46 protein-coding genes and 1 other RNA gene (1 of these 47 cut by a window edge) are annotated in these 48,063 nt (G+C 39.9%); 9 read left to right on the top strand and 38 right to left on the bottom strand.

Annotated features, from left to right (window positions below):
- Nucleotides 1–469: the 3' portion of a nitronate monooxygenase gene (locus IYQ23_RS07080; RefSeq protein WP_195674491.1), read on the top strand. The gene continues 464 nt to the left of window position 1, outside the view; only the last 469 of its 933 coding nucleotides appear in the window; its start codon lies beyond the left edge, outside the window; it ends in the stop codon at nucleotides 467–469.
- A gap of 290 nt (nucleotides 470–759) precedes the next feature.
- On the opposite strand, the gene IYQ23_RS07085 is transcribed toward IYQ23_RS07080, so the two are convergent.
- Nucleotides 760–1,191 carry a cytidine deaminase family protein gene (locus IYQ23_RS07085; RefSeq protein WP_138099349.1) on the bottom strand — a complete coding sequence of 144 codons (432 nt, stop codon included), beginning with the start codon at nucleotides 1,189–1,191 and terminating at the stop codon, nucleotides 760–762.
- Between the two features lies 1 nt (nucleotide 1,192).
- The gene (gene rlmD / locus IYQ23_RS07090; RefSeq protein ID WP_195674492.1) at nucleotides 1,193–2,551 is read right to left on the bottom strand and encodes a 23S rRNA (uracil(1939)-C(5))-methyltransferase RlmD; all 1,359 of its coding nucleotides are present in this window, start codon (nucleotides 2,549–2,551) and stop codon (nucleotides 1,193–1,195) included.
- Nucleotides 2,552–2,607: 56 nt separating this feature from the next.
- Between rlmD and IYQ23_RS07095 the strand changes: the two genes are divergently transcribed.
- From IYQ23_RS07095 to IYQ23_RS07110, 4 genes are all read left to right on the top strand, one after another.
- Entirely contained in the window at nucleotides 2,608–3,384 is a 777-nt protein-coding gene (locus IYQ23_RS07095; RefSeq protein ID WP_006267458.1) for an aminoglycoside 3'-phosphotransferase, read from the top strand.
- A 63-nt stretch (nucleotides 3,385–3,447) separates the two neighbouring features.
- Nucleotides 3,448–4,233, top strand: coding sequence for a recombination regulator RecX (gene recX, locus IYQ23_RS07100; RefSeq protein ID WP_037593756.1), 786 nt, complete (start codon nucleotides 3,448–3,450; stop codon nucleotides 4,231–4,233).
- 77 nt (nucleotides 4,234–4,310) lie between these two features.
- Nucleotides 4,311–4,844, top strand: coding sequence for a nucleoside tri-diphosphate phosphatase (locus tag IYQ23_RS07105; protein WP_003025799.1), 534 nt, complete (start codon nucleotides 4,311–4,313; stop codon nucleotides 4,842–4,844).
- A 119-nt stretch (nucleotides 4,845–4,963) separates the two neighbouring features.
- Entirely contained in the window at nucleotides 4,964–5,281 is a 318-nt protein-coding gene (locus tag IYQ23_RS07110) for a DUF960 domain-containing protein (RefSeq protein ID WP_003025801.1), read from the top strand.
- Between the two features lie 125 nt (nucleotides 5,282–5,406).
- On the opposite strand, the gene IYQ23_RS07115 is transcribed toward IYQ23_RS07110, so the two are convergent.
- From IYQ23_RS07115 to IYQ23_RS07175, 13 genes are all read right to left on the bottom strand, one after another.
- On the bottom strand, nucleotides 5,407–5,781 hold the full coding sequence (locus IYQ23_RS07115) for a S1 RNA-binding domain-containing protein (protein WP_003025803.1): 375 nt from the start codon (nucleotides 5,779–5,781) through the stop codon (nucleotides 5,407–5,409).
- Between the two features lies 1 nt (nucleotide 5,782).
- Nucleotides 5,783–7,183 (bottom strand): bifunctional Cof-type HAD-IIB family hydrolase/peptidylprolyl isomerase, encoded by a 1,401-nt coding sequence (locus tag IYQ23_RS07120; protein WP_195674493.1) that lies wholly within the window; start codon nucleotides 7,181–7,183, stop codon nucleotides 5,783–5,785.
- A gap of 39 nt (nucleotides 7,184–7,222) precedes the next feature.
- Entirely contained in the window at nucleotides 7,223–7,855 is a 633-nt protein-coding gene (locus IYQ23_RS07125; RefSeq protein ID WP_021001361.1) for a response regulator transcription factor, read from the bottom strand.
- Nucleotide 7,856: 1 nt separating this feature from the next.
- Nucleotides 7,857–8,852 carry a sensor histidine kinase gene (locus IYQ23_RS07130; RefSeq protein WP_195674494.1) on the bottom strand — a complete coding sequence of 332 codons (996 nt, stop codon included), beginning with the start codon at nucleotides 8,850–8,852 and terminating at the stop codon, nucleotides 7,857–7,859.
- Nucleotides 8,849–9,547: a cell wall-active antibiotics response protein LiaF gene (liaF, locus tag IYQ23_RS07135; RefSeq protein WP_003025810.1), complete on the bottom strand. Its 699-nt coding sequence runs from the start codon at nucleotides 9,545–9,547 to the stop codon at nucleotides 8,849–8,851. The genes IYQ23_RS07130 and liaF overlap by 4 nt, the downstream gene beginning before the upstream one ends.
- Nucleotides 9,548–9,807: 260 nt before the next feature.
- The gene (gene pknB, locus IYQ23_RS07140) at nucleotides 9,808–11,682 is read right to left on the bottom strand and encodes a Stk1 family PASTA domain-containing Ser/Thr kinase (RefSeq protein WP_195674495.1); all 1,875 of its coding nucleotides are present in this window, start codon (nucleotides 11,680–11,682) and stop codon (nucleotides 9,808–9,810) included.
- Entirely contained in the window at nucleotides 11,679–12,419 is a 741-nt protein-coding gene (locus IYQ23_RS07145; protein ID WP_195674496.1) for a Stp1/IreP family PP2C-type Ser/Thr phosphatase, read from the bottom strand. The genes pknB and IYQ23_RS07145 overlap by 4 nt, the downstream gene beginning before the upstream one ends.
- Before the next feature lie 18 nt (nucleotides 12,420–12,437).
- Complete coding sequence (gene rsmB / locus IYQ23_RS07150; protein WP_195674497.1) at nucleotides 12,438–13,751, bottom strand: 16S rRNA (cytosine(967)-C(5))-methyltransferase RsmB; 1,314 nt, start codon at nucleotides 13,749–13,751, stop codon at nucleotides 12,438–12,440.
- A complete protein-coding gene (fmt, locus tag IYQ23_RS07155) occupies nucleotides 13,741–14,676 on the bottom strand; it encodes a methionyl-tRNA formyltransferase (RefSeq protein ID WP_195674498.1) in 936 nt (311 codons plus the stop codon). Before fmt ends, rsmB begins: the two co-directional genes overlap by 11 nt.
- A 72-nt stretch (nucleotides 14,677–14,748) precedes the next feature.
- A complete protein-coding gene (locus tag IYQ23_RS07160; RefSeq protein WP_195674499.1) occupies nucleotides 14,749–17,130 on the bottom strand; it encodes a primosomal protein N' in 2,382 nt (793 codons plus the stop codon).
- A gap of 58 nt (nucleotides 17,131–17,188) precedes the next feature.
- Nucleotides 17,189–17,503 (bottom strand): DNA-directed RNA polymerase subunit omega, encoded by a 315-nt coding sequence (gene rpoZ, locus IYQ23_RS07165; RefSeq protein ID WP_003070247.1) that lies wholly within the window; start codon nucleotides 17,501–17,503, stop codon nucleotides 17,189–17,191.
- A 25-nt stretch (nucleotides 17,504–17,528) separates the two neighbouring features.
- Complete coding sequence (gene gmk / locus IYQ23_RS07170; RefSeq protein ID WP_003070249.1) at nucleotides 17,529–18,155, bottom strand: guanylate kinase; 627 nt, start codon at nucleotides 18,153–18,155, stop codon at nucleotides 17,529–17,531.
- 161 nt (nucleotides 18,156–18,316) lie between these two features.
- Complete coding sequence (locus IYQ23_RS07175) at nucleotides 18,317–19,924, bottom strand: ribonuclease Y (RefSeq protein ID WP_049507081.1); 1,608 nt, start codon at nucleotides 19,922–19,924, stop codon at nucleotides 18,317–18,319.
- A 215-nt stretch (nucleotides 19,925–20,139) separates the two neighbouring features.
- Between IYQ23_RS07175 and IYQ23_RS07180 the strand changes: the two genes are divergently transcribed.
- Nucleotides 20,140–20,622, top strand: a complete 483-nt coding sequence (locus IYQ23_RS07180; protein WP_195674500.1) for an S-ribosylhomocysteine lyase — start codon at nucleotides 20,140–20,142, stop codon at nucleotides 20,620–20,622.
- 48 nt (nucleotides 20,623–20,670) lie between these two features.
- Here the strand turns inward: IYQ23_RS07180 and ahpF are convergent, their stop codons facing one another.
- The 7 genes from ahpF to IYQ23_RS07215 form a co-directional block, all read right to left on the bottom strand.
- Nucleotides 20,671–22,203, bottom strand: a complete 1,533-nt coding sequence (gene ahpF, locus IYQ23_RS07185) for an alkyl hydroperoxide reductase subunit F (protein ID WP_195674501.1) — start codon at nucleotides 22,201–22,203, stop codon at nucleotides 20,671–20,673.
- Between the two features lie 10 nt (nucleotides 22,204–22,213).
- The gene (ahpC, locus tag IYQ23_RS07190; RefSeq protein ID WP_106100099.1) at nucleotides 22,214–22,780 is read right to left on the bottom strand and encodes an alkyl hydroperoxide reductase subunit C; all 567 of its coding nucleotides are present in this window, start codon (nucleotides 22,778–22,780) and stop codon (nucleotides 22,214–22,216) included.
- Between the two features lie 102 nt (nucleotides 22,781–22,882).
- The gene (locus IYQ23_RS07195; protein WP_195674502.1) at nucleotides 22,883–24,379 is read right to left on the bottom strand and encodes a cell division site-positioning protein MapZ family protein; all 1,497 of its coding nucleotides are present in this window, start codon (nucleotides 24,377–24,379) and stop codon (nucleotides 22,883–22,885) included.
- Between the two features lie 12 nt (nucleotides 24,380–24,391).
- Nucleotides 24,392–25,546 (bottom strand): THUMP domain-containing class I SAM-dependent RNA methyltransferase, encoded by a 1,155-nt coding sequence (locus IYQ23_RS07200; protein WP_195674503.1) that lies wholly within the window; start codon nucleotides 25,544–25,546, stop codon nucleotides 24,392–24,394.
- A 55-nt stretch (nucleotides 25,547–25,601) separates the two neighbouring features.
- Nucleotides 25,602–25,966: RNase P RNA component class B (rnpB, locus tag IYQ23_RS07205), an RNA gene on the bottom strand.
- Nucleotides 25,967–25,979: 13 nt separating this feature from the next.
- On the bottom strand, nucleotides 25,980–26,321 hold the full coding sequence (gene gpsB, locus IYQ23_RS07210) for a cell division regulator GpsB (protein ID WP_003036439.1): 342 nt from the start codon (nucleotides 26,319–26,321) through the stop codon (nucleotides 25,980–25,982).
- Between the two features lie 69 nt (nucleotides 26,322–26,390).
- Entirely contained in the window at nucleotides 26,391–26,918 is a 528-nt protein-coding gene (locus IYQ23_RS07215; protein WP_070670907.1) for a DUF1273 domain-containing protein, read from the bottom strand.
- Between the two features lie 69 nt (nucleotides 26,919–26,987).
- Between IYQ23_RS07215 and recU the strand changes: the two genes are divergently transcribed.
- On the top strand, nucleotides 26,988–27,590 hold the full coding sequence (gene recU, locus IYQ23_RS07220; protein ID WP_195674504.1) for a Holliday junction resolvase RecU: 603 nt from the start codon (nucleotides 26,988–26,990) through the stop codon (nucleotides 27,588–27,590).
- On the top strand, nucleotides 27,583–29,751 hold the full coding sequence (gene pbp1a / locus IYQ23_RS07225; protein WP_195674505.1) for a penicillin-binding protein PBP1A: 2,169 nt from the start codon (nucleotides 27,583–27,585) through the stop codon (nucleotides 29,749–29,751). The genes recU and pbp1a overlap by 8 nt, the downstream gene beginning before the upstream one ends.
- 311 nt (nucleotides 29,752–30,062) lie before the next feature.
- On the opposite strand, the gene pepC is transcribed toward pbp1a, so the two are convergent.
- The 9 genes from pepC to IYQ23_RS07270 all read right to left on the bottom strand — a co-directional run bounded on the left by pepC (nucleotide 30,063) and on the right by IYQ23_RS07270 (nucleotide 40,190).
- Nucleotides 30,063–31,400: an aminopeptidase C gene (pepC, locus tag IYQ23_RS07230; RefSeq protein WP_049516866.1), complete on the bottom strand. Its 1,338-nt coding sequence runs from the start codon at nucleotides 31,398–31,400 to the stop codon at nucleotides 30,063–30,065.
- A gap of 147 nt (nucleotides 31,401–31,547) precedes the next feature.
- On the bottom strand, nucleotides 31,548–32,372 hold the full coding sequence (gene nadE, locus IYQ23_RS07235) for an ammonia-dependent NAD(+) synthetase (protein WP_195674506.1): 825 nt from the start codon (nucleotides 32,370–32,372) through the stop codon (nucleotides 31,548–31,550).
- Nucleotides 32,369–33,829, bottom strand: a complete 1,461-nt coding sequence (locus tag IYQ23_RS07240; protein ID WP_106383716.1) for a nicotinate phosphoribosyltransferase — start codon at nucleotides 33,827–33,829, stop codon at nucleotides 32,369–32,371. The genes nadE and IYQ23_RS07240 overlap by 4 nt, the downstream gene beginning before the upstream one ends.
- Before the next feature lie 214 nt (nucleotides 33,830–34,043).
- The gene (locus IYQ23_RS07245) at nucleotides 34,044–35,420 is read right to left on the bottom strand and encodes an amino acid permease (protein ID WP_003031075.1); all 1,377 of its coding nucleotides are present in this window, start codon (nucleotides 35,418–35,420) and stop codon (nucleotides 34,044–34,046) included.
- 407 nt (nucleotides 35,421–35,827) lie between these two features.
- The gene (gene trxB, locus IYQ23_RS07250) at nucleotides 35,828–36,739 is read right to left on the bottom strand and encodes a thioredoxin-disulfide reductase (protein ID WP_003025866.1); all 912 of its coding nucleotides are present in this window, start codon (nucleotides 36,737–36,739) and stop codon (nucleotides 35,828–35,830) included.
- Between the two features lie 62 nt (nucleotides 36,740–36,801).
- Nucleotides 36,802–37,026 (bottom strand): DUF4059 family protein, encoded by a 225-nt coding sequence (locus IYQ23_RS07255; protein ID WP_003031103.1) that lies wholly within the window; start codon nucleotides 37,024–37,026, stop codon nucleotides 36,802–36,804.
- Nucleotides 37,027–37,134: 108 nt separating this feature from the next.
- On the bottom strand, nucleotides 37,135–37,878 hold the full coding sequence (locus IYQ23_RS07260) for an amino acid ABC transporter ATP-binding protein (RefSeq protein WP_024052129.1): 744 nt from the start codon (nucleotides 37,876–37,878) through the stop codon (nucleotides 37,135–37,137).
- Entirely contained in the window at nucleotides 37,878–38,687 is an 810-nt protein-coding gene (locus IYQ23_RS07265; protein WP_195674507.1) for an amino acid ABC transporter permease, read from the bottom strand. The genes IYQ23_RS07260 and IYQ23_RS07265 overlap by 1 nt, the downstream gene beginning before the upstream one ends.
- Before the next feature lie 159 nt (nucleotides 38,688–38,846).
- Nucleotides 38,847–40,190, bottom strand: coding sequence for a DEAD/DEAH box helicase (locus tag IYQ23_RS07270; RefSeq protein WP_195674508.1), 1,344 nt, complete (start codon nucleotides 40,188–40,190; stop codon nucleotides 38,847–38,849).
- 157 nt (nucleotides 40,191–40,347) lie between these two features.
- Between IYQ23_RS07270 and pbp3 the strand changes: the two genes are divergently transcribed.
- Complete coding sequence (pbp3, locus tag IYQ23_RS07275; protein ID WP_195674509.1) at nucleotides 40,348–41,589, top strand: D-alanyl-D-alanine carboxypeptidase PBP3; 1,242 nt, start codon at nucleotides 40,348–40,350, stop codon at nucleotides 41,587–41,589.
- 456 nt (nucleotides 41,590–42,045) lie between these two features.
- Here pbp3 and sufU read toward each other — a convergent pair whose 3' ends face one another.
- The 7 genes from sufU to IYQ23_RS07310 form a co-directional block, all read right to left on the bottom strand.
- Nucleotides 42,046–42,501, bottom strand: coding sequence for a Fe-S cluster assembly sulfur transfer protein SufU (gene sufU, locus IYQ23_RS07280; RefSeq protein ID WP_195673042.1), 456 nt, complete (start codon nucleotides 42,499–42,501; stop codon nucleotides 42,046–42,048).
- On the bottom strand, nucleotides 42,488–43,720 hold the full coding sequence (locus tag IYQ23_RS07285; RefSeq protein WP_195674510.1) for a cysteine desulfurase: 1,233 nt from the start codon (nucleotides 43,718–43,720) through the stop codon (nucleotides 42,488–42,490). Before IYQ23_RS07285 ends, sufU begins: the two co-directional genes overlap by 14 nt.
- A gap of 15 nt (nucleotides 43,721–43,735) precedes the next feature.
- The gene (gene sufD / locus IYQ23_RS07290) at nucleotides 43,736–44,998 is read right to left on the bottom strand and encodes a Fe-S cluster assembly protein SufD (RefSeq protein WP_195674511.1); all 1,263 of its coding nucleotides are present in this window, start codon (nucleotides 44,996–44,998) and stop codon (nucleotides 43,736–43,738) included.
- 39 nt (nucleotides 44,999–45,037) lie between these two features.
- Nucleotides 45,038–45,808 (bottom strand): Fe-S cluster assembly ATPase SufC, encoded by a 771-nt coding sequence (sufC, locus tag IYQ23_RS07295; protein ID WP_003025885.1) that lies wholly within the window; start codon nucleotides 45,806–45,808, stop codon nucleotides 45,038–45,040.
- A 90-nt stretch (nucleotides 45,809–45,898) separates the two neighbouring features.
- Nucleotides 45,899–47,065, bottom strand: coding sequence for a glycosyltransferase family 4 protein (locus IYQ23_RS07300; RefSeq protein WP_003036405.1), 1,167 nt, complete (start codon nucleotides 47,063–47,065; stop codon nucleotides 45,899–45,901).
- A complete protein-coding gene (gene mecA / locus IYQ23_RS07305; RefSeq protein ID WP_195674512.1) occupies nucleotides 47,056–47,808 on the bottom strand; it encodes an adaptor protein MecA in 753 nt (250 codons plus the stop codon). The genes IYQ23_RS07300 and mecA overlap by 10 nt, the downstream gene beginning before the upstream one ends.
- A 103-nt stretch (nucleotides 47,809–47,911) precedes the next feature.
- Nucleotides 47,912–48,063: IS3 family transposase (locus IYQ23_RS07310; protein WP_195673944.1), on the bottom strand; the 152-nt coding region annotated here is incomplete at its 5' end.

Genomic DNA, 48,063 nt, shown 5'->3' on the forward strand with positions numbered 1-48,063 from the left:
TACTGATGCAGTTGATATTCCCGTGATTGGTGCAGGAGGTATTGCAGACGGTCGCGGGCTTGCTGCTGCTTTCGTTTTAGGTGCACAAGGAGTTCAACTCGGTACGGTATTTCTCGCATCAGAAGAATGCCCAATCGCTGAAAGTTATAAAGAAGCAGTTCTCAAGGCAAATGATACAGATACAGCTGTCACAGGCAGGAGGGCGGGTGCCCCCGTTCGTTGTATCCGAAACGAAATGACAGACCATTATATAGAACTTGAAAATAAAGGTACCAGCCGTGAGGAATTGGAAGAGATTACTATTGGAGCTCTCTCAAAAGCTGTATATGAGGGAGACACCAAAAACGGCTCCATGATGTGCGGTCAAATTGCTGGTATGATAAAAGAAATCCGACCATGCAAAGAAATCATTGAAACAATCGTCTCAGATGCACAAAAAGTATTGGAAAATACAGATATTTCCTTGTAAAATAGAAAAAACTTGTAGAAAATAATCTCTACAAGTTTTTCTATTGCTGAAGCAGTTAAAATATTTGCGTTTCATTTTAGTTGCTCAACTTCTGTCGCCTATTTGTCATCTGCCTTAAACTAGGCTCACTCATGAACAAGTCATTCTATCCCATTTACCAAACGCTATAAAATATCAATAGCATTGCTACAGAATACCTTCTTTGCAATTTTTACATCCTGATCCTTTGAACTTTCGTTGTTAGAAAGTGCCTCGTATATTATTCTAACATACAGTAAAAGTGCTTCATATCATTTTCCGTCATTTTCAGTACGTTCTTGCCCCCACCAGTAAGGCATGAGTTCTCCCAAAGTAATCGTTTCTCGTTTTTCAAAATCCAACATAAACTCTAGATGACGATTTTCAGGATTCAACTCCATTAGAAATTCTCTACACGCCCCACAAGGCATACCAGAACCTCCGCCATAAGGCGGTTTATCACGAAAAGCCAATACTCGTTTCATTTTTGTCTGTCCAGAATACTGATACATATTAAAAGCTGCTGCCCTTTCAGCGCAGAGATGAAAAACACCACAGGTTCCTTCAAAGCAAAAGCCGGTATAAATCTTTCCATCCTCTGCTTCAATAGCTGCTACAACATGATTAGCGTACACAAAGGGCGATACCTCATGCGGATTATAGAGCTCCTTAGCTTCTTCATACATTTTTTCCCAAATATCCATTCTAATCCTCTTTCTTTACCAATTTCACTACAGCCTCGGTCCTGGCTGTGTGTGGAAACATATCCACAGATTGAATATAATGAACATCGTAGACTTTACTCAATTGTATCAAATCTCTAGCTAGAGTAGAGACATTACAGGAGACATAAACCATTTTCTTTGGTGCATAACGAACAATCGTTCCAAGCAGCTTTTCATCTAAGCCAGTCCGTGGCGGATCCACAATCAAGGCATCTGCTCGGTAACCTTCCTTGTACCAACGAGGAATAATGCTTTCAGCAGTCCCAGCCTCATAATAAGCATTGTCAAAGCCCATCTTCTTGGCATTTCGCTTAGCATCCTCAATAGCTTCTGGTATAATATCCATGCCACGAAGAGACTTCACTTTTTTAGCAAAAGCAAAGCCAATCGTTCCCACGCCACAATAAGCATCAATCAAACAATCCTCTGAATCGACATCCAGAGCCTTAACGGCTTCACTGTAAAGCACCTCTGTTTGCTCTGGATTGAGCTGGTAAAAAGCCCTAGGCGATAAGGAAAACTCGTAATCCAAAACACCTTCCTGAATAGTTTCTTTCCCCCAGATAATCTCCGTCCTATCTCCATAGATTTCACTTGATTTTGTCGTATGGTAATTGACCGCCACTGTTTCCAACTCTGGAAATTCTGCTGACAAATCGCGAATGACTGGAGAAAAGTCCAACTTCTTTCCCGTAACAAAAATCATCTGCACCTGTCCCGTTTTTCGAGCCCTGCGAATCATGACTGTCCGAATGCCAGCTCTCCTGCGCTCATCATAGATAGGAAGATTGTACTTTCCCAAAAGGAGAGCCACTTTATTGATGATTTTCTGCGTTACTTTATCTTGAACCAGACAGTTTTTCAAAGAAATCAGATAATGAGAATTCTGCGCATAAAGACCCGCTTTTACATCTCCCTTAAATTTCCGTGTTTGAAACTGCAACTTCGCTCGATAATATTGAGGTTCTTGCATACCAATCGTTGGACGAATCTCGTAGTTTTCATAACCTTGAGGTGCAAATTTTTTCAAAGCCTGCCGCAGCAGATCTGTCTTAAATTCTAACTGTTTGTCATAATGCAAGTGCATAATCTGGCAGCCCCCGCATTTTTCATAAATCTCACAAGGAGGCTCTACTCGATACTTAGAGCGTTTGTTAATCGTCAACAGTTTTGCTTCGACAAAATTACGCTTAACCGTCGTGATTTGACAAAAAATATCCTCACCTTTTAAAGCACCTGGTACAAAGACCAATGTCTTTTTATAAAATCCAATCCCTTCCCCATTAATTCCCATTTTCTTAATTTTTAAAGGGATTCTTTGCTTTACTTTCAAACTCATAAGCCTATTATACCATGCCAACACGATAATGTTGAGAATATGGTACAATAATCAGTATGAAAAAAGAAAAAGTAACTCTCACAATTTCTCAATTCCCAGAAGAATTACGAATATATACAGAGAAAGCCACTTTGTATGACAGTTCTTCCCACTCAGGCGCAACCGTGCTTTATCTAGACACAGGCTACTATCTTAAAATAGACCAAAAAGGAAAGCTAGCACGAGAGGCACAATGTGCTAAATGGTTTGACAAACAAGGGCTCGGTGTTCCTGTCTTGACATACATCAGCCAAGACAGGGACTACTTGCTCACTAAAGAAGCATCCGGCATATCAGGATTGGAAGTGCTAGACCAACCAGAAGTCCTCTGCCAAACCATGGCAACAGCGCTAAGACAGCTCCATAACCTCCAACCAGTCCACTTTCCCACAAACTCACTTCTAAAGAACTATATTCAGCTAGCGGAAGAGAATTATCAAAAAGGGCTTTTCTATGAAAAAGCTCTCCTGCCACAATTTCAGATTCGCAGTAGAAAAGAAGCCTATCAGCTTATCCAAGAACAGGGACATCTTCTTACAAGAGATGCATTTATTCACGGTGACGCTTGTTTGCCCAACTTTATCTTAAAAGACGCTAAGACGTTCTCCTGTTTCATTGATGTTGGGCTATCTGGCTTTAGTGATCGCCACATTGACCTTTACTGGGCTATCTGGTCACTGAATTATAATCTAGGCAATCCAAAATATGGCGACCTATTTTTGGACTACTATGGTCGAGAAAATATCAACTCCGAGAAATTACGACTTATCGCAGCTTTTGAAGCATTTGGCTAATAGTCACACTTACTATCCCATTCATTAGCTCCAAATTTCACACAAGTTATCGAAAGAATGATTATGAAAATCACTAAAATTGAAAAGAAAAAGCGTCTCTATCTTTTAGAATTGGACGAAATTGACAAACTTTACATCACTGAAGATACTATCGTTCACTTTATGTTATCAAAAGGCATGAATATCAGTGAGCAAGAATTAAAAGAAATTCAGGACTACGCACAGTTTTCTTACGGAAAAAATCTAGCTCTATATTATCTTTCTTTCAAGCAAAGAACTGTCAAAGAAGTGCGGGATTATTTGACAAAACACGAGATTTCCTTAGATACCATCGAGAAAGTGCTAACGATTCTCATAAAAGATAACTGGATAGATGACAGACAATATGCTTATTCCTTTATTCATTCCAATCTTCTATCTGGTGATAAAGGTGCTTTTGTCCTCAAGCAAAAATTGGCTCAAAAAGGTATCACAGCTCCTATTATTGATGAAGAATTATGCAAATTTGATTTTACAGAAGTAAGTCAAAAAGTTGCTGCAAAACTACTCCGCAACTATCAAAGCAAACTACCAAGTAAGGCCCTGCAGGATAAAATTCTTCAATCTATGATGAACAAAGGCTTTTCCTATACCGAAGCTAAGGCAGCTTATCAAACCTTAGACATCAAAGAAGATGAGGAAACTCAGCAGAAATTACTGTACAAAGAATTAGATAAGCAATACCGCAAATATTCTAAAAAATATGACGAATATGAGTTAAAACAACGCCTCACCCAAGCACTCGCTCGCAAAGGTTATGATTTTTCTGATATTGCTAGCGCTCTCAAAGAATATCTACAAAAAATGTAAGGTTTATTTATGTTTTTTCATGAAAATATGTTACAATAAAAGCGATAACCTGATAAATTGTAGAAAGTTGGTAGATGATGAAGCTTCCAAAAGAAGGCGACTTTATTACAATTCAAAGTTATAAGCATAATGGAAGTCTGCACCGCACTTGGCGCGACACCATGGTACTAAAAACAACAGAAAACGCCATTATTGGTGTCAACGACCATACCTTGGTCACAGAAAGTGACGGGCGGCGTTGGGTGACACGTGAGCCAGCTATTGTCTATTTTCATAAAAAATATTGGTTTAACATTATCGCTATGATCCGCGAAAATGGGGTTTCCTACTATTGCAATCTAGCCAGCCCCTATTATCTTGATGCAGAAGCATTAAAATACATAGATTATGATTTAGATGTCAAAGTCTTCACCAATGGTGAAAAGCGATTGCTGGATGTAGATGAATACGAGCGCCACAAGCGACAAATGAACTATTCCAATGATTTAGATTACATTCTCAAGGAGAATGTGAAAATCTTAGTAGACTGGATTAATAATGAGCGTGGACCTTTTTCACAAGCCTATGTCAATATTTGGTACAAACGTTATGTAGAGCTAAAGAATCGCTAAAGTTGCCAAGGGACCTCTGGTCCTTTTTGATTTTCAAAGAACAATTTCTTGCAATTCAAGCTTATTTTATGTATCATATAGAAAATCCTTTGATGAATGAGCACAGAAAGGAAGAAACAATGGCTTTTACAAATACACGTGGACGTTATGCCAGCTTTGGCGTTGTAACAAGTTTGCCAGATGACATTATTGATTCTTTCTGGTACATCATTGATAATTTTCTAAAAGGTGTGTTTGAATTAGATGAGCTTCTCCGATTTGAACTCATCAACAACAAAGGAAAAACGACTTTTCAATTTTCACAAGAGAGCCTAGCGACTGTTGTCACTTTTGATTTTAATGACGCTTTCGATCCATTTTTTCCACGAGAAATCTTTGTGACTGACAATAATGGTAAAGAAACTATTATGCTGCCAGATGAGTATACCTTGATGTAATGGTATATTAAGTAGAGCATATGTGATGATACAACCACTCCTTAATGTACGAAAACACATAAAAGCCCTCATAGAACCATTCTATTGAGGGCTTTATATTGAGTATTTAAAGTCTGCTTTGATGCTTATTCATCAGTTTCTTCTTTTGATTGATTCAGAAAATCCATTGCTTCCTTGGTCCAAGTCGGCAAACTTTTGGCGAGTGGTGCAAAACCAATCTTGTAACGGTCATTTGAAAAGCGATGGCGTTTAGGCAAATGATGCTTCTCTTCTTCCAGAGTTCTCATTGACAAACTAGCCTTGCCCGAAAATTCATCATAGTCCATCACCTGCACCAATACTTGATCGTCGACATGCAGAATTTCATGGATATTTTCGATATATCCTGTCCGAATTTCTGAGATATGAATCAATCCCATGTCACCCGTTTCTAGTTCCACAAAAGCACCATAAGGCTGAATACCGGTAATTCGGCCTTTTAGTTTTTCACCAATTTTCATCTCAATCCTCAACTTTAATGGTTTCAATCACAACATCTTCCAGTGGTTTATCCATTGCACCAGTTTCAACTGCCGCAATCTTATCTAACACTTGATAAGAAGCTTCGTCTAGCAATTGACCAAACACAGTATGCCTGCGATCCAAATGCGGCGTTCCACCTTTGCTTGCATAGATTTCAGCAATCGGTGCTGGCCAACCACCTCGTTCCAATTCCTTTTGTGCATAAGGAATCTTGCTATTTTGCACGATGAAAAATTGACTGCCATTTGTATTTGGACCAGCATTAGCCATTGAAAGTGCTCCACGGATATTATACAATTCTGGTGAAAATTCATCTTCAAACTTTTCTCCATAAATAGATTCGCCACCCATACCCGTACCAGTTGGATCACCACCTTGAATCATGAAGTCCTTGATAATCCGGTGAAAAATGATTCCATCATAGTAGCCATCTTTTGATAAAGCGATAAAATTAGCCACTGTCTTCGGTGCCTGTTCTGGAAATAATTGAAATTTCAAATCACCGTGGTTGGTTTTAATAGTCGCTTTCGGTCCTTCTGCTGTTTCCATCGTTACTTGTGGAAAATGTAATTCTTTTTCTATCATTCCTAATTCCTCCAAAGCATAAAAAATGCCATCTTCTTCTACTTTTTTTGTCACAAAGTCAGCCTTGGCTTTTATTTTTTCATGTGAAATGCCCATAGCAATACTGATACCTGCATAATCAAACAACTCTAAATCATTGAGCTCGTCTCCAAAAACCATCACATTCTCAGGCTTCAACCCTAGATGCTCCACAACTGTCGCTACTCCAGATGCTTTTGAACCATTTGTTAGAACTACATCTGATGAATGCGGATGCCAGCGAACCAATCGTAGATGTTCTTCTAACTCTTTGGGCAATTGCAAGCTATCTCCGATATCTTCAAATGTCCACATTTGATAAACGTTGTGATCTTGATAAAAATCCGGCTGAATAGGTAAATTAGGATAAACAATATCAATGGCTTCATCAATAAGCGGTGTTCGCGTCGAAAGCGCTGCCTCATGACTACCAACGAGGCCAAAGTCAATCCCAACTTCCTTCGTCCAAGCGATATAAGTTTCTACTAAATTTCGATCAATCGGGGTTTGCGCAATAACCTTTCCTGCTTTATCTTCAATATAGGACCCATTCAAGGTGACAAAAAAATCAGGCTGCAACGCTTTCAACTCCGGCACCACACCAAAAATTCCTCTCCCCGAAGCAATTCCTGTCAAAATTCCTTTTTCTTTTAGCTGTTTAAACACCGTTTTGATAGAGTCCGGAATGTAGCCAGTCTCTTTCACTCGCAACGTATCATCAATATCGAAAAAGACGATTTTGATTTTCTTGGATTTATATTTTAATTTTGCGTCCATAATCTCCCTCTAGGAATTATTCTGCTTTCTATTATACCACTAAATGTCATCTTGTGGGACAAGGTGATGTTGGAAAGCATAAACAACAGCTTGTGTACGATCGCTCACTTCTAGCTTTGATAAGATATTGGACACATGTGTTTTCACTGTCTTTAAAGAAATAAATAATTCATCTGCTATGCGTTGATTTTCATAACCTTTTGCCAGTAGTCCTAAAATATCTCGCTCACGCGCAGTCAAATCTTCGTGCAATTCAATATGATTTCGATGATATTCCACTTTTTGGCTGACCTCTGTTTCAATGGCAAGTTCACCCTTAGCTACTTTTCGGACAGCTCGTAAAATATCATCAGCACTAGATGTTTTCAGCATATATCCTTTAGCACCTGCGTCTAAAACCGGATAAATTTTTTCATTATCCAAATAAGAAGTCAAAATGAGAATTTTAGCTTCAGGCCATTCTTTCAAAATAGCAAGTGTCGCTTCAATCCCACTCATTTCAGGCATAACAATGTCCATCATAATCACATCTGGGCGCAACTCCAAAGCTTTTTCAACTCCTTCGCGACCATTTGAAGCTTCTGCCACTACATCCACATCGTCTTGTAAATCCAAATAACCTTTCAAGCCAAGTCGTACCATTTCATGGTCATCTACTAATAAAATATGCATCCTAAACTCCTTTCAATAAAGGTACACGAATGTCAATCGCTACTCCTTGTTTAGGAGCCGTTAAAATCTGCATTGTTCCTGCCATATCATTTACTCTTTCTTCCATATTTTTCAAACCATAGCTCAATTCATCAGACGAGGTACGCTCAAAGCCAATTCCATCATCTGTCATTTTCAACTGCAATTCATTCCGAGTTTGATACAAATAAACATCTAAATGATTCGCATTTGCATGACGGAGCGTGTTACTGATAATTTCCTGAGCAATTCTAAAAATATGCTCCTCAATCTGTTTCGGTAATTTTTGCACATCATGATGAAAGCTCACCTCAATATCGCTTTTATCTGATAGCTCTTTCAAGATGAGATTCAGCCCTTCAACCAAGCTTTTTCCTTCCAACTCTGTCGGTCTCAAATGTAGAAGCAAGATACGCAAATCACGCTGAGCTGTATTTAAAATTCCTGATACGCCAATCAATTGTTTTGATAATGCATCTGTATCTAAATTCTCCACTTGACCTGTCACACCTGACAAAATCATATTGGCAGCAAAAAGCTCTTGACTGACCGTATCATGCAAGTCACGCGCCATTCGCTTGCGCTCTTTCTCAATAATCGTCTCTTCATTTTGCAAGGCACGGTTCTCTGACTTTTGCAGATTTTCTGTCAAATGAGTTAATTTCTCTGAAATCTGCCGAAAAGAGGCATCAATTTCAGGATGATGAATTTCTTGCAATTCTCGACCTTCTAAAACATTTTTTAGGTTTGTCTGAATGGCAGATAAAGTGACCATTTGAATCACTTTAACACCTAAAATCATCAGCATCGTCAGAGATAAAGTCAGTACAATCACAAAGAAACTGAACTTTTCCAACCGCTCTACATTACTAAAAATCAGTTGCCAATCAAAATTAAATAGGCTAAAAATATAATGAATAATGATTCCTAAAATGAGTAGGGAATAAAAGCTAATCAAGAGATAGTAGACTTTTTTCATTTGCGAACCACCTCAACATTTCCTAAAAACGTTGACAGGACAATTTTGACGCTTTTATGTGCTCGCTTGAAGTCTGGTGTCGTTAGGCTGATACTTTCATTTCGCAATTCATAAACAGGTTGATCTAAAAACTGCAATTCACCATATAAATTATTCACTTTCAGGCTGACTGCCACATCAACTGGCACGATGATTTTTGTATTTCCGAAAAATTTTCGCAAAATAATCACATTGTCATGGTTTGTGATAATGACTTGTTCCAAATGAATCGTATCTTTACCCATAAGACGGAAAAGATTGATGTCATCAAATCGACAGGTATCTGATGAGCCAAAATGATGAAGATTTCCCAACCATTGATTTTTTTCACGTTTTTGTTCTACTGCATCATCAAAGATGAGATTCGTCACTCCATTTTCCTTATAAATGTAAGGATAAGCCACAATCATGCCATAAATGACCGCAAAGAGCAAGGCAGCAATAACATAAGGATTGAGCATAATAATGAAAAAGAGCAGTATGGTAGAGGTTACTAGCAGAAAATTTCCTCTTTGTTTTCCAAAATAATAATAGAGCAATAACAAGAAGAGCACCAAAAAAAGAATAACACGTGAAAAATGACCAGACAAAATGGTCACTAATGCAAATGTTAATAGAATAGATTCAACAAAGATAAAAAATTGGATCTTTCTCATAGCCTCGATACCTTTCTTACTCTATTGTATCAAAAACTTACAAAAATTCCTCCGGCTAAGGTATGAAAAGAAGGGAGTGAACTGGAAGAAAATATTTTAAAGTTCTAGTTTGTAGTCCTAGAAGCTAATATTTTTAATTACAATATACTGGATAAACTTGATTGAGCAGAAGCAATGCTTATCAATGATGTAAAACGAGTGCAAAAAAAGAGTGAGGGAAAATCGGTTTAACAAAACTACGATTTTATCCTCTCTCTTTTTTAATTACTTGCACTAGCACTTGTGTCTGGTGTTTTTGAGCTGCTTCCATCATTACCACTAGTTGACGAACTGCTAGAGGATGGGCTAGTTTTATTTGAGCTGCTATCAGATTGTGAACTACTTTCAGATGTTGAAGAATCTTCGTTTTTTGGCTCATATACATATAAGACAATGCGATCACTCTTCAAATTCAAAGACTGACCAGCTTCTGGGGTTTGTCTGATAATCGTATTTGCCTGTGTACCCGCTGGAGCTGTTGTAACCGTACGTTTTTCAATATTCGCACCTTGAATACCAATCACTTCCGTCAAATTATTATAAGCAAATTCATAGGTTGAGCCGATATAGCTTGGCATCGTGACACTTGAAACGGACTTCGCTACTTTTAACGTAATACGGGTCTTTGAAGTCAAATCATAAGTGCTGCCTGCTGCTGGTGTTTGATCAACAACTGTTCCTGCCGCATACTCATTACTTTCCACTTCTTCTGTTTTAATTAAGCCTTTTGAAACCTTGTATTTTTGTACCAGATTGTTGATAGCATCTGCTCTTTTCTGACCTTTATAATCTTCCATAATAAAAGTTTTAGTTCCTTTTGAGACAATCAGATCCACCGTACTGCCCTCACGACGTTGCGTTCCCGCTTCTGGATTGGTGCGAATAACTGAATCTTTTTTAACAGAATCACTGTATTCGTCTTTTTCCTTGCCAACTTTCAAACCTGCAGTTTCAATAGCGGAACGAGCTTGGGCAATAGTTTTTCCAGTAACATCTGGGATTTTTACATTTGACGGACTCAAATAGACTAAAGCCACCAGAGCTACGATGACTAAAACCACCGCTGATAACAAAACTTTATAGCGCGTTCTTAAACGGCGCTTCTTTTTTGCTTTTGGCTTAGGCGTAGGCTTACTACTGACTGCTTCTTTTGTAGGAGTAGGTGTTGACTTCGTCGCAGAAGTCAAGGTATTTTGTGATACTTTCGGCAGTGTCTTTGTGTCTGCTTTAGCAGTGTCATCAAAAACTAGTTTTTTCTCATTTCGACGGTCAGCAGATAAGCAGCTTGATAAATCCACATACATTTCTGCAACTGACTGATAACGATCCGTCAATTTTTTTGCCGTTGCCTTGATGACTACATTTTCCAATGCTTGTGGAACATTTGGATTTTCAGCAATAATGGACGGTAGGGGCTTTTGGAAATGTTGTAGGGCAATCGTAACAGCACTATCTCCATCATAAGGGATATGTCCCGTCAGCATTTCATAGAAAATAATCCCCATGGCATAAATATCGCTCTGAACGGTCGCTTTTGAACCACGCGCCTGTTCTGGTGACAAATAATGTACAGACCCCAACATAGAGTTGGTTTGCGTTAAACTCGTTTCTGCAAAAGCTACTGCAATCCCAAAGTCTGTTACTTTTGCATCGCCATCTGGAGTTAAAAGGACATTTTGAGGTTTCAAATCTCGGTGAACAATCCCATGCGTGTGCGCCAAACGCATCGCTAAAAGGATTTGTCCCATGATTCGAACCGCTTCTTCATTAGACAAAGGAGCATGCTCTTTGATATAGCGTTTTAAGTCAAGTCCAGCCACATATTCCATTGCTAGATACTGCTGACCTTCTTCTTCTCCAATGTCGGTAATCCGGACAATATGAGGATGATCCAAGTCTGCCATGGCGCGTGCTTCTCTTTGAAAACGTGCTACAGCAATTGGATCCGTCTGGTAATTGGTTCTTAGAACCTTAACTGCGACTTCTTCCCCGTCTAAAATCAAGTCTTTCGCCAAGTAGACATCTGCCATGCCACCTCGACCAATTTGTTTGATGATTTTATATCGTCCGGCAAATATCTTGCCGACTTGAATCATTCTGCGTCCTCCTTATGATAATGAACCAGGGCAACTGTAATATTGTCCAGACCGCCTGCATTATTTGCAAAGCGAATCAAGGTTTCCGCTTTTTCTGAAAGAGCAATATCGCTTGTCATAATATCATAAATTTCACTTTCTGAAATCATATTGGACAAACCATCGCTATTCAAAATAATGTAATCATCATCTTCTAAGCTAATCATGCCAACATCAGGCTGCACTTCGCCTCTTTGACCGATTGATTGCGTGATGATGTTGCGTTGTGGGTGACGTTCTGCTTCCTCAGGCGTAATCTGTCCCGCTTTGAGCAATTCATTCACCAAAGAATGATCGCTCGTCAACTGTCTGTAGCTGTCCCCACGCACTAAGCCAATACGTGAATCCCCTACATGGGCATAAATAGCTTGAGTCCCAATAATTGCTAAGGCTTCAAGTGTCGTGCCCATTCCTTTGTATTCTTCATCTTGACCAAATTGGTGAACCTTTTGGTTTTCTGTTTCGAGATGTTCTGCGAACCACTCACGGACACCGTTAATAGAATCAATCTGAGTGTCCACCCAAGCAGCACCGAGATCTGTTACTGCCATTTCACTAGCAATATTACCGGCACGGTGACCTCCCATACCATCTGCTAAAAGAACCATTGTCATACTGGCACGATTAACAAATTGATTGGCATAATCTTGATTATTTGTACGCTTCTGACCAACATCTGTTAATAATGAAATTTCCATACTGTCAGTTTCCTCCTGTTAGGATATTCGTTTGAATTGACTGATGAAAAATCCGTCACTTCCATACAATTCTGGCGTAATTAAAATACAGCCATCTTTTAGAATATCCTGTCTATTATGTTCTAGTTTTACCTGTTTAAAATTTGGATGAGCTGCCAAAAACTGCTCAACAACTTGAAAATTTTCTTGCGAAACAATCGTACAGGTACTGTAAGTTATTATACCACCTTTTCGCAAGCTTTGACAAACACTATCCAGTATCTCAAGCTGAATTTTTTGCAACGAGGCAAAATCTGCATTTTCTTTATTGTATTTAATATCTGGTTTCCGTCGGATTAGACCAATTCCTGAACACGGCGCATCTACTAAAATTTTATCAAAGGCGTCTGCTCCAAAAGTTTCAAAAACCTTTCTCGCATCTAGCTTTTTCGTAATCACTTTATCTGCCACACCTAAGCGCTGTGCATTTTCTTTTATCAGAGCCAACTTATGCTCATAGAGATCTAATGCCGTGACCTGTCCTGTCGTTAAGTAAGAAGCAATGTGCATGGTTTTACCACCGGGTGCACTGCATGCGTCTAACACTTTTTCATCGCCGCGCAATTCAAGAGTTGGCGCGACCAATTGGCTAGATTCGTCTTGAATAGTAATAGCACCTTCCTCAAACAAGGCATGCCCTGCAAAATGACCGTGGCTTTTCACCAACGCACTCGGAGCTAATAGCGAATCTTCTGCCTGCAACAGTTGTTTTAATTCTTCTTTACGGCTTAGGTCCACTACTCGAACGCTGGCTTTATTTCGAAGAAATAAACTCTCAAAAATGGATAGAGCTCGTTTTTCACCGTACTCTTCAATCAGCACTTTAACCAGCCAAACTGGCAGAGAATACTGAATAGAATAGCGTTTGTTTTTACGTTTAATACTGCCTATATCTGCCACACCGTCCCGCAATAGTCTTCGCAGCACTGCATTGACGAACTTTTCGCTTCCCTTTTTTCGTGCCTTTGCCAGCTCTACCGCTTCATTGACGACCGCATGCGCTGGAATTTTATCAAGATACTGTATTTGATACAAACTCATCAACAAAAGAATATAAAGCCAGGAATCCAACTTATCTCGATTTTCAATAACATGAGACAAATACCATTCTAAAGTGATTTTACGTGCAACGGTACCATATACGATTTCTGTTACAAGTCCTTTGTCTGCAGAACTTAAAGGCACTTCTAGCAATGTCTGATTGAGAGCAATATTGGAATAAGCTCCTTCTGAAAAAACTGCTTCTAAAACTGCAAGAGCCGTTTGCCGCGCTGTTTTTATTTTATTGACCAAAGAAATCACCTACTGATAATTGCCGTCCCAGACCATTCAGAAAATCAATGATAGTCATTTTGGGCTTTCCAGCTGGCTGTACTGTTTTCAGAGAAAGTGCTCCCTCACCAGCCGCTACAATCAATTCCTTTTTCCTGATAGCAAGAATTTCTCCCGGTTGACCAGCTCCTTCTACTGGAGTAGCTTCGTAAATTTTAAAACGCTCTCCATTTAAAAGCGTATGAGCTACTGGCCACGGATACATGCCTCGAATCTGATTAAAAATTTGTCGATTGGTCTTGATCCAGTCAATTCTCTCCTCTTCTGGTAAAATATTTGGTGAAAAGGTAACTTGATTTTTGTCTTGCGGAACTGGTTTTAAATCTCCAGCTAGATAACTAGGCAAGCTCTCAAGTAGCAAATCGCGTCCGACCAACGCTAACTTTTCAAACATCGTCCCAACATTGTCTGTTTCCTCAATAGGAATCGCTCGACGCGCAATCATATCACCCGCATCCATCTCTTTGACCATTTCCATAATAGTCACACCAGCTTCTTTGTCACCATTGATAATGGCATAGTGAATGGGAGCTCCTCCGCGATATTTTGGTAACAACGAAGCATGCACATTGACGGCAAAATTGACCGAATCTAGCAATTTGCTTGGTAAAAATTGACCGAAAGCTGCTGTGACGATACCATCAGCGTTTAAATTCATCAAACTATCTAATTCAGCACTTTTAGACAATTTCTCTGGCTGATAGATTGGTAAGCCATAGTCTAAAGCCAGTTCTTTAACAGGCGTCATGCGGATTTCTTTTTTACGTCCTACTGCGCGATCTGGCTGTGTAACTACTGCCAAAATCTCGTACTGTTTGCTTTCCAGCAATCCTTTAAGCACCGTTGCAGAAAAATCTGGCGTTCCCATAAAAATAATGTTTGTCATGGTTTCCTCATATTCTTTTTTACTATTATATCAGAAGAAAGCCTGCTTTTCTTTAAAAAAGCTAAAATAAGGCTACATAAAACTTTGTGGCTCGTGGTCTATACTTAAACGTAAGTCCTTATTGTCCTTTTCTTGCGTCCAATCCAAAATCTGATTTAAAACCTCTTGCAAATGCTCCTCAAAACGGTATTTAATCATCAATTGATAATGATAGAGGTTGTGAGTGCGGGCAATCGGCTTAGGAGTTGGTCCTAATATCTGAGCCTTCTCTGACAGAGCAGAACGTATCATATTCAGCACTGTATATGACTTTTTAACAACCTCTGCTTCCATTTTATGAGACAAGGTAAGTCCCACCGTAAAATAATAAGGTGGATAGGCCAACTGCTTTCTAATACTCATTTCATAAGCATAAAAGCCCTCATAATCCTGATTTTTCGCAAAAGTAATCGCATAATGCTTCGGATTGTAACTTTGAATAATCACATGACCTTCCTTTTCAGCTCGTCCTGCACGCCCAGCAACCTGAGTTAAGAGTTGAAAGGTGCGCTCAGATGAACGAAAATCTGGCAAATTCAAAGCCGTATCCGCATTGAGCACTCCCACGAGAGTAACATTTGGAAAATCCAGACCCTTTGCAATCATCTGGGTTCCCAGCAAAATATCTGCACGCCCTTCACCAAATTCTTTTAAGATTTGTTCGTGACTGCCCTTTTTCCGGGTAGTATCAACATCCATTCTCAAAATACGAGCCTGCGGAAAGGCTTCTGCTAATTCATCATAAGCTTTTTGTGTCCCAGTTCCATAGTATCGAATGCTCCGACTGGAGCAATTCGGGCAACTGTGGGGAATCCCTTTTGAGAAACCACAATAGTGACAATTCATACTTTTGGTATCCATGTGCAAGGTCAAGGAAATATCACAATTTGGACAGGTGTCAACCGTTCCGCATTCACGACACATGACAAAACTAGAATAGCCCCGTCGGTTCAACATCAAGACAACCTGCTCTTTTCTATCTAGCTTGTCTTGAATGGCTTCTAACAAAACAGGCGTGAAATTACTAGCTTCATTTTGCCCAATATAATCACGAAAATCCACAATTTCCACTTCAGGAATCTGAGCTTGCGGCTTGGCTCGCTTGGTCAGTTGCAAAAAGTGATACACACCTTTGCCAGCCCGCGCTCTGCTTTCTAAACTCGGCGTCGCCGACCCCAACACCAGAACGGCTTGATTGTACTTTGCACGTAGTAAAGCGACATCTCGCGCATGATAGCGTGGATTGGAGTCTTGCTTGTAACTCGCTTCATGTTCCTCATCAATGATAATCACTCCAATATTTTTTAAAGGAGCAAAAATGGCAGAACGAGCGCCAACAACAACTTGCGCTTCTCCTCGCTCAACTTTGCGCCATTCATCATACCTTTCCCCATTTGAAAGCCCCGAATGAAGAATGGCTACTTTCTTTCCAAAACGCGAAATGAAGCGGTTTGTAACTTGTGGTGTCAAGGAAATTTCAGGCACTAACATAATGGCTGTCTTGCCACAGCTGAGCGCCTCCTGAATGACCTGCAAATAGACCTCCGTCTTACCGCTACCTGTCACTCCTTCTAGCAGAAACGGCTTGCCACCATGCCCGATTTGTTGCGTGATAGCTTGAACCGCAGCTTCCTGCTCTTCATTTAATACCAAGGCAGAAGTCGCTGAAATATTTTCAAAATAAGCCTCAGAACGACTCACCTCTTTTTCAACGATTTGCAAAGCTGCTTGCTCTATAAAATAGTGAATAATTTCCCGTGAAAATGTTTCTTTCAAATCTGCTAAACGGTGCATTCCAGTCTGAACTTGCAAAATGTCTCGCAAGGCTTGCTTTTTTTTCGCCCGTTGGGGAATGACTAGCTGCTCCAAAATTCCTTGATTAACCTGATACCATTTTTCTGTTTTAATATGCTTTTGATCTATCGCTTGGTATTCTATCTGAATCGCCCCTTGCCGTGCCAAACGCATCACCTTAGCTTGCAATTCTTTATCAAGCGATGAGAAATGTTGCTGATCTGCATTGCCAAAAATGAGCAGTCGATCTTCTTCATTCAAAGAAGGTTGCGCATGGAGAATCTTATCATAGCTGGAGTTCAGAAACCCCGGCAACATAGCTTTTAAAATTGAAATTTTGTAAGAAAAGACAAATTTTCTCAATTCTTCTGCCAGCCACAGCTGCTCCTCATTTAAAACTGGTGTAAAGTCTAACACTTCCACGATTTCCTTCAATTCTGTTGTCGTTTCTTCTGCTAGCTCTACGACAATCCCTTGAATCAAGCGATTAGCTTTCCCAAAAGGCACATGCACACGCATGCCAATTTCTAACATAGTCGAAAATTCTTTCGGAACTGCATAACTATAAGGTTTATCTGTCTGCATTAGAGGAACATCCATAATGACTTTTGCAATCTGCACTTTCTCACCACCTCGCATTTCTCAGTAAAAGAAAAAATAAGATTGAGCTGACCCAACCTTAAATTTTTTCACCCTCTTCTTTTTCCTTGGCAATTTGTTCTTTAATTTTACGCTCTTCTTCTTCTTTACGAAGTCGCTCTTCTTCAAGGCGACGACGAACAGCTTCTCGCTTGCCTTCAGGATCTGGGTGAATCCCAACATTGCCAGATTCGATTTCTTCCAAAGCACGAAGTGTTGATTTGACAGACTTAAACTCTTGAGTTGGAGTAGCACCCTCTTCCAATTCATGAGCACGTTTTGCTTCAAGAATCACCAAGGAATATTTTGAAGGTACCTTATCAAGTAAGGTGTCAATTGAAGGTTTTAACATCATAATTCTTTACCTAATTTCTAAATTCTTATCTAACTGAAAGTTGTTCTGATAGCATATCTTGATAGTGACCGATAACACGCTCCACTCGAAAATGTTCAGCTTCAATCACACGTTTGACGCGCTCTGCTGCTAAGGGAACTTCATCATTGACAATCGCATAGTCATATTCGCGCATGAGAGCAATCTCTTCTCTTGCCTTAGCAATGCGTCTAGCAATTACCTCAGCACTATCTGTTCCGCGCCCCACCAAACGATCTTGTAATTCTGCCAAATCAGGTGGCGTCAAAAAGATAAAAACAGCATCTGGAACTTTTTTCTTCACTTGAAGTGCCCCTTGAACTTCAATCTCAAGGAAAACATCAATTCCTTTATCTAAGGTTTCATTCACATAATTCAAAGGAGTTCCATAGTAATTACCGACATACTCTGCATATTCCAACATCTGACCTTGTCGAATCAACTCCTCAAATTCTTCTCGCGTACGGAAAAAATAATCCACCCCGTCCACTTCACCGGGACGCTGAGCACGAGTTGTCATGGATACAGAGTATCGAAACTGATTGTCCGAGCTTTCAAAAATCTCACGTCGAACCGTTCCTTTTCCCACACCTGAGGGACCAGAAAAAACGATTAACAAGCCACGATCCGCCATCATATCTCCTTCATTGTCTTTCTATCTAGTGTAACAAAAAAGCAGTATTTTTTCAACTGCTTTTTCGCATAGATATGTGCTTGTTTTTGAAAATCAATATAGGCATCATTTGCTTACAGGGAGCTGCACATCATAGATGAGTAGCTCATGTTAAGCAAGGTCTATTTGGCATAATCTACAGCACGCATTTCCCGAATGACCGTTACTTTGATATTTCCTGGATATTCGAGGTTGTTTTCAATCTTTTCACGCACATCATGAGCCAAGATAGTAATCTTATCGTCTTTGATTTGACCAGGATTGACCATAATCCGAATCTCACGACCTGCTTGTAAGGCAAAACTATTTTTCACACCTTCAAAACTATTGGCAATTTCTTCCAAATCTTGCAGGCGCTTGATATAGCTTTCAAGAGATTCGCTACGAGCACCTGGACGAGCCGCACTAAGTGCATCAGCTGCTGCAACAATAACTGCAATCACACTTTCAGGTTCTACATCACCGTGGTGACTAGCAATTGTATTGACCACAATTGGATGTTCCTTATACTTACGAGCCAATTCTGTTCCAATTTCCACATGGCTACCTTCCACTTCACGGTCAATAGCCTTTCCAATATCGTGAAGGAAGCCTGCACGGCGAGCTAAGTTAGCATTTTCACCGAGTTCACTTGCAATGACACCAGACAACTTAGCAACTTCAACAGAATGACGCAATACATTTTGCCCATATGACGTACGGAATTGCAAGCGTCCCATAATCTTCATCAAATCCGGATGTAAGTTTGGTGCACCGATTTCATAAGCCGCTGCTTCACCATATTCACGAATCTTATGGTCAATTTCCAGACGATTCTTCTCTACTAATTCTTCAATGCGAGCTGGGTGGATACGACCGTCTTTCAACAGGGCTTCCATTGTCATGCGTGCAATTTCACGTCGAATAGGATCAAAACCAGATAAAGTCACCACTTCTGGTGTGTCATCAATAATGACATCAATACCCGTTAAACTTTCAAAGGTTCGAATATTCCGACCTTCACGTCCAATAATGCGACCTTTCATCGTATCATCCGGCAGATGAACTGTTGAATTGGTTTGCTCCGCAACATAGTCACCTGCAATCCGTTGCATGGCTTGGACTAAAATATCCTTTGCCATTTTATCAGAACGTTCTTTGACTTCTTGCTCTGCTTCACGAATACGCGTCGCAATTTCCTTTGATAACTTATCCTCAGTCTGAGTGAGAATGATATCTCTGGCTTCAGTTTGTGAAAGTGAAGCAACACGCTCTAATTCTGCTTCTTTGTGCTGCTCCAACTCTGTCAGTTTGTTTTCACGCGCCTCAAGGTTTTTGTTTCTATCAGAAATACTTTGTTCTTTCTGCTCGAGTATTTTTTCTTTGTTGGTCAAATTGTCATCTTTACGATCAAGACTTGTCGCACGTTCTGTCAAACGACTTTCCAATTGCTTCAATTCTTGACGATCAGATTTAAATTCTGCCTCAACTTCTTCTCGATATTTTCTGGCTTCTTCTTTTGCCTCTAACAGTGCTTCTTTTTTAAGGGATTTACTTTCGCGCTTCACTTCTTTTAATAACAAATCCGCTTCGCGCTCAGCTTGTCCACGTAAATTAGTTGCTTCTTGTTCAGCATTTAAAAGAGTAAGTTCCGCAGCTTCTTTCGCAGATTTCATGCGAACTGTGATACTTACATATCCAATGACTAAACCAATGATGACGGCAAAAACACCTGCAAAAATCATTTCCATGTTTTTACCTCAAATTATTGATATTGAATTGTAAAATTCTTAATTATTTTATCATAAAAATCGATTTTTCACAAACTAAATTCTTATAAATACGTGACTGTTTTCACATTCTTTTTCGCGAATCCTTTTTCCTGTCTGGCTTTGGTAAGCAGAATTTTTTTCTTTGCTAGAGCAAAATATGGTATAATTTATTAAAAGTAAAAGGAGTTCTATTTATGGTCAAAGAAGTCATTGTTGAAAGTTTTGAGTTGGATCACACGATTGTCAAAGCCCCCTACGTACGCTTGATTTGCGAAGAGGTGGGACCTAAAGGGGATATCATTTCCAACTTTGATGTTCGTCTGGTACAGCCTAATGAAGATGCCATTCCGACCGCTGGACTTCATACGATTGAACATCTGCTAGCCAAGCTCATTCGTACTCGCATTGATGGTATGATTGATTGTTCGCCTTTTGGCTGCCGTACCGGCTTTCACATGATTATGTGGGGTCAACATAGCTCAACTGAAATTGCTAAAGTCATTAAAGCTTCTCTAAAGGAAATTGCTGAAGCAACCACTTGGGAAGATGTCCCTGGTACAACTATCGAATCTTGTGGCAATTACAAAGATCACAGCCTCTTTTCTGCCAAAGAATGGTGCAAGCTAATTTTAGATCAAGGAATCTCTGACGATCCTTTTAAACGCCATCTTGTATAAAATAAAAAAAAACGGGCAGGAACTTCAAGTTTCCTACTCGTTTTCTTTTTATTGACGAATTAAGTAATCAAACGCTCCCAAAGCTGCCGTTGCTCCTGAACCCATTGAAATAATGATTTGTTTATAAGCGCTATCTGTACAATCACCTGCTGCAAAAATTCCTGGCACATTTGTTGCACCATGTTTGTCAACAATAATTTCACCGCGTTCATTAAGAGCAACTGAGCTATCTTTGAGCCAGTCTGTATTTGGCAAAAGACCAATTTGAACAAAGACACCGCTGAGTTCAATTTTATGTTCTTCATTATTCGCACGATTGAGATAAGTAATGGCTTCAACTTGATCAGAACCTTGAATTTCTTTTGTAGCCACATTGGTTAGAACTGTCACATTTTTAAGTTGCTGTACCCTGTCTTGCAACACTTGATCAGCTTTCAAAGTTGGTAGAAATTCTAGTACATAAACATGCTCTGCCAGACCAGCTAAGTCAATGGCTGCTTCAATTCCAGAATTGCCTCCACCGATAACAGCCACTTTTTTACCTGTGAAAATAGGACCGTCACAATGTGGACAATTGGTTACACCTTTCGTCCGGAACTCTTCTTCACCAGGAACATTAACATTTCGCCAGCGAGCACCAACAGAAAGAACTGCTGTTTTCGCTTTCAGAACAGCTCCATTTTCAAGCTCCACTTCAATCAAATCCTTTTTCTCAATGTTCTTCACACGTTGATTCTTCATGATATCAATTGGATATTTCTTGGCATGTTCTTCTACCTGCGCCATCAGCTTAGGTCCTTCTGTATAAGGCGTACCAATCATATTTTCGATACCGACAGTCTCCATAACTTGTCCACCGAAAGTTTCAACGACCATACCTGTACGAATTCCCTTACGAGCAGCATAAATAGCTGCGCTGCTTCCTGCAGGTCCGCCCCCAACAACCAACACATCAAATGGTTCTTTTTTGTCAAATTCTTCACTTGAAGCAGGTCCAGAAATCTTGTCGAGCAGTTGCTCAATGGTCATACGACCATTTGCAAATTCTTCACCATTTAGAAAAACCGTTGGGACAGCCATGATCTTTTTGTCTTCAACTTCTTGTCTAAACATGCCCCCTTCAACCATTGTGTGGCTGATAGTTGGATTCAGCACAGCCATTGTATTCAGTGCTTGAACAACGTCTGGACAATTATGACAGGTTAAGCTGACATAAGTTTCAAAATGAAGCGGCTGCTTAATAGCTTGAATTCGTTTTATAACAGCATCTTCTACTTTTGGTGCGCGACCAGAGACTTGCAGCAAAGCCAGCACAAAAGATGTAAATTCATGCCCTAAGGGAAGTCCTGCAAACTGCACACGCCCTGCTTGCCCCACTTGTGTAACGGTAAAACTTGGCTTGCGGTTAGTCTCTATATTTTCCAGTGATAAACGTGGAGACATTGCTACAATTTCCTCTAGAAAAGCCCGCACCTGCTCAGAACGCTCATCTTGACCTAAAGAAGCTTGAAATACAACATCAGATTCTAAAAGTTCCAAGTATTGCTTCAGTTGTGCTTTAATTGTTTCATCTAAAGCCATATAAGCCTCCTTAAATTTTACCAACTAAATCAAGACTTGGAGTCAGTGTTTCAATTCCTTCTTTCCATTTAGCTGGGCAAACTTCACCTGGATGACTCCGAACATATTGTGCAGCATGGATTTTGTCAATCAAGACAGAAGCATCGCGCCCAACACCGTCTGCATTGATTTCAAGTGCCTGTACAACACCATCTGGGTCAATGATAAAAGTACCGCGTTGAGACAATCCACTTTCATCTAACACATCAAAACCAAGAGAAATAGCATGAGATGGATCGCCAATCATGATGTATTCAAGTTTTCCAATGGCATCTGAATGATCATGCCAAGCTTTATGTGTAAAATGCGTATCTGTTGAAACAGAATAAACTTCCACACCTAGTTCTTTAAGAGCTGCATACTGCTCTTGCAAGTCCTCCAACTCAGTCGGACAAACAAATGAAAAATCAGCAGGATAGAAGCAGATAACGCTCCAATGACCTTTTAAATCTTCACTAGAAACTGTGATAAATTTCCCGTTTCCAGCGTGATAAGCATCTGCTGTAAACTCGACAATTTCCTTACCAATAAGTGACATAAGATTACCTCCAAAATTAGTTTTATAATAAAATAAAAATCTTATAAACCCATTATAGCCTATAAGATTTTTAGTGTCTAATATCTTGCTTGAAAACGTTTCCTAATAATCCAAAGCATCTGCGTAACCCGCGCCATTTCCTACAAAATAACCCGTTTTACAGTTAATACTAAAGAGGTAGGTTCCGTCTGTTCTAAATAAATTGTAATAACCATTTCCGTTGATAATATTCACACGTTCAAGAATATAATTATCTCCTGTGAAATAGCCACGTTCCCGTGAGGTTGCTAAGATTTTTTCTAACACACCAGGATTGAAATTCCAAGCTGGATTATTACTGTCGTTAATTTTAGTTTGGTCGTATGGTACTCGACTTAAATGACGCTGTAAATTCGTGCCTGACGCTGGTGCTGCTGGAGCAGTTGTTTGCGCTGGTACAGAAGCTGGTTGTTCTGCTACAGGTGCTTGAGCGGAGCTTTGTGACGGTGCAGCGGCAGCCTCAGATTGAGGATCAGAGGTTTGTTGATTCTTTCCTAAGCTAATCGCAGATTTCAACACCTTATCCAAGTCCGTATTTCCAGTTGTGACATCTGTAAATTTAGCATCAGCCTTAACCTTTGCTTTAGTATCCAAAACACCATCTGTAATAGCTGCTGAAGTGAATTGCGCATTCACATTTTGAACAGCTTCAACTTGTTTGACCAAACTATCATATTTTGCTTTGGCAACATTGTATTCGTTGGTGTTTTTTAATTTTTCTAGTGCTACTTTCAATTTATCTAAATTGCCAAAACTACTATTTTTCAAAGCTAATTTATTGGCATCTGTAAAGAATGAATCATAAAGACTGTTGAAAGCCTTCAAATCCTTATTTTCAGAGCTAGAAGTAGTAGAAGATTTACTGGTTTGGCTCGTTGAATTTGTAGCTGGCTTTGCTTGCTTTCTATTCAACGACAGATAAACAGTCCCACCGATTAGAGCCAGTAAAGCAACACTCGCTGCAGAATAGAGGACTTTCTTATTTTTATAAAATGGAACGTTCCCTGTTTCCATTTCTTCATCTAACGCTGTAAAAGTCGGATAGCTTTCCGTTGTCTCAGTTGAACTCACAGGAATATCATCCATTTCAGGCTGAATTGGTTCCATTATTTTTGTCTCAGCCTCTAACTCCTCTGGAGTTTGTGTACTGTTTTCTTCCGAAGTTTCTTGCGGTTCTGCTTCGCTGGCTGCAAGTGCAGCTACTGTTTCATCAAAGGCAGACTCCTCAGACGCTACCTCTGCAGATTCTAGGGGGGCTTCCTCTTGAACCTCATCGTGCATCTCCTGGATAAATTCTGCCAAGTCTAACTGGCTCAGTTGTTCTTGATCTTCTGCTTCAGACATTTCTTCTGCAGATTGAGCCGAAAATTTTCCAGCTTCAATTTCTTGACGGTGCTGTTTAATATATTTATCCAGCACATTGTCCTCTTCCGTCACCCCTGCTTCAAGTTCTTCGCTTTTTCGAGCAGCTTGACCAACTGTCATTTCTTTAGCTGTTTCAAAATCAAGAATTGATTCTTTTTCTTCTTGTTCTGGCAAATGTTTTTCGTCTTTACTCACGGCAAATCCTTTCTAATCTATCTGACGTTTGATTCTCTGACCAAAATATTGGTACAAATCAACTTTTAAAGTCCCGTTATAGAGTTTTCGTTTTTTATCGGCTTGACTGCCAAATTTTGCTTCAAACGCTTCATCACTCGTCAAGATAAACTTGCTCCACGTTTTTAGTGGTGCAAAAGTCTGCCCCATTTCTTGATAAAGCTTGGTTACAGAATCATCATCCAGCAATCTCTCTCCATAAGGGGGATTGGAAACAATGACACCATTTATCTTGTCGGTATGCAAATCCTGCAAGCGCATTTGCTTGAAAAGAATCTGCTCAGAAACACCTGCTTCTTCGGCATTTCGTTTGGCAATCTCCACCATACGTGCATCAATATCAGTTCCTAAAATATCAAGCTGAATGTCTTGCTTAATCTGTCCTAAAGCTCTAGCACGAACACGCCCAACCAAGTCTGAGTCAACCCAATTCCATTCTTCAAACGCAAAATGGCGATGAAGCCCCGGCGCCATATTCATGCCAATCATAGCTGCTTCAATACAGAAAGTTCCTGAACCACAGGTCGGATCAACCAAGGGCTTATCTGGATACCAATTGGATAAGAGCAGAATCGCAGCCGCCATATTTTCTTTAATCGGTGCGCCACCTTTTTCAGCCCGATAGCCACGTTTAAAGAGACTAGAGCCTGTCGTATCGATTAAAACAGTTGCCACGTCTTTCAAAATAGAAACTTCAATCTTGAACTCAGCTCCATTTTCCATTAGGGGAACACCCTCTGGTCGAGCATAGTGCTTTTGCAACTTTTTGACTACTGCTTTTTTAGAAATAGCTTGCACACTTGGTTCATTGTGAAGTTTTGATTTGACACATTTTGCCTTGGCAATTGGAAATTTTGCTCCAAGCGGTAAATAGTTTTCCCAATCCAAAGCAAAAACACTCTGGAATAATTCCTCAAAGGTCTTAGCCGGAAAACTGCCAACAACAATCTTAATGCGGTCTGCTGCACGCAACCAGAGATTAGTTTCAATAATGGTTTCAACAGTTCCGTCAAAACGCACGCGACCATTTTCCACTTGACATTCTAAGCCAAGATTTCTGATTTCACGACCAACCACAGCCTCTAAACCAGCCGCAGCAGTCGCAATCAACTTAAATTTTGTTTTCATTCGTCCTCTCAAAATAAAAGCTAGCATAATACGCTAGCTAAACCTATATGCAACTTTCTATAAGCCATGTTTTGTTCCAGAAATAACTAGGTATCATTTCCTTCGATAATCATCTGTCTACTGTTTCCAGTCAGAATGCTGCGTTCGTTTCCACGCATTCCGTGCCCCGACCAAAGTTTGGGTTGCTAGCTTGAGGGGTTTACCGCGTTCCACTTCTTGTGTTTCCACAAAAACTACGTCACTGTGGCACTTTCAGGACTATTCCAGCATATCCAGAGACGTAGCTGTTTCGTCCGCCGTAACGATTTCTCGTCCCTAGGCTTATTGTTTCACCTAGCACAAACACTACGGGCATCACAGCCCGTGCTAGCATGGACTTTCCTCATGAAAAGACGACTCTTCACGCGATTATCCAAAAATTGCACATTACTTATTAAATTTCGTTATTTAAGATTTGCTTGCCGAATACTTCTTTTTCCAAACGATTTAAGCGTTTTAAAATATCAAAATTTGTCAGCGTAGCAGATGCCACTTGAGGGGTTTCCATGATAGATTGCGTCAAAGGTGAAGTTGCCGCCTCATTTGACTTTTTAGCGAGTTCTGCTTTCAAACGAGCATTTTCTTCACGCAGTTCCTTTACCAAAGCAGCATACGTTTCGTAATCTTTAATGACATCATCTAAAAATTCGTCCACTTCAACCTTGCTATATCCACGGACGCCAACTTTAAAATCTTGATCAAAAATATCTTTCGGTGTGTAAATAATACTAGCCATTTCTCTCTCCATTCTCGTTCATTACTTTAATTATATAAAAAATGAACCGCAAAAATCAAGGTTAAACATCTAATTTTCGGAAAAATTTTCTGCGACCTCATTCAAGTCATCAAATGTTAATTGTTTGATAAAATATTGTTCTTGTTTCTTCATCATTTGGTAAAGATGTTTTAAATTTGTTTCATTTTCTTCATCGTAAAAAATATAAGCCCCGTCTGTATTACTGAGTAGAAAGTGATTGTAATCACGAAATTGGATGGGATTTTCATAATGAGGATAGGCGTATTTAACAAAATCCACCTGTTTAAAACGACTTAATTTTTCCTGATTGGCTTCATTCCAGTTTCCACCTTGATTCTCAAAAGTAAAAATCGTCGCAATTTGAAAATCGTAATCTTGCTGCAATTCTTTTGCAACCTCTAGTGCCCAAACTTCAAAACCTAAGTTCCCAGTAAAAATCAGCCACTCCGCACCTTCTTCCAATAAACGCGTCAAATCTCGCTGAATGGCTTTTTTAATAATCTTGATTCGAGGGTCTTTGTCATTAAAAATTCCCAAATCAAAATTCCGATAACCCACTATTAGTACGCTAACCACTTAAATTATCCCTTTATTTCCTTTTTTATGTTATAATAGAGTGATGTTATTGTACCAATAAGGAGATATATGGTCAACTATCCACATAAAGTTCCCTCTCGAAATTCATTAAGACTTCCCAAAAAGAAGTCCGTTGACTTTGCGAATCGGGGAATGTCGTTTGAAAAAATGATCAATGAAACGAATGATTATTATCTTAGTCACGATTTAGCGGTCATTCACAAGAAGCCGACCCCTATTCAGATTGTAAAAGTGAATTATCCCAGACGTAGTCGGGCAAAAATTGTTGAAGCCTACTTTCGACAAGCCTCTACAACAGACTATTCTGGTGTCTATCAGGGACATTATATAGATTTTGAAGCAAAAGAAACACATCAAAAAGCTTCCATGCCGATGAAAAATTTTCATGCTCATCAAATCAAGCACATGGAACAAGTCGTCAAACAAGGAGGAATTTGCTTCGTTTTATTGCACTTTTCAGCCTTAAAATTGACATATCTACTTCCTGCTCCTTATTTAATTAACTTCTTCAAGATTGACAAGGGGAAAAAGTCCATGCCACTTGACTACATTCAAAAGCATGGATATTCTATCTCACAGAATGGTCTTCCTAGCATTCCCTATCTTGAAATCATTCAACAAAATTTACTAGGTGGTAAAATAAATGAATAAGCAATCTTTACTGACAGCTGCAAAATATGTAGCTATCGGTCTCATTACATTATTTATGCTTGGAGTTATAGCTGGTGGAGGAATTTTTCTCTATCAAGTTCACAAGGCACCTGCCTTGTCAGAAAAGAAACTAGTCGCCACAACTTCCAGTAAAATCTATGATAGTGAAAACAATCTTGTTGCTGACTTAGGTTCTGAAAAAAGGGTCAATGCGGCAACAAGTGATATTCCAACTGACTTAGTACGAGCTATCGTTGCAATTGAAGACCACCGTTTCTTCAATCATCGCGGCGTGGACTCTGTTCGTATTTTGGGTGCTTTCTTGAATAATCTGCACAGAGGAAATCGACAAGGAGGGTCAACGTTGACGCAACAGTTGATTAAACTGACCTACTTCTCCACTTCAAGTGCCGACCAAACACTATCACGGAAAATTCAAGAAGCCTGGTTAGCTATTCAATTGGAGCGCAAAGCCACTAAGCAAGAAATTATTACATACTATGTAAATAAGGTCTATATGTCAAATGGTAACTACGGTATGCAAACAGCTGCTCAAAGTTATTACGGCAAAGATTTGAAAGATTTAAGCTTGGCTCAAACTGCTTTATTGGCGGGGATGCCTCAGGCACCAAACCAATACGACCCTTATACAAAACCAGAAGCAGCAAAAAATCGTCGCAATCTTGTATTGTCAGAAATGTATAAACTCAAATACATCTCTGCTGAGCAATATGAAAAAGCAGTCAATACACCCGTCACAGATGGTCTGCAAAGCTTAAAAAATTCAGCTTCTTATCCTGCTTACATGGATAATTACTTAAAGCAAGTTATTGAGCAAGTCCAAGAAGAAACGGGTTATAACTTGCTGACGACGGGAATGGAAGTGTATACAAACGTAAACAGAGCGGCTCAAGAACGCCTTTGGAACATTTATAATAGCAATGAATATGTTGCTTATCCAGATAATGAATTACAAGTAGCTTCTACCATTATAGATGCTACAACTGGTAAGGTAATTGCTCAACTAGGAGCCCGAAATCAAGCTTCAAATGTTTCTTTTGGTACTAACCAAGCAGTTGAAACCAATCGCGACTGGGGATCAACCATGAAACCAATCACGGATTACGCTCCAGCCATTGAAAATGGCATTTACACTTCTACAGCTGCTTATATTAGTGATGCTCCTTATAATTATCCTGGAACAACTACTCCAGTCTACAACTGGGATATGCGCTATTTTGGAAACATCACCATTCAGTATGCACTTCAAGAGTCTCGGAACGTTCCAGCTGTCAAGACGTTAGAAGCTGTCGGACTCAGCAAGTCTAAGAAATTCCTAAGCGGACTGGGCATTAATTATCCAGATATGGTATATGCAAATGCCATTTCAAGTAACACGACAAAATCCGATCGAAAATATGGTGCCAGCAGTGAAAAAATGGCTGCTGCCTATGCTGCTTTTGCAAATGGTGGAACTTATTACAAACCACAATATGTCAGCCGTGTTGTCTTTAGCGATGGAACCTCAAAAAATTTCTCTAATCAAGGTACAACCGCAATGAAAGAAACAACAGCTTACATGATGACAAATATGCTGAAAACAGTTCTTACATCTGGTACTGGGACCAATGCAGCTATATCTGGTGTCTATCAAGCTGGTAAAACAGGAACTTCCAACTATTCCGATGATGAATTGGCGAAACTAACGAAGCCTTATGGTGGCTCTAGTGTTGTGACTCCTGATGAACTCTTTGTTGGTTATACGCAGAAATATTCAATGGCGGTATGGACAGGTTACACTAATCGTCTTACTCCCGTTCTGGACGACGGTGTGAAAGTCGCAACAGATGTTTACCGTGCGATGATGTCTTACTTGTCTGAAAGCGGGACAGAAGACTGGGAAATGCCTAGCGGCCTTTATCGTAGCGGAAATTATGTCTTTTTAGCCAATTCCACTAATAGATACCAAGGAAATTATTATAATTCTACTTCCAGTTCGAGCCTTGAAGAATCATCATCTTCTTCAAGCAGCCAAGAAAGTTCTACCCAAGAGTCATCAAGCAGCTCTGCTTCATCAAGTACAGAACCGAGTGCTTCTACGTCTGCAAGTTCTCCTAATAGCAGTGGAAATTCAGAAACTCCTCCTTCACGAAATCGATAATGAACAAGTTCCTGAAAGCCAAGCCGTTTAAAAGTTAACACCTTCAAATCAGAGTTTTGTAAAAATTAAAAAACACGAACAATCAAGACCAGTAAATAACTGGCTATAAGATTGTTCGTGTTTTTATATTTCAATTCCTTGTGGAATCTCCATGAAGCAGTCTTATACCTTATGAAAATCTCTTCAAACTTCGTCAGTTTCATCTGCGAGCTCAAAAGCTCCTCTTTTGATCTGCTTATGACTCATCTCTTAGTTTGCAATTTGATTTTCATTAAGTCTCAAAGTTTTATCCCACTTCTTTTTAATTCTTATTATTTGCTAGCCAAAGCTCCCATTGGATCCCATGGGGCAAGTACTTTTGGTTCTGCCTCATAAGCAGCTAGTTCTTCTGCTGTTAAGAATTCCTTACGGACAACGATTTGATAAGTGTACTCGTCCATCCAGTCGTCGCTGGCAACAAAATAACCTTTGTCTCCGACTTTGTCACCCCAAGAATTTTCTACTTTCCATTTTGTTGATTTTCCATTTTCATCCAAATCAACACCTGTCAAGACCATAGCATGGGTCATGAGACTTTCGCTGTAATCCAAACGTCCTGCCTTATCTTGTGTCAATTCAATATCCATACTTGAAGTAAAATCATACATATCATTCACCATCACACCAGCCTTGCGGTTGCTAGATTGACCGACATCAGAACCAAACCAAACAGTTTCTCCAGCCTGCATTTGAGCAATAGCCAGCTCTTTCAAACGCTCCATATTAACATTCAAATAACGGACATCACGTGCTCCTACGACATTTCCTAACATCTCAACTGTATAAGATTTACCGTATGGTTTGTCAGCTGTAGGAGCATTGATGATTGAAACGTAATCATCTAATTGAAGATCTACATATTTTTTGTAAAATGCTTGTGGTGTCAGTCCACTTTCGCTGTGGAAATTGTTGTCTTTATCACGATAAGCAAAATCAAAAGTACGAGGTGGAAGTCCAAGTGACATTGCTAAGAAATTAAAGATTTCTTGCAAGAGCTCTTCTTTTTTAGCTTGAATAGCTATCGCATCTGCTCCACTAGTAACCAAATCACGCAAAATTTGTGCATCTTGACGGAGTAATTTATTAAGATATTGGTTGAGCTCACGGCTATTGCTAGATGAAATGGATTCTGGGTAAACTGATTTTGGAACAACTCCATATTTTTCAAAAAGTGCCACAACCATATCCCATTGTCCGCCGTCTTGTTGAGGCGTATCTAAGAGGAATTTCACTTTGCGACTGGTTAAGTCTTGGTCAGCTGTTGCTAAGACTTGCTCTAAAAACCAGTTGGATTTTTCATATTTATCCCAAAAGAATGTGTGCGCTTGAGACAATTCAAATTCTTCTAATTGAAAGCCTGCAATCATTTTATGACGGAATGTATTGAGCGCTGCAAACATCCAGCAACGTCCAGACGCTTTTTGATTGCTGACTTTATCTTTGGTTAAATCAATGGAAAACACAGGATTGTTTTCAATTGCACTGCTGCGCTTTTCAAGCGATGTTAATAAACCATTGTGGCTAACTGCATTTTCAATTGCAGCATACTTGGCAGTTGCTTCATAATTTGCATATAATTTATCTGTAAATTGTTGATCTATAGAATTCATAGATACCTCCTTCTAATTCTAAACACTATTATAGCTTATTTTCAAAATTCTTCAAACAAAAAGTTAGGCGCACCTAACTTTTTGTTATACCACTAATTTTAGTAGTCTTCGTATTCTAAAAAAATTGAGTCAGAACAATTCTCCTGCTTATTTCCAAAAATCATCGAAGATTGTAATCGGCAAATGACGTTTATGCTCGCCTTTGTGCCACCAAGATTCAATGGTAGCTTTCGATTGGTCAGAAATGGTCTTACCTTCCAAATAGTCATCAATTTCGTTATAAGTGACACCGAGAGCGACTTCATCTGCAATGCCTGGCTTTTCTTCTTCCAGATCCGCAGTCGGTACTTTCTCATAGAGGGCAGGATCAGCGCCCAAGGCAGCCAACAGTTGCTTACCTTGCCGTTTATTGAGACGGTAAAGGGGAAGAATATCTGCACCACCATCACCAAATTTCGTAAAGAATCCTGTGACGTTTTCTGCAGCATGATCCGTTCCAACCACTGCTCCTTTATAAGAGCCTGCTAAAGCATATTGCGCAATCATGCGACTGCGAGCTTTAATATTGCCTTTATTGAAGTCTGAGACCGTTGCTCCTGTAGCCTCAACCGCCTTTGTCATAGCATCTGCACTTTTTTTGATGTTGACTACAAGACTGACATCCGGCTGGATAAAAGTAAGAGCTCGCTGTGCATCCTCTTCATCAGCCTGCACCCCATATGGCAAACGCACTGCGATAAATTGATAGCTAGCATCGCCAGTCTCCGCACGCATTTCCTCTATGGCCAATTGCGCCAAACGTCCTGCTAAAGTAGAATCTTGTCCGCCTGAAATTCCCAAAACATAGGTTTTCAAAAAAGAATGTTTTTTAAGATAATCCTTTAAAAAATCAATGGATTTACGAATTTCTTCCTGTGGGTCAATGACAGGTTTCACGCCTAACTGCTGGATAATCGTTTCTTGTAAGGTCATTTTGTTTCTCCCATTTGATTCGCTTTTTTGCGCATTTGATCAATCAAATCAACCTTGTCTTGCCATACATCACGCGCCAAATCCACAGGATAATCTTGCGGATTAAGGACACGTTTGTATTCGTCCCACAACTTGTCAAATTCCTTGCGAGCATATTGTTGGATTTCTGTTAAGGTTGGCAATTCATAGACAAGTTGGCCTTGTTTAAAGATATCAACCAAAAGAGGCACTGCATCAAAATTTGTCACTGTTTTATTGATGTAGGTGTAAGTTGGGTGGAACATTTCTAATTCGGCAATAGCATTCACATCTACGCCATCATAAGTGATATAGTCTCCTTCTGACTTGCCTTTTGCACGGCTAGTAATCCGCCAAACTTGTTTTTTACCTGGTGTTGATACTTTTTCCACATTATTAGAGAGCTTAATTGTATTACGCAAATTGCCATGTTCATCTTCAATAGCCACAATCTTGTAAACTGCTCCCAGTGCTGGCTGGTCGTAAGCAGTGATGAGCTTCGTTCCGACGCCCCAAACATCAATTTTGGCTTTCTGCATTTTCAAGTTGAGGATTGTATTTTCATCCAAGTCGTTTGATGCATAGATTTTCGCATTTGGGAATCCAGCTTCATCCAGTTGCTGCCGGACTTTTTTAGAAATATAAGCCAAATCCCCTGAATCAATCCGCACTCCAAGGAAATTGATTTTATCCCCCATTTCACGCGCTACTTGAATCGCTGCAGGCACACCGAGGCGGAATGTATCATAGGTATCCACCAAGAAAACACAGTCATGGTGCGTTTCAGCATACGCTTTAAAAGCTTCATAGTCATTTCCATAGACTTGGACGAGAGCATGAGCATGCGTTCCTAAGACTGGAATATCAAAGAGTTTTCCAGCCCGAACATTACTGGTTCCATTTGCTCCACCAATCACTGCCGCACGAGTTCCCCAGATAGCCGCATCCATTTCCTGTGCTCGACGTGTACCAAATTCCATTAAAGGCTCATCTTCGATGACTGAGCGAATCCGAGCTGCCTTTGTCGCTACCAAGGTTTGATAGTTGACAATGTTTAATAAGGCGGTTTCCACTAATTGACATTGAGCAAGGGGACCTTCTACTTGAACAATGGGTTCATTGGCAAAGACCAAATCTCCCTCTTGTGCAGACCGCACTGTTAATTCCAATTTCAAATTTGCCAAATAGTCTAAAAATTCTTCATCATAGCCAAGAGAACGAAGATAGGCAATATCACTATCTGAAAATGTCAAATGATTTAAATAATGAACCATCCGCTCCAAGCCAGCAAAAACAGCATAGCCACTATGAAAGGGCTCTTTCCGAAAATAAACTTCAAAAACAGCACGTTTATTATGAATATTTCTTCTAAAATAAACTTGCATCATGTTAATTTGATACAAATCCGTATGCAAGGTTAAACTATCATCTGGATACATAACGACTCCTTGTAAGATGTATTTTCACTTATTATACCACAAATCAAAAGAACAAGAGGAATTCTTGTCCAACTTTAGGTGGTTAAACAGCTATTCTAAGTTTTCTGTTGTATTGCGCTGTTTAAATTTTCAGTTTTAAAACATCTTAAAAACCAAGGTGCATTTGGAACAACTTTAAAAAAGTCGCAAATTTATCCTTGGTTTTATTATATTATTATTTATCTTTAAATTTCAATTGGCTATAGATACCAAATATAAGTATCCAAATAGCTGAACCGATCGCTCCTACAACGGTTGATTTTTGTAAAAAGAGGGTTATAAATACAAAGGCAAAGAAGAGCAAAGTAAGAGGATTGAGAAACTTATAGGCTGGCATTAGATAGCCATCTGCCATAAATTCTTTTGATTTTCTGTATTTCAGGTGAGCAATCATAGTGAGTGCATAGATAGCAATATAAACTCCTGATGAAGAAGCAGTAATCAAAGCAAAGGAGTCTGATACTCCTGGTAACACCTGAATAAAAGCAGCTAATGCAATCACTACCGCTGAGGTCAAAATAGCGTTTTGCGGAACATTTTGTCTAGATAATTTCCCAGCACCGATCCCATTCAAAAAGCGATTAGGTGAATCATGTGCAATTTGATACAAATGACGCCCAGTCGAATACAAGGTAGAGTTTAAAGCTGAAGCAGCTGAAGTCAATACGACAAAGTTAATCAAAGCTGCAGCCCATTTGAGACCTGCCAACTTGAAAACAATCACAAAGGGGGAATCTGTGGTTGCTAAATCCCGCCAAGGGATAATCGCCATAATTGCAAGCAAAGAGCCACCGTAGAAAAGAACGATCCGCAAGGGGATTTCTTTAATAGCCTTTGGCAATACCTGCCGAGGATTTGCCGTTTCAGACGTTGTGATTCCAATAAATTCAATAGCTTGATAAGCAAAGAAGACCATTTGAAAGCCCATGACAAAACTCATAAAACCATTAGGAAATAATTGGAAATTTTGACTGATATTGCTGATGCTGGCTACACCATTGGGCGTTTTAAAGCCTGTCAACACCATAAAAATCGCTGTCACAATCAAAGCAATAATCGCTACAATCTTGACCATGGCAAACCAAAATTCAACTTCACCAAAAACTCGGACTGCAATCAGATTGACCATACTCAAAACAGCAAGGAAGACGATTTGAATCAGCCATGCCGGCCAAGTCGGAAACCAAAATTGGACATATTGTGCAACTGCCGTGATTTCTGCCATACCGATAAAAATGAGGGAAATCCAATAGGACCAACCGGAAAAATAGCCCCAGCCATTCCCAAGATACTTGGTAATGAAGTTGATAAATGTGTGCTGGTCTGGATCATAATACAACATCTCTCCAATCGCCCGCATCATCAAATACATAAAGACGCCGGTCAACATGTAAATGAGAATAATTGACGGCCCTGTCAGACTAATCGAACGTCCTGCTCCCAAAAAGAGACCCGTTCCAATTGTCCCAGCAATAGCAATGATTTGGACATGACGATTTTTTAAGCCACGTTCCATTTTATTCTTATTATTTTCAGAATTCTTTTCACTCATACGAAGCCTCCTTTTCACATGAACTTTTCTATTGTACCACAATTCTGACAATTTCACTAGTCATTTATGAGGGCACGAGAATTGAACAAATCAAAAGAAACCCTTTCATTTCCAATCCTCCAATGCATTACTGGGTTTTTATTAAGCAAAAAGAAGCTGGGACAAGTGCTCAACTTCCTTTGTTTATATCGTGCGTTTGGAGAAACTCTATTACCCTTAGGCAATTTAGAGTACAATTGAGGCTGATACGAAAGTCTAAAGGCATTCGCTTTACAAGTTCGAAAGAATACCTTTGTCAAACACTTCGTTTTTTATCCACTACCTAAACAGTCTGAGAGACTGCTGAGAAGCCTTGCGTGGCTGAGACTACGAACCAAAAATTTTCAAGATGATTTTGGTCTTTCGCTCTAAAAATTCTCTGTGATATACTTGTAGACTTCTTGCCCTGCAACCGCTCCGTCACCGACAGCTGTCGTTACTTGGCGAAGATCTTTTTCGCGAACATCTCCAATAGCATAGATGCCAGAAATAGCCGTTTTCATATGATTATCGGTTACAATCCAGCCTGCTTCATTGGTAATGCCCAAATCTTTGGCAAACTCACTAACTGGATCTAAACCAACATAGATAAAGACACCGCCAAATTCATGTTCAGATATTTCACCCGTTTTGACATTCTCTACCATAACGCTGCTAACGCGCTTGTCACCTTTGATTTCCTTCACAACTGAATCCCAGATAAAATGAATTTTTTCATTGGCAAATGCACGTTCTTGCAGTAACTTTTGGGCTCGCAATTCATCGCGCCGATGAATAATCGTCACCGTTTTTGCAAAACGAGTCAAAAATACAGCCTCTTCCACCGCAGAGTCGCCTCCACCGACCACAAGCAAATCTTCATCTCGGAAAAAGGCTCCGTCACAGACTGCACAGTAAGACACCCCGCGGCTGTTTAATTCTTCTTCACCCGGAACTCCTAGATGACGATGAACAGCTCCAGTCGCAATAATAAGCGTCTTGGTTTCAAAAATCTCATCTTCTGTAAAGACTTTTTTTATTGCTCCTTGGTGTTCGATTTTTTCAACAGAGCCAAACAAATGCTCCACTCCCAAATTTTCGAGCGGTTCAAACATTTTTTCGGCTAGTTCTGGACCACTGATATTAGCATATCCAGGATAATTTTCAATATCTGAGGTATTGTTCATTTGTCCGCCTGGAATGCCACGTTCCAAAAGAGCCACTTTAAGATTACTTCTAGCAGCATAAAGCGCAGCTGTCATGCCTGCTGGTCCAGCTCCAATAATAATTGTGTCGTACATAAATTTACTTCCTTTATTGTAATCACTGTTATTCTAACGTTATTAAGCTCTTTTTTCAAACATTATGCTCTGAAGATAAGCAGAATCCCCATCATTGCAAAGGATAAAATCGGAATCGTCATCACTGCAATCAATAGCATATCATACAGATGAGCTTGTCGATCTTTGATTGTTTTATCAACACGCCGAACAGCACGAAGCCCAATCCATAATCCTAGAAAACTCCCTACCAATAGTGCCGTAATCAACAAACTCTCTAAATAGAGTAAAAAAACTCGAGACAGCATAGTCACTCCTCTATTCCCTAATTTTTGTTAAAGGCATTCAAAACAAATGCCGCAAACTTGAAAATAAACCCAGCTAGCAAGGCCAACTGGGCTTCTTTTTCTATTATATCAAATATATGTCCGTTTGTAACTGGCAAAAAATTCTTTTGTGCGTTCTTCTTTAGGATGGTTCATTATTTCATCTGGAGTACCCATTTCAATGATGTGTCCCTTATCTAAAAAGAGTACCTTGTCTGCCACTTGAGACACAAAAGACATGTCATGGCTGACTAAAATCATGGTCTGACCAGCCTTGGCTGCATCTGCAATGGATTTTTCAACTTCCCCTACTAGTTCAGGATCAAGCGCTGATGTTGGCTCGTCTAAAAGCAAAACATCTGGCTTCATCGCAAGCGCACGCGCCAAAGCGACACGTTGTTTTTGTCCACCTGACAGATGACGTGGATAGTGATTTTCACGGTCTGACAGACCAACTTTTGCCAGTTCTTCTTTGGCAAGATTCGTCGCTTCTTGGTCTGAGAATTTTTTTACAACCAATAAACCTTCTTTGACATTGTCCAAAGCCGTCCGACGCTCAAATAAATTAAACTGCTGAAACACCATAGCTAACTTTCGCCGCAAGGTTAGGATTTCTTCCTTGCTAATCGTAGAAAAATCAACAGTAAAATCATCAATGGCAATCGTGCCGCTGTCTGGCTGTTCCAGATAATTCAAACTGCGTAAGAAAGTGGATTTCCCCGCACCAGATGAACCAATTAAAGCAACCACTTCTCCTTTTTGAATCTCTAAACTAAGATTGTTTAAAACCATTTGTCCAGAAAAGGATTTGCTGAGATTTGAAATACGAATCATTATCGAACATCTCCTTTCGCCTGTATTTGTGGATTAAGATTATCAGGCGCTTCAATCGCCATTTTCTTTTCGATAAACCGTCCAAGTGCTTCAATTACAATATTTACAGCCCAATAGACAAGAGCTACCGAGATAAAGCGCTCGAAGTAGCGATAATCTGCACCACCCAAAATCTGCGCTTGAGCAAAAATCTCAACAACTCCTGCACTGAAAGCCAAGGAAGTTCCTTTGGTCAAGCCAATCAAAGAGTTAATCAAGGTCGGTGTGGCAACCACTGCGGCATTGGGAATAATAACACGGCGGTAAACCTGTCTGTTTGTCATTCCCAAACTACGAGCCGCTTCAATTTCTCCAGCATCAACAGACAAAATCGCCGCTCGAATGGTTTCACTAGCGTAAGCCGCTTCATTAAAGGCAAAAGCTACAATTGCAAATAGATAAGCTGGAATAGCATTTATATTTAGACCCGTACCGAATCGCAAGTTGATGGCCTTCAGAAGCAAAGGAATCCCATAATAAGTCAGCATGAGCTGAACAAGCACTGGTGTCCCGCGCAGAAAGCTAACGAAAAAGGCTTGAAGAGGATACAAAATCTTCACACGATTGATTTTGACAATCGCAAAAATGAGAGCCAAAATCAAGCCAAAAAAAGCTCCTCCTAAGGTCAGTAGTAGTGTTGTTGGTAATTTTTCGATAATTCTTGGTAGTCCGTCAAACACAGAGCGCCAGCTAAAAAGCTGTCCGTCTGGAATCTTCTGAACCAATTCTTGATACCAATTAGAGGTTAAAATCGCTATTGTAACAATCATAGTAACTTCCCTTTCTCGATAATGTCTAATTCTATCACAATTTTTTTATTTCACCAATTATTTACTACGATAAAAATAGACTAGCAAGACTAGTCTATCACATTCGTTCTCTAAAGAATAATTGTTTTTATTTATGAGAGTGATAAAGAAATTTTAAGACTAAAAACTTTGACGTTTCGCTTTTCTTTCTGCACGACCGCGTGCGCGATTTTCAGCTCTTTTTGTCTTACGGCGTTTTTCATTAACAGCCCACTGGATTTTTTTCTTATAGCCCGGTTTGATTTTCTTCTTTTTCTTTTTAACCAGACCAATCATTTCCGTGTCCAATTTTTCCTGCGTTTTTTCACGATTGGCACGGCGATCGCGGTCATAGGTATCTTGAAATTCTCCGTTTTTAATCATCTTGGGATTGAAGTGAATACCCATTTTCTCCAGCTCACGAATATCTGAATCATCGCTCGGTTGATAAAGTGTAATGGCTGTTCCCGATAGACCATTTCTGCCAGTTCGTCCCACTCGGTGAACGAAGAAGGACAAATCTTGCGGAATCGCATCATTGATGACATGACTAACGCCTTCAATATCAATTCCCCGCGCAGCTAAATCTGTCGCAACAATGTATTCAAAATCTAGGTTCTTCACCTGATTCATAATCCGTTTTCGCTCCCGCGGTGCAATATCCCCATGAATCTTTGCCACCTTGAGACCTTGCGCTGTCAAATAGCTATGCAATTCATCCGCTCGTGTCTTAGTATTGACAAAAATCATAGCTAGATAAGGCTGTAGGAGCTGTGTGATTTTATAAATTTGCGCATTCTTATCACGTCCTTTTGTTGAAATCAGCCAATTTTCAATAGTATCTGAAATAACCGTTTTGGTTTTGATTTGCTCAATGACCGGGTTGGATAGATATTTTTTTAAAAATGGCTGCAATTTTTGCGGAATGGTCGCAGAAAAGACTAGAAATTGCAAATCCTTCGGCAAACTGGACGCAATCTTATCCACTGTTTCTAAAAAGCCCATATCCAAGGTCATATCTGCTTCATCTACTACAAAAGTATTCGCCTTATGAATGGCTAAGTCACCTGATTCGACCAAATCATAAATGCGTCCTGGTGTGCCAATGACAATATGTGGTTGACTGGAACTCAATTTCCCAATCTGACGATTTTTATCAGTTCCACCGACATAGTTAGCAACTCGAATTTCCTTATCAGAAAAAGCAGCAATTTGGCGTGCAGCCTGATAAATCTGCCTAGCCAACTCACGACTAGGAGCGGTAATAACGACCTGAACACTATCTGCATCTTCATTCAGCTTTTGAAAAATCGGCAGCAAGAAAGTGTGTGTTTTCCCTGAACCTGTTTTAGACTCTCCCACCAAATCACGACCAGCAAACACAACCGGAATGAGTTTTTCCTGAACTTCTGTCGCCTCAACAAAGTTCAAATCCTTGAGTGCCTCTTGGATATAATCTTTAAACTTAAATTCTGTAAATTTCATGTTTTCCTCTATTCGTCTCTTATCCTATCTATTATACCAGAACTTGCTTTAAAAATAAAAATGAATCATGTTTTTCTCTTCTTATTTCCTCCCTTTTCTATGAAGCTCTCCTTATTTTATGATACAATAATAATAAGTTTACAAAAAAGGGATGACCATGAAAAAATTTATTATTACTCTTGTAACGACTCTCTTGATCTTCCTAGCTCCTACGGTTTTAGCAGACAACTTTGAAGTAGGTGCTAAGCATGCTATTGCAGTTGACGTTGCAACCGGAAAAATTTTGTATGAAAAAGATGCTAATCAGCCAGTTGAAATTGCTTCTATTACTAAACTACTAACAGCCTATTTAGTCTATGAAGCGATTCATCAGGGAAAATTCACTTTACAAACTTCCGTAGATATTTCTGACTACCCTTATCAACTAACCGTTAATCCAGACACCAGTAACGTTCCTTTGGAAGCTAGAAAATATACTGTCGAAGAATTGTTAGAAACTTCTTTAATAGCAAGTGCCAATAGCCCAGCAATTGCCTTAGCTGAAAAAGTCGCTGGCAGTGAGAAAAAATTTGTGGATTTGATGAAAGCTAAATTGCAACAATGGGGAATCAAAGATGCTACTATCGTCAATGCTTCTGGGCTGAATAATTCTGTTTTAGGAGAGGAACATATTTATCCTGGTTCAGGAAAAGAAGACGAAAATAAAATGAGCGCCCACGATGTTGCAATTATTGCTCGGCGTTTAATCCTTGATTACCCAGAAGTTCTAGAAATCACCCAAAAAGCTACGTCTAACTTTGCAGGCATGACGCTTACATCGTCCAACCACATGCTCAAAAATATGCCCGCCTTTCGAGCCGGAGTAGATGGCCTCAAGACTGGAACTTCTGATAAAGGAGGCTCTTCCTTTGTCGGAACAATCCAGCAAAGAGGGATGCGTTTGATTACGGTTCTCCTCAATGTTGATCATGCAGATGAGGATGAGAATGCCCGCTTTACGGCTACCTCTAGATTTATGACCTATATTTATCAACAATTCACAGTCCAAACTCTTGTGAAAAAAGGTGAAGCCTACAATAAAAGCTCTGCCCGCGTCATTAACGGGCAAAAAGATGAAGTCACTGCTGTTGCTAGTGAAAAACTCACCATTGTGCGGAGATACAATCATAAAAAACCGACTGTTCATTTTACAACTGATAAAAACGGTTATCCCACTCCTTTAAAAAAGGGTGTCATTGTTGGGAAATTGACCTATACTGATAATGATTTGATTGGAAAAGGCTATCTTGACAAGAAGCCACCAACTATTTCCATGCTTTCAGCGGAGAAAATTGGTCGTCCTTTCTTCCTCAAATCATGGTGGAATGAATTCGTCCAATATGTCAATGAAAAATTATAAACGAGCGAAATAGAAATCAGTATTTCGTAGAAGCTTGATTTCATCGTTCATCTCCGCATAGCTCGAAAGACTTGAGGAAGCTTTTGAGGTTGGAAATAAGCAAATGTAACTTGATGACAAATAGGCTGTAAAAGTTGATATAGAACATATTGTAGCTCATTCAATAGTAATTGGGAATGTGACAAAACTCAAAATCAAAAATTTTTAGTTTGTAGTCTCATTCCCACAAGGTTGCTCAACAGCCTGAGAGACTGTCGAGGTGGCAGATAAAGAAAACAAAGTTTTCGTCAAAAGTACTCTTCCAAGCTTGAAAAGCGAATCGCCTTGAGACTTGCTTTTCAAGCTCTATCCGTAACCTCAACGCAGTGCTTTGAGCAATTAGCTACTGCGTCTGTAATGCTAACGATATAAACAAAGAAAGCTGAGCACTTTTGTCTCAGCTTATTTATTTTAGCTTCATTTACTCAACTTTTCAGAATTTCCAGCTTCCTCAATCGCCTTTTTAAGAGCGTTCCAACCTAAGGTTGAGCATTTGATGCGTTGAGGGAACTTAGCAACACCAGCTAAAAAAGCTGCGTCTCCTAGTTCCTTTTGCTGCTCATCGTCCTTACCTTGCACCATTTGAGAAAAAATTTCTGCCAAAGCTAGCGCTTCATCCTTCGTCTTCCCTAGGACTACATCCGTCATCATACTGGCTGAAGCTGTAGAAATACTGCAGCCAGAATTCACAAAGGCAATATCTTCAATCATGCCCTGCTCATCAAATTGAACCGACAGGCTGATGACATCACCGCACGTAGGATTGTTGAGATTCACTTGCTCCACTCCATCCAAACGACCTTGATGATGAGGGTGAGCTGAATGGTCCGTCACAACTGCTTTATAAAGACTATTTAATTTAGAAAGTGCCATCGAAAAACTCCTTTGTTTTCTGTAAAGCTTCAACGAGCTTATCGCAATCGGCTTTGGTATTATACAGATAAAAGCTAGCCCGAACAGTTGCTGCCACTCCTAGGTAACTCAACAAAGGTTGAGCACAGTGATGTCCAGCCCGTACAGCCACGCCTTCATAGTCCAGAGCTGTTGCTACATCATGAGGGTGAAGCCCAGCTAGATTAAAAGAAATAACACCCGACCGCTGAGTCAAGTCCTCCGAACCATAAATGGTAAGCCCCTCAACAGCTTGTAATCTTGGAAATACGTAAGCTATCAATTCCTGCTCATACTGATGAACTGTTTCCATTCCAATCTTGTCCAGATAGTCAATGGCGACAGCTAGACCTATAGCACCAGCTATATTGGGTGTGCCTGCTTCAAACTTCCAAGGTAGTTCTTTCCATGTCGCTTCTTGTTCATAGACAAAATCAATCATTTCCCCACCAAATTCGACAGGCGACATTTGCTCAAGTAGCTCTTCTTTACCATAGAGAACACCGATACCAGTCGGGCCTAGCATCTTGTGACCTGAAAATGCAAAGAAATCAACGTCCAAGTCTTGTACATCAATCTTCATGTGAGGAACTGATTGAGCTCCGTCCACCACTAAAAGAGCATTTGTCTGGTGCACTAACTCTGCTATTTCTTTTATGGGATTCACCACACCTAGTACATTAGAAACATGCGCCAAAGCAACAAATCGCGTCTTTTCAGTCAATTTCGACCGAAAGTCAGCGAGATCTAACATGCCGTCTTTCAGATAAGCATAAATCAATCTAGCACCTTTTTTCTTACAGGCTTCCTGCCAAGGAATGGTATTGGAATGGTGCTCCATAACGGAAATAAGTACTTCGTCGCCTGGCTGCAAGACACTTTCGGCATAACGCGCTACCCAATTGAGTCCCGTTGTCGTTCCTCTCGTAAAGAGAACTTCTTTCGTTGAAGCGGCATGGATAAAGGAGCGCACTCGTTCCCGCGCAGCTTCATAAGCTGCCGTTGCCCGTTCTGCTAGTGTGTGAACACCACGATGAACATTGGCATTGTCTTTTGCGTAATAAGCTGCAATCGCCTCTAATACCTGCGTAGGCTTTTGGGTTGTAGCCGCATTGTCCAAATAAACCAAGGGCTCATCATTGACGATTTGATCCAAAATTGAAAAATCTTTCCGAAGGACTTCTACATCAAGTTTAGACATTTCTTTTCCTATCTCTTATTTCTTAGCCAAAATTTCATCAATATTTTCAATCATCTCAGCACGCACTTCTTTGACTGGAATTTCAACGATAACAGAGCCTAAGAAGCCACGCACAACTAAACGTTCCGCAGTCGCCTTATCCAGTCCCCGACTCATGAGATAGTACATATCTTCTGGATCCACCTGACCGATAGAAGCCGCATGCCCTGCTGTGACATCATTTTCATCAATCAAAAGAATAGGATTGGCATCTGAACGTGCTTGGTCAGATAGCATCAGTACTCGACTTTCCTGTTGCGCATCTGCCCCCTTAGCTCCCTTAATAATGTGTCCAATACCATTGAAGGTCAAAGTTCCCTTTTCCAAAATAACTCCATGTTGGAGGATATTGCCGATTGAATTGCAACCGTAGTTGGTGACGCGACTGTCAATCCCTTGTATCTGTCTACCACGAGAAAGAGCCACCACTTTCATATCCGCATGACTGCCACGACCAAACAAATCACTGTCAAAATCAGCAATCACATTGCCTTCATTCATGACCCCGATTGCCCAGTCAATCATTGAATCATCGTCCAACTTGCCCCGACGACTGATATAAGCGGTCACATTTTCTCCTAGTCGATCAATAGCTGAAAACTTAATCTGCGCTCCTGTTTGGGCAATGACTTCCACCGTGATATTTGCTGTCGCAGAAACACTGCTAGAACCATAAGTTTCCAACCGTTCTAAATAAGTCACTTTAGAATGTTTTCCTGCGATAATCAGAATATGCTTGTTAAATGGCACATCACTTTCACTATCTTGGTAAAAAATGCCTTCAATGGGCTGATTGATTTCAACATTATCCGGAATATACAGCACCGCTCCACTATTGAAATAAGCTGTATGGTAGGCTGCCAGCTTATCTTCATCATATTTAACTGAAGACATAAAATACTTTTCCATGATTTCTGGAATTTCCTCAAGAGCAGTGTAAAAGTCTGTAAAGATAACTCCTTGCTCCGTTAGTTCAGCCGGCAATTGCTCTAAAACAGTCTGTGTTCCAACCTGAACCAATGTCAAATGATCATTCAGTGCTGTAAAATCAGGCACATTTGCAAGAACCTCACTTTCTGACAGCGTGCCGTCTCCCAAATTCCAGCGGTGAAATTTCACCCGCTCAATAACAGGCAGTTCCAACTTATCTATTTTATCAAAGGCAGCTTGACGGAGATTTGCCAACCACTCAGGCTCCGCATGCATTTGTGAAAAATGTTTAATGGTTTCTTTTGTCATTTCATTCTCCTATCTTTTCTAAGTAAAAAGAAAGGTTGACTAGACTTCTTCTTGGTAATCAAAACCAAGTTCTTCAGCCAATTTGGCATAACCTTCCTGCTCCAAACGAACAGCTAATTCCGGACCACCAGAAGCAACTACACGCCCATCCATCATGATATGGACCACATCAGGCGTAATATAATTCAACAGACGTTGATAGTGCGTAATAATCATAGCACCAAAATGTTCACCACGCATAGCATTGACGCCCTTAGACACTACTTTCAGTGCATCAATATCTAGTCCAGAGTCAATTTCATCCAGTAGCGCAAAAGTTGGCTCTAGCATCAACAATTGCAAGATTTCATTGCGTTTCTTTTCACCGCCAGAAAAACCTTCATTCAGATAACGTTCTGCCATTTCCTCTTTCATATTGAGTAATTCCATTTTTTCATCCAATTTCATGATAAAATCACGGACAGAGATTTTTTCATCATCTTCTTTACCTGCATTCATGGCTGCACGCAAAAATTCTGCATTGGTAATACCTGGAATTTCACTTGGGTACTGCATAGCAAGAAAAAGTCCCATACGAGCTCGTTCATCCACATCCAGTTCTAAAATATTGACACCATCAAAGAGAACTTCTCCCTCGGTTACCTCGTAATTCGGATTTCCCATAATCGCTGCTGATAAGGTGGATTTCCCCGTACCGTTTGGTCCCATAATGGCGGCAATTTCTCCTGTTTTAAGAGTCAGATTGACTCCTTTTAAGATTTTCTTTCCTTCAATTTCTACATGGAGGTCTTTGATTTCTAACACAGACATGGCAAACTTTCCTTTCTTCATATCCATAATCTACCTTACCAGTATAGCAAAAAAAAGCCAAAAAGGCTTTGATTTTGTTTAAGTGCGAGTCTACTTCTTTTTTCTATTTCTGAACTTTGTTCTGATTTCTTCCCGATAAGCAGAATTTCCGATAAAACGAAGGATATTGAGTAGCGGTGTTCGATTTGGACCCAGAACACCAATTAGTTCTACCAAAAGTTCCACTCCAAAAAGTAGTCCAATAATTAACAGTGTCCCACCAATACGGCTCGAAACATTTAGCAAAAGAGAAATCATGGCAAAAATCATAGAAATGCCATAAATAACCAAGACTGTCCCACGGTGTGTTAAGCCCAAGGATAACAGCCGATGATGAAGATGTCGCTTGTCTGGTGTATAAAATTTTTGTCCAGATAAAGTTCTACGCACAATCGCTAAAAATGTGTCTGTAATCGGCACTCCCAGAATAATCATCGGAGTAATCACAGCGACAGCTGTCGCATTTTTCAAGCCTTGCAATGACAAAACCGCAATCATAAAACCGATAAACAGCGCTCCTGTATCTCCCAGATAAATAATAGCGGGGTGGTAATTGTAAGGGAAAAATCCTGCGATAGACATGACCAAGACAAAAATAGTTAAGGTTAGAAAGACATTGTGATCTGGCAAGAAAAAGTAGGAAACAATCCCCATTGTCACCAGCGAAATAATGGATACACCACTCACTAATCCGTCCAACCCGTCAATCAAATTAACGGCATTGGTAATCGAAATAATCCAGATAACGGTTAAAATGAAAGACAACCAAGGAGCAAAGTGCAGCAGCGGCCCACCAAAAGGGATTTTAAAATGATTCAAACGGAAATCCGTCAATAGCCAAATCAAACTGGCAGCCAACACAATTCCTGACATCTTTGCTAAAGGCTTCAACTCTTTCACATCATCAATAAGCCCTGTTAAAGCAATGATGCCGCCTCCTAAGACAACCGGCCAAATATAATCAAAATAACCCTTTCCATGAAAGGTCGCTTGCACAATCATCGGCATAAAAACAAGTGTAGCAACCGAAAAAGCAATGACAATAGCTAAACCGCCGCTGCTTGGCATCGGCTTTTTGTTGATTCTTCGTGCATTTGGATAATCAACCGCACCTATCTTAAATGCCAATAGACGCACCAAAGGCGTGAGAATCACACCGATGAAAAAGGTTCCAAGCAACACCAAAATGAATTTTAAAGGGAAGGGAATCATAAGCATTTAACCTTTTTAAGACTGGCAACCGCCTCGTTGACAAGCAATAAGTAACCGTGTTCTTGCAAAACAGCTCTTGTCACATCCGTATCCTCTGCATGCTCACGCATCAAAGCCAGGAGCCAAGCTGGATAACGCTTTGGACGCCCTTCAATATCAACCAAGATTGTCAAATAATAGTGGTCGTCCATTTTGTACAACTCCGAAGTATTGACAGCATAATCTACTGTCTTAGAAAAAACAATTGCTTCTTTCAGGCTGGAAAATTTCAAAATGTAATAAATATATTTCTGCGTTAGTTCGTCACTATTTTCCTCTGACTCCATATCAGAAGTGCTTGTGTTATCGTCTGCTTCCGCCGTTTCCAAAGAACGAACAGCCTCCATATCGTCTTTACTTTTCTCAAAAATATTTTTTTCTAATGCCTTTAAAAATTCATCTGGAGACATTTGAGACAGCTCTTCTACATCTGGTAAATCTGCCAAATCATCGAAGTTCAAATTCTTATCAATCTTAGACTTGGTGACAAAGACATCCAATCGGTCGGGCTTTGGTGTCACACGAAAACTGAGCATGCCACTATCTAAAAAGCTCTCTGGCATTTCCAACTCATCTAAAATCGCATAGAAAAACTCTTCTGTTTTTTCTTGTGGGACTAGAAAATCTGCCATTTCCATCCCACGTTCCTCTAAATCCTCTAATTTTATTGTGATTTTAATCGTTGTATCACTAATTTGCTTCATTTCCATAGCATTACCTCATACTTCTAGTCTTTTCATTATACTAAAATTTCGGGTTTTTTACAAAAAATAGATAGCCTTTTGTACTGACCCCCAAAAGTTGGACAAATAATTATTGAAAGGATTTAGTTCTGTATTGCACAGGGCTAAGTCCTTTTAGTTTGACCTTAATTCGTTTGTTGTTGTAATAATCAATGTAGTTCACAATAGCTTGTTCAAGGTCTTCTAAAGACCTAAAGTGATTCTCATAGCCATAAAACATTT

The sequence above is a fragment of the Streptococcus sp. HF-100 genome (assembly GCF_015594635.1).
Classification (GTDB): domain Bacteria; phylum Bacillota; class Bacilli; order Lactobacillales; family Streptococcaceae; genus Streptococcus; species Streptococcus vaginalis.

Excerpts from the sequence above, each read along its gene's own strand:
- rlmD (WP_195674492.1), bottom strand. The coding sequence starts at position 2,551 with ATGAGTTTGAAAGTAAAGCAAAGAATCCCTTTAAAAATTAAGAAAATG.
- IYQ23_RS07130 (WP_195674494.1), bottom strand. The coding sequence starts at position 8,852 with ATGAAAAAAGTCTACTATCTCTTGATTAGCTTTTATTCCCTACTCATT.
- sufD (WP_195674511.1), bottom strand. The coding sequence starts at position 44,998 with ATGACAAAAGAAACCATTAAACATTTTTCACAAATGCATGCGGAGCCT.
- mecA (WP_195674512.1), bottom strand. The coding sequence starts at position 47,808 with ATGGAAATGAAGCAAATTAGTGATACAACGATTAAAATCACAATAAAA.
- IYQ23_RS07095 (WP_006267458.1), top strand. The coding sequence starts at position 2,608 with ATGAAAAAAGAAAAAGTAACTCTCACAATTTCTCAATTCCCAGAAGAA.
- ahpF (WP_195674501.1), bottom strand. The coding sequence starts at position 22,203 with ATGGCTTTAGATGAAACAATTAAAGCACAACTGAAGCAATACTTGGAA.
- IYQ23_RS07125 (WP_021001361.1), bottom strand. The coding sequence starts at position 7,855 with ATGCATATTTTATTAGTAGATGACCATGAAATGGTACGACTTGGCTTG.
- liaF (WP_003025810.1), bottom strand. The coding sequence starts at position 9,547 with ATGAGAAAGATCCAATTTTTTATCTTTGTTGAATCTATTCTATTAACA.
- IYQ23_RS07255 (WP_003031103.1), bottom strand. The coding sequence starts at position 37,026 with ATGCTGTCTCGAGTTTTTTTACTCTATTTAGAGAGTTTGTTGATTACG.
- IYQ23_RS07245 (WP_003031075.1), bottom strand. The coding sequence starts at position 35,420 with ATGAGTGAAAAGAATTCTGAAAATAATAAGAATAAAATGGAACGTGGC.
- sufU (WP_195673042.1), bottom strand. The coding sequence starts at position 42,501 with ATGGCACTTTCTAAATTAAATAGTCTTTATAAAGCAGTTGTGACGGAC.
- IYQ23_RS07200 (WP_195674503.1), bottom strand. The coding sequence starts at position 25,546 with ATGAAAACAAAATTTAAGTTGATTGCGACTGCTGCGGCTGGTTTAGAG.
- IYQ23_RS07180 (WP_195674500.1), top strand. The coding sequence starts at position 20,140 with ATGGTCAAAGAAGTCATTGTTGAAAGTTTTGAGTTGGATCACACGATT.
- IYQ23_RS07085 (WP_138099349.1), bottom strand. The coding sequence starts at position 1,191 with ATGGATATTTGGGAAAAAATGTATGAAGAAGCTAAGGAGCTCTATAAT.
- trxB (WP_003025866.1), bottom strand. The coding sequence starts at position 36,739 with ATGTACGACACAATTATTATTGGAGCTGGACCAGCAGGCATGACAGCT.
- IYQ23_RS07110 (WP_003025801.1), top strand. The coding sequence starts at position 4,964 with ATGGCTTTTACAAATACACGTGGACGTTATGCCAGCTTTGGCGTTGTA.
- pepC (WP_049516866.1), bottom strand. The coding sequence starts at position 31,400 with ATGAATTCTATAGATCAACAATTTACAGATAAATTATATGCAAATTAT.
- IYQ23_RS07115 (WP_003025803.1), bottom strand. The coding sequence starts at position 5,781 with ATGAAAATTGGTGAAAAACTAAAAGGCCGAATTACCGGTATTCAGCCT.
- IYQ23_RS07260 (WP_024052129.1), bottom strand. The coding sequence starts at position 37,878 with ATGATTCGTATTTCAAATCTCAGCAAATCCTTTTCTGGACAAATGGTT.
- IYQ23_RS07270 (WP_195674508.1), bottom strand. The coding sequence starts at position 40,190 with ATGAAATTTACAGAATTTAAGTTTAAAGATTATATCCAAGAGGCACTC.
- IYQ23_RS07300 (WP_003036405.1), bottom strand. The coding sequence starts at position 47,065 with ATGCTTATGATTCCCTTCCCTTTAAAATTCATTTTGGTGTTGCTTGGA.
- IYQ23_RS07105 (WP_003025799.1), top strand. The coding sequence starts at position 4,311 with ATGAAGCTTCCAAAAGAAGGCGACTTTATTACAATTCAAAGTTATAAG.
- sufC (WP_003025885.1), bottom strand. The coding sequence starts at position 45,808 with ATGTCTGTGTTAGAAATCAAAGACCTCCATGTAGAAATTGAAGGAAAG.
- rpoZ (WP_003070247.1), bottom strand. The coding sequence starts at position 17,503 with ATGATGTTAAAACCTTCAATTGACACCTTACTTGATAAGGTACCTTCA.
- IYQ23_RS07240 (WP_106383716.1), bottom strand. The coding sequence starts at position 33,829 with ATGTATCCAGATGATAGTTTAACCTTGCATACGGATTTGTATCAAATT.
- recX (WP_037593756.1), top strand. The coding sequence starts at position 3,448 with ATGAAAATCACTAAAATTGAAAAGAAAAAGCGTCTCTATCTTTTAGAA.
- pbp3 (WP_195674509.1), top strand. The coding sequence starts at position 40,348 with ATGAAAAAATTTATTATTACTCTTGTAACGACTCTCTTGATCTTCCTA.
- IYQ23_RS07285 (WP_195674510.1), bottom strand. The coding sequence starts at position 43,720 with ATGTCTAAACTTGATGTAGAAGTCCTTCGGAAAGATTTTTCAATTTTG.
- pbp1a (WP_195674505.1), top strand. The coding sequence starts at position 27,583 with ATGAATAAGCAATCTTTACTGACAGCTGCAAAATATGTAGCTATCGGT.
- IYQ23_RS07120 (WP_195674493.1), bottom strand. The coding sequence starts at position 7,183 with ATGGACGCAAAATTAAAATATAAATCCAAGAAAATCAAAATCGTCTTT.
- IYQ23_RS07265 (WP_195674507.1), bottom strand. The coding sequence starts at position 38,687 with ATGATTGTTACAATAGCGATTTTAACCTCTAATTGGTATCAAGAATTG.
- pknB (WP_195674495.1), bottom strand. The coding sequence starts at position 11,682 with ATGATTCAAGTCGGCAAGATATTTGCCGGACGATATAAAATCATCAAA.
- IYQ23_RS07175 (WP_049507081.1), bottom strand. The coding sequence starts at position 19,924 with ATGGAAATGATTTTTGCAGGTGTTTTTGCCGTCATCATTGGTTTAGTC.
- gpsB (WP_003036439.1), bottom strand. The coding sequence starts at position 26,321 with ATGGCTAGTATTATTTACACACCGAAAGATATTTTTGATCAAGATTTT.
- recU (WP_195674504.1), top strand. The coding sequence starts at position 26,988 with ATGGTCAACTATCCACATAAAGTTCCCTCTCGAAATTCATTAAGACTT.
- nadE (WP_195674506.1), bottom strand. The coding sequence starts at position 32,372 with ATGACCTTACAAGAAACGATTATCCAGCAGTTAGGCGTGAAACCTGTC.
- fmt (WP_195674498.1), bottom strand. The coding sequence starts at position 14,676 with ATGACAAACATTATTTTTATGGGAACGCCAGATTTTTCTGCAACGGTG.
- ahpC (WP_106100099.1), bottom strand. The coding sequence starts at position 22,780 with ATGTCACTTATTGGTAAGGAAATTGTCGAGTTTACAGCAGATGCTTAT.
- gmk (WP_003070249.1), bottom strand. The coding sequence starts at position 18,155 with ATGGCGGATCGTGGCTTGTTAATCGTTTTTTCTGGTCCCTCAGGTGTG.
- IYQ23_RS07145 (WP_195674496.1), bottom strand. The coding sequence starts at position 12,419 with ATGGAAATTTCATTATTAACAGATGTTGGTCAGAAGCGTACAAATAAT.